This is a genomic window from Mycobacterium sp. 48b, from assembly GCF_048282725.1.
Taxonomy (GTDB): Bacteria; Actinomycetota; Actinomycetes; order Mycobacteriales; family Mycobacteriaceae; genus Mycobacterium.
In genome coordinates this window covers 4,128,954-4,182,519 of the sequence record NZ_JBLVUL010000001.1, presented here as the reverse complement: position 1 = coordinate 4,182,519, position 53,566 = coordinate 4,128,954, and the positions used below count along the sequence as shown (strand labels likewise).

Here is a 53,566-nt window from a genome sequence, read left to right as displayed (position 1 = left end):
CTCACGCGCCCAATTTTTGACATATACGTCAAAGTTCAAGTGGCGTTGAAGTTTTTGCCAGCGAACTCTGCATTTCCACCCGCCGCACGCGCAGAGCTGCGAGCATGGCGATAACGATTTGGCAACGGCAATTGCCGCGCCGACTCGTTTCGGTCCCAGAAGAAGGAGCGGCAGATGAGTTGGATGATGACCTCTGCGGCGCGGAGCGCGCTGACGAGAACAGCCGTGGCGGCAGGCGCCGGACTATGCGTGGTGGGCGCGGTCATCTCGACGCACCCGGCATCCGGCGTTTTCGCAGCACCCCGTGTTCCCGCGGCTCTCGACTCCCCCCTCAGCCCGGACGACCCGGCGTGCGCGACGGAGGGATGGAATCCGGCCTGCTTCGGCGGCATGTACGACCAGGTGCCAGATGACGGCATACCCGGCGACAATGCGGCGGAGGGCGGGATACCTGCTCCGGCAATGGTGCCGAATGTCGACGGGTCGATGAGCCCGCCCGGCATGCCTGGAGCCATCTAGCCCCAACACGTCCACTGCCACCGCCGACTGCGCTCAGCGTCGGACGGGCGGGGCCCTCCCCCGCGACATCGGGCTGCCGCACAATGAAAGTCCTTGCACCCCAAGGCCTTGTCGCCCCGGCGTGATCGCGACGCCGACAGCAAGGCTCACACTCTCGGATCTGCACGGCACGCGCCTGCAAAGCAGCGTAGGCTATGACCAAATTTGAGAAAGAGTCATAGCAGTGGCCACAGCGTTCACGCAGAACGAGAAACAACGAATCGGCGACGCCCTGCTCGACGCCGGTGAGCGCCGGTTCGTCGCGCAAGGTTTGAAGAAGACGTCGCTCGACGAACTCGTCGCGGCGGTGGGCATCGCCAAAGGCAGCTTCTATGCCTTCTTCGACTCGAAGGAGTCGCTGTACCTCGAGGTGATGCTGAAGCGAGCGCCGAGCGTGGCCGCCCGCGTCGCTGCCACGCTCGAGGCGCCGGTGAGCGAGGACGGACTCGTTGCGGTTCTGCGCGGCGTCACCGACGCCCTGACCGACGATCCGATGTACCGGAGGCTGATCACGCGTCCCGAAGAACTCGACGCCGTGACCCGCCGGCTCGGCAGTGCGCAGATCGACCGCGTCACACCGTATCTCGTGACACCACTGCTCGATTATCTGACAGCGGGCCAAGCCGAGGGCGCCCTCGTGGAGGACATCGAGCCGGCCGTACTGCTCCAGGTCATTCGCACCATCGGCCTGGTCGTCATGCACCGCGACCGCTTCGAGCCCGGCTACGACGCCGTACTCGACGCCACCATCCGCACACTGGCGAGAGGAATGCTTCGATGAGCCTCCTGGACAGGTATGCCCGCATGGCCGGGATGAGCGACGAGGCGTGGCGGCGCCATGCCAATCCGTGGAGCGTGTGGACCAGATTCGCGGCAATCCCACCGGCACTCCTGGCGATCTGGGGCCGCACGTGGATCGGCTGGTGGGCACTGGCCCCACTGGCGGTGGTCGCGCTGTGGCTGTGGTGGAATCCGCACACATTCGCGCCGATCGACACACCCACCGCCTGGTCGTCGAAGGGTATCTACGGCGAGCGCATCTGGATGCGTGACCGGAGCCGAGTTCCGCAGGGGTTCAAAGTCGTTCAGCGGATCTGGACGGTGAACGCGCTGGCAGGCTTTGCCATGCTCACATACGGGTTGGTGGCACTCCAGGCGTGGCCCACGGTATCGGGAGCAGCGCTGATCGTCCTCGGCCAGCTGTGGCGCATCGACCGGCTCGGCATCCTCTATGAGCAGTCATGACGCCCTGCCGCTGCCGGCGCGCGCACCTTTCGCGGATACGTCGGGCCGCGGGTAGCACAGGTACACGATAGTTCATTCTTTTATGAATACAGAAATAGATGTACTGTCAAACCCATGGAGACGCTCACGCAGGTCGCGGTATTGGCTCGGTTCGGCCAAGCCCTGTCGGATCAGACCCGGTCCACGATCCTGCTTGCCCTGAAAGACTCCCCCGCCTATCCGGCCGACCTGGCCGAAGCGGCCGGGGTATCCCGGCAGAGCATGTCCAATCACCTTGCCTGCCTTCGTGGTTGCGGTCTGGTGGTGGCGATCCCGGAGGGCCGCCGCACTCGCTACGAACTCGCCGATCCCAAGCTGGCCCATGCGTTGAACGATCTGTTGCATGTGGTGCTGGCTGCCGACGCGGACCACTGCCCGAACGCCGCGTCCGAGAGGTGTTGCTGATGGCGCCTGGCCTGCAGCGACCAGTGGACCGCCTGGACCCGGCGCGACGGGCACTGCTGCATCGGCGCATCCGATGGTTCGTCGCCGCGACCATCACCTACAACGTGGTCGAGGCGATCGTGGCCATCGGCGAAGGCGCCAGGGTGTCCTCGACCGCGCTGATCGGTTTCGGGCTCGATTCGGTGATCGAAGTGTCCTCAGCTGCCGCCGTGGCCTGGCAGTTCTCGGGCCCGGACCCGCAGGCCCGCGAAAAGACCGCGCTGCGGATCATCGCGGTGTCGTTCTTCGCACTGGCCGGCTACGTCACGGTCGAATCGATCCGTTCACTCACCGGAGCGGCCGAGGCCCGCCACTCGGCAATCGGCATCGCGCTGACGGCGGCCAGTCTCGTCGTCATGCCGGTGCTGTCCTGGGCTCAACGCCGCGCGGGCCGTGAGCTGGGCTCTCGCTCGGCGGTCGCCGACTCCAAGCAGACGCTGCTGTGTACCTACCTGTCTGCCGTGGTGCTCGCCGGCCTGATTCTCAACAGCCTGTTCGGATGGAGTTGGGCCGACCCGGTCGCCGCGCTCATCCTCGCCGGTGTCGCCGTGTACGAAGGGCGCGAAGCGTGGCGTGGCCAAACCTGCTGCAACACAGGCATTCCTGACACCGAGATGGAAGACGGCTGTGGCCCCGATTGCAGTCACTGACCAACCAGGGAGATGACGACCATGGCGCTGACCGCACTGATCCTCTATCTGATCTTCGCGGCGCTGGGGTTCGGCTGGCGCAGCTGGGTGCAATACCGACGAACCGGTTCGACCGGATTCCGTGGCATGAACGGACAGCCCGGCTCGCTCGAATGGCTGGCCGGCGCCGGGTTCATCGTGGCGATCATCGTGGGAGTGAGTGCTCCGGTCGCGCAACTCTTCGGGCTCCTCACCCCGATCCCCGTCCTGCAGACTCCGTGGATTCAGGCGTTCGGGACAGTGTTGGCCGTCGCCGGTATCGCCGCCACCGTCTACGCCCAACTGGATATGGGCGAGTCGTGGAGAATCGGTGTTGACCCCAGCGAGACAACGGCATTGGTGCGCAATGGCGTATTCGGAGCTGTGCGCAATCCGATCTTCACCGCCATGCTCGTGTTCGCCGCAGGCATTACCCTGATGACACCCAATCCGATCGCGTTGCTGGGCTTCATCGTGGTGTTGGCCACCATCGAACTGCAGGTCCGGATCGTCGAGGAGCCTTACCTTCTCCGCACCCACGGTCAGGCGTATCGCGACTACTGCGCCGGCGTCGGACGCTTCCTGCCCGGCATCGGACGCGGCGAGATCCGCCATCGCCGCCCTTCGGGCAGTCGGTGACACCCAGACGATCAGACCTCGACGGTGAAGCCGAGGTTGACATCGCAGGCGGCCCGGCCGCCGCGAACACCCCAGTTCTCCAGCGCGCTCTCACGCAACACGATCGTGATGTGGTCCGACGGAATACCCAGCGTCTCCAGCCGGGTGACGATCTCCCGGTACAGATTTCGCTTGGCCTGGATCGATCGGCCGGCAAAGCAGTCGATGGTCACGAGCGTGTACAGCTCAGGTTTCGCCAGCCCCGGCGAATACGAGAACCGGTGCGGTTCATGGGACATAAGGCGAACATGCTTGTCCCCGCGAGGTATCTGGAATGCGGCCACCAGCGCATCGTGCACCGCATCGATGATCGCGACCTCTTCCGATTCGGTGTGGCGGCACCTGACCTCGATGAGCGTGCTGGGCATCCAGGAATCGTCACACATCTGGAGTGCGACCGTCACGTCATTTTCGCCGGGTGGTCCCCAGCCCTGAATCATCAGGCTGGGGACCACATCCCGTTTCGTTATGCCTGCAACTGGCCCAGCGTGACGTCCACGGTGCGCGAATCTCCGGACGGGTCCTCATAGGTCAGCGTCACGGTGTCGCCAGGAGCCTTGGATCGCACCGCGGCGACCAGGGCATCGGGACCGTCGATCACCTGGCTGTCGAGTTTGGTGATCACCGCGCCCTCGGGCAGGCCGGCCGCTGCTGCGGGTCCCCCGTCGACCACACCGGCGACCGCGGCACCGCGGGTGTCTTTGCCGGAGAGCTGGACACCCAGGGAGGCATGCTGGACAGTTCCGGTCGAGACCAGTTCATCGGCAATACGTTTGGCCTGATCCACCGGGATGGCGAAGCCAAGACCGATCGAACCGGCCTGCCCGCCGCCCTGGGAACCTTGGCCGCCGCCCAACGATGCGATCGCCGAGTTCACCCCGATGAGGTCACCGTTCATGTCGACCAGGGCACCGCCGGAGTTGCCCGGATTGATCGCCGCATCGGTCTGAATGGCGCTCATCACCGACTGCTGGCCACTCTGCCCGTCACCGGTCGCCACCGGCCGATCCAGCGCGCTGATGATGCCGGTGGTCACCGTCCCCTGCAGGCCCAGAGGTGAGCCGACCGCAACCACGTTCTGCCCCACCTTGAGGTCCTTCGACGAACCGATCGAGATCGGGGTCAGCCCGGAGACGTTCTGCGCCTTGACCACCGCGATGTCATCGTCGGGGTCGGTGCCGACCACTGTGAACGGCACCGTCCGTCCGTCGGACATCGTCACCGTCGCCTGCATGGCACCACTGGTCCGGCCGGAACTGTTGGTCGAGGGCCCGTTCGGCGAATACTGGTCGTCGCCGGGGAACTGATCACCGGGAAACAGGCCGCGCGGGAAGCCGGGGAACTGACGGTCGGGTGACGCCTCGGCGGCCATCGGCCCCTGATCGCCGGCACCTCGGGCGGCCGAGGCCACGACATGGTTGTTGGTGAGGATCAGGCCGTCTTCGCTGAGGACGATGCCAGACCCTTCCTCACTGCCCTGGCCGGTGTCGATCTGCAACTTGACCACGCTGGGCAACACCTTGGCCGACACCTGCTCGACCGACCCGGCAGGCGCTGAACCCTTCGGTTGCACGGGAGCCGACCCTGCGGCCGGCGAAGGCTTGCCGACGCGGTCAACGGCCGGCGCCTGGGCGACGGGCGTGGCCGGTCCGCCGTGATCGACCACCGCCACCGCAGCGACGGCTCCGGTGGCCATGGCCACCGCGGCCGTGCCGGCGACCAGAACTCCGACGCGGGACTTCTTCTTGGGCTGTGAGGCTTCCGGCGCCGGCGGTGCGTCGACGAGGGGCGCATCGAACTTCTGGGTCATCTCGGGGTGCAGCCCATAATGCGGGTACGGCTGCTGATAGCCCTTCCGGCTCCATGGGCTCGGGTTCCGTTGATCCGCCGCCTGTTTCGATTCCCATTCGTGGTTGCCACTGTGCGATCGCATCCCCGACCACTGATTCATACCGTTTGCTTCTTCCCTTGCGACACCGACATATATGCGCCGTGCCGGCGCCTATATAGATGGTGCAGTCCGGTACTGAGGGTTTGCTGAGAGTGAGTTCAGCGCTGCCCAAGACTTTTTCGCCACGAGGCGGAAATGGTGCGGTATGCGTCACCCATGTGCGCGGTCCCACAACGCCGTGGCGACCGTGCTGAAAGTTCCACTGCGGCAGGAACGTCCCCCGTCAGAGGTACCCAGCCGGGAGAACCCGAGTCGGTCTGCCAGTCGAAGCGCCGCCAGGTTTGCCGACTGGGTGACGATCACGACCGGTTGGTCAGCGAGTTGGCCTGCCGCGCAGCGCAGTAACGCGCGAGACGCCTCGGTCGCATAACCCCTGCCGGTGATCGTCCATCCGTGCCGGATCAGTTTCGGTCCGAGTGCGCGGTCAGCCCAGCGGATTGAGCACCAAGGTGCACAGGCGCGGCAGGTTCCTCAGCGGGATCCAGACCATCACCTGGCGGCAGGTTCCCGTAGCCTGGCCGATCGGGCCGCCGCAGACCGGCCACGCTCCGAGGCCCTGAGTCTGCAACACGTTGCGCGCCACGCGGATCTGCTCCTCACGGCTCGCCGCGGCGGGCGATCCCATGCCGCCGTGGGAAGCCCACGTGGCGGGAGTGAACTGCAGCCCACCGTAGAAGCCATTGCCGGTGTCAGCCGACCAGTTTCCGCCCGACTCGCATTGCGCCATCGCGTCCCAGTTCGGTTCGGCACCGGCACTCGGAACGGTAAGGAGAGTCTGAGCCAGGGCGATCGCACCGACGAACCCGATCACGGTGACGACCTTGCGCACGCGCATGTCGATCCCTTCATTGGCAGCATGCACTGCCCGTGCACGCCGGTAATGGCGGGGCGAAAGGCCATTTGCAGCCCATCGTGATACGGAGTTTACCCATGGGGCGAAAGTAAAATACCCGGGCTAGAGAGTCTAATTATCTTCTTTGAGTTTATTTAATAGTTATGCGCTTCCTGAGGTCGGTGAGGAAGGTGTGACCATGCGGATGTGTCCCGTAAGCGCAGGTCAACACCACGATCAGTAGCAAAGGCCATCCGAGGGGCCCGCTGCCGCGATTAATAAAATCGAGCCACCACTGCTGTGACAATTGCAGTCTTGTGTGAATTCAGTTTCTAAAGCGATAGCAGTGAAAGAATTGAATTCTGTTGCCTGTGTGACTGCTGAGAAAGATGTGGTTCCTGTTACAGGTCGGTGTTCACAATATTGGCGGGGCGCAGCCGGGCGATGATCCCGTCGAGGTCGCGGATGAACATGTCGGGACGGAAGACATGCCCCCCGGGCACCTCATGCGCCTCAAACGGGATCCCGGCGCGACCGAGGAGGTCACGGAACTCACGCTGGCCGGCGAGCACCTGCGTCTCATTCACGCTGTCGAACCAGTTGAGCGGATCGGGGCTGGTGCCGGCGACCATGAAGATCCGCTTGTTGCGATAGCTCTCGATCCGTTCGACCGGGTTGTCCGCGCTTACCCTGGCCTGGTCCCAGAACGGGGCCCCATAGACCGTTCCGCCACCCAGGTCGAGAACCGCCGACGTGATGTTCGCCCAGTGCACCACGAGGCCGAAATCCCGCCGCAGACTCGCTGGACCGGAGTGGGCGCTGACCGACGCGAAGTGGCCGTAGTACTTCGCGGTGTACTTCAGCGCGCCGAATCCGCCCATCGAGAATCCGCCGACCGCGCGACCGTCGTACTCGGCATAGGTCCGGAAATTCGCCTCGATCCACGGCAGCAGCTGAGCGATGTGGAATGTCTCCCAGTTGCGCGGCCCGACGAATGAGGTGACCGGGTTGGAATACCAACCGGCGTGCCCGCCGTCGGGCATCACCACGATGATCGGCTTGCCTGCCGTCCAGTCGCGGATGCCCAGAAAGTCGAACTGACGGAAATCGTCGGCGCCCCCGTGGAACATGTAGAGCACGGGATAGGTGCGGCCACTGGTGTGGTAGTCGTCGGGCAGCAGAACGTTGACGCCAGGGTTCCAGCCGACGGCGGCGGTCTGAAAGCGGTAGTACCACAGACGGGGATCGTTCTCGTTGCGGTCGACGATCCGCAGTCCGAACCCGTCGCTGCGACCGCTGAAGATGACCAGCGCCTGACCCGGGTTGATGTGGCCCGGGTCGGAGATACCGTTGACTCCGGCGATCGGTGGATAGAACGAGGCGTCACCGTAGAAACGTGATGCCAACGCCGACAACGTATCCCCCGGAGCGACGGTGTATCTCTTGAGTTCGGGGACGAATAGCCGTTGCCCTGGACTGAGGGCGGCGCCCTCGGCGATTCCGTTCGCGGCGGCAATCAACCGGGACAGCTCGGCGTGCCCGTAGAAGCGCGAAGCGACGGCCGGCAACGTGTCGCCGGCCGCGACGGTGTATCGCGCGTAATCGGGAAAGACCAGTTTCTGTCCGACGTTGACGACGTCGGGATTTGGAATTGCGCTGGCCGCGGCGATCAGCCGATAGAGCTCCGCGTCCCCGTAGAACCGCAAGGCCAACGCTGAAAGCGTCTCCCCCGCCACGACTGTGTGAATTCTGACCATGGTCCCCTCCTTCAGTTGCACCAGCTCTGATCGACGACGAGTCCGGTTGCTCTGATCCCCTCCTCAAGTCTAGGCGTCCGGCGGCGTGAAACGGTTGACTTCTAAGGCATTACGGGTGTCTGACGCCCGCGCTCACGTACGCTCCCCCACGTGTACGTCGACGTGATGACCGTTCCGCAGCCGCTGGCAAAAATCGGTTTCCTTGCCGGCCGCATCCAGGCCGCCGGATTCTCCGGCCTACTACTCACCGAAACGGGCCGCACCGCATATCTCAACGCCGCGGTGGCATCTCAGTCGGCCCCGGGGCTGGAGCTGTCGACCGGTGTCGCCGTTGCCTTTCCGCGCAGCCCGTTCATCACGGCAGCGTCGGCCTGGGAACTGCAGGAAGCGACGGGCGGCAGGTTTCGGCTCGGCATCGGCACCCAGGTCCGCACGCATGTGGTCCGGCGCTACGGGATGCCCTTCGAGCATCCGGGGCCGCGCCTGCGCGACTACGTGCTGGCGGTGAAGGCATGCTTCGCCGCCTTCCGGACCGGCAAGCTCGATCACCACGGCGACTTCTACGATCTCGACTTCATCACTCCCCAGTGGAGCCCCGGGCCGATCGATGCACCCGATCCCAAGGTCGACGTCGCCGCCGTGAATCCGTGGATGCTGCGGATGGCCGGCGAAGTTGCAGACGGTGTCCACGTCCACCCGATCGGCGAGCCGGGTTACCTCGCCCGCCACGTCCTGCCCAACATCGCCGCGGGCGCGGCCGAGGCGGGCCGCTCCCCCGCCGACATCGCGAAGATCGTCCCGGTGATGACGATCGTCGGCGACAGCGATGAAGAACGCGCCAACGAGCGCGAGTTCGTCCGGGCCAGCATGAGCTTCTACGGCAGCACCCCAAACTATGCGTTCATCTGGGACGAGGCGGGATTCGACGGCACCACCGCACGCCTGCGGGAGAAACAGAAGGCCGGTGACGTCGCGGGCATGGCAGCGCAGATCACCGACGACCACATCGCCGCCTTCGCCACCGAATCGACCTGGGACGGGCTGGCAGACGCGCTGACCGCCAAATACGCCGGAATCGCCACCCGCATCGTGCTCTACAACGCGCTCGGCGGGCCCGAACGCCTCGAGCGGTACGGGGAGATCGCCAGGCGGTTGTCAGCGGCATGACGCGGGTCACCGCCTGATCTGTAGCATTCTGCTACTCTTGTTTCAGACTGCTACAACGGAGGCCCGCCATGACCGAAACCGCAGATCGGGTGACCCGGTTCGCCGCCGACCTCATCGACAGTGCGGCCGCGGAAGGCGCACGTCAGAGCCGGTCGGCCAAACAGCAGCTCGACCACTGGGCCCGCGTCGGCCGCGCCGTGTCGAGCCGGCACAGCGCCGCGCGCCGCAAGGTGGAGGCCGCCTTGGCAGGTGATATCCCGCTTCGGGAATTGACCGCCGAGGAAGGTGCGGTGTTCGACGCCGAGATTGCCGCCTCCATTGAAGAGAGCCTGGCGCGCGCCGACTACGGCAAGACGCTGGCCGCTCGTGGCATCACCACCGTCGCGCTCGACGAGAACGGCAACGTCGTGCAGTACCGACCGGACGGCAGCACCGCGGCGCTGGCACGCCCGCAGTGATCCCGACGTGCGCTGACGCGGACCGCACCGTCGCGCGGTGAAGCGTCTCGATCTCGTCGTCGGATGCAACGGCGCCGGAAAGTCCACTTTCATCGAACTCACCCTCTCTCCACTGCTTCCCGGCAGCGCCTTCGTCAACGCCGACGAAATCGCCAAGCGGCGCTGGCCGGAAGATCCGGCCCCACACTCCTACGAGGCCGCGCTGGTGGCCGCCGAAACCCGGGCCAAGCTCATCGAGCTCGGCGAATCCTTCATCGCGGAGACCGTTTTTTCCCACCCCTCCAAACTCGGACTCATCGACGACGCACAGGCTGCCGGCTACACGGTGATCCTGCACTGTGTCCTGATCCCCGAAGAACTGGCCGTGCTACGAGTACGCCACCGGGTGCAAGCCGGCGGTCACCAGGTTCCCGAGACGAAAATTCGTGAACGCTACCAACGACTTTGGGATCTTGTGGCGATCGCCGCGAGGCGGGTGGACTCGGCGACGTTCTACGACAACAGCACCATCAGGGGCCCGCGGATCGTCGCTCAGATCTCAGGCGGATTCACCATCGGATCGCCGTCGTGGCCGGAATGGACGCCGGCGGCACTGACTTCACGGTCGGCGGAAGGCAGCGATCACTGACCTGCGGTCAGTCCCCCTCGAGTCGGGACCGGACTTCCCGCATGCGGTCGGCCAGAGACTGCTCGTCGATGATGTTCCGGGCGACCAGCGAATGTGTCAGTGCGGCAAGCTGGTTCTCCGGGTACGGCAGCGTCACGTAGACCTCGTTGACCAGACGGTCCTCGTCGTTTCGCCGGGTGAGCAACGGCAGGGTCACTCCCTCGTCGTCGAGCGCGTCGCACATCCCGTCGAGACTCGACTTCCACGGCGGCACCAGGTTGGAGACGCCGTACTTCTGCGCCATCCGGGGCCAGACCTGCCCGCGCCCGACGAGCTCCTCCAGCGTCCGCACCCTGACCGTCGTCACGTCTTCTTCGTCCGTCATCGACTGCCCCTCAGTACCCTTCGGCCGGCCGGACCGCCGCGTGCACCGGTCGCTGCGCATTCGTCGTGACGCCGGGCTTCGGCAGGGCAACACCGATCATGCAATCGCGGGTGACGATCTCGGCGAGTTGCTCCTCGGTCCAGCCCTCGGTCCCGGCGGGCCGGACCGGCAGCACCAGGAAACGGCGTTTGGAATTGGAGTCCTCGATACGGATCTCGACGTCATCGGGCAGGAAAAGGCCGAATTCGCCGAGCACTTGACGCGGCCAGCGCACGATGCGACGCCGGTAGTTGGGCGTCCGGTACCACTCGGGCGAGTTGCCGAGAAGCGGCCGGGGATAACACGAGCACAAGGTGCAGACGATCACGTGGTGGAGAGTGGGCGTGTTCTCGAGCACCTCGAGCGCCGTGAAGTCGCTGGGTGTCCCGAAGCCGGTCGGGTGCAACCAATCGATTCCCACTTCTTTACTGGCCGCGATGGGATCCCGAAGCGCCAACTGCTTGAAATCCGGATCGACCCAGGCCTTTGCGACGAATCGCGAGCCCGGTGCCGGTCCGATCTGTTCGACGAATTCGGTGTAATGGCGATGGTCTTCGGCGGTGAACAGGCCTTTCTCAATGGCCAATTCGCGCAGCGCGATCTCCAGGACCTCGAAATCGGTCACTTCCTCGACCATCGGTGCCGCATGTCGCTCGGGTGCATCGTGATGCGTATGTGCGGCGTCGTCGTGCGTCATGTCGCATTCCTGTTCGTCCGTCGAATGAGCGGTCTAACCCAGCGGCTGCAACCACAGTTCGGAGATCTCGGCCTGGAGGGTGTCGCCTTCGGCACCCGCGTAGGGGTCCCACACGTCGGTCATGTTGAAGCGCACGATGTAGAACCATTGAGGCTTCTGCTCTTCGCGGTCGAATGCCTCGTCCTCGGGCACCAGGCTTTCGTAGGACACCTCGACGACCGTCGCGGGCTTGCCGCGCAGATACTCCTGGGTGCGGGTGTAGAAGATGGTCGGAAGATCCCGCACGCGCACCCGATCGCCGACGGCGAACCGCGGTTCGCCGGCCTGGCCGGCGAACCGCTGCGGATCGCCCTTGCCGAGCGCCTCGATGTGATGGCGGTTCCTGGAGACCGTCGTTGGATCACCGACGCTGCGTGGCGCTGCCGCCAGCGCGTCCGCGCCACCGTCGGCCACACGGGCGCGCACCTCGTCGACTCGCTCCAACAACTCGCGAAGCGTGATGTGGTCCTTCTCAACAAGGACCCGGGCGATCGCCCACACCCACCGGCCGTAATAGGGGAAGCCGTGGTACACCGTCCGCCCCACGTCGACGTTGCCCAGCCGCCGCCGTTCTTCGGACGTCCAAATGCCACGCCAGCCGAGAACCTCACACGTGACGAAGGTATTGAGCTCCCACGCCTCTTCTTCCTTTTCCTCGAAGATCGCCGGAGCGTCGGGATCGCCGCCGACGTCGTGCGGATTCTTCATGAACGCGGAGAACAGCGTGTGGTCTATCTGATCGGGATAGGGCCAGTCCTGGAGGTGATGCAGGGCTGGGCGCAACTGGCTGACAAAGTCACCCATGGAATTGTTGGCCATAATCCGTGTCCTCGACTGTGGATAAACGGTCTGCCTGCGGCGACGCTATCACGAGCAAACTTTGCCCGGCGGCTATCGATGAATCTCTGCGCCCGGTGGCACCTCGGATATTTGCATTTTCAGAATTCCCGCAGAATTCACCGGCCCCCGATGAGGGGCGGTGATCGCCCGGCTATCGGCGGTCCGCATCACACCCCGCTGTAGCGTGGCGGGACATGAACTCCTTTCGCGTGCCTTCCTCCGTTGCGCTCGTGGCCTGCGCCGCGTCGTTGACCATGGCGCTCGCCGCGTGCGGCTCCGACACGGAAACCTCCTCGGCCACGTCCTCACCGAGCACGCCGTCGGTCGCCGAGGCGCTCACGCCCTCGATCGCCGAGACCGCAACCGAGGCCAGCACGTGCCCGACCGCGGCGCCCCAGAACGCGGGTGCACCCGAATGGACGCTGTCCGGGGCGACCGGCAGCGTCGCGGTCACCGGCTCCACCGACACCGCGGCCCCCGCGGTCAAGGTCGACGGACCGTTCAGCGTGGCCCAGACCCAGGTGCACACCCTCAAGGCCGGCGACGGGCCTGTCGTCGCGCCGTCGGCGAATGTCACGGTCTGCTACATGGGCGTCAACGGGCGCGACGGATCGGTGTTCGACAGCAGCTACGAACGCGGCGAGCCGGTCGACTTCCCGCTCAACGGCGTCGTGCCGGGCTTCCAGAAGGCCATTTCCGGACAGAAGGTCGGGTCGACGGTGGCAGTGGCGATGACCTCTGCCGACGGCTACCCCCAGGGCCAGCCCGCTGCCGGCATCCAGCCGGGCGACTCGCTGGTCTTCGCGATCAAGATCCTCGACGCCCAGGGCTGAGTCCGACCGCCCGGCCCGGCCCGGCATCCGCTTGCAACAATGCTCACATGGTCGAGCGGAGCATCTGGATGCAAAAGGTCGCGGCCGATCCCGGGCATTCGAATTGGTACATCGAACGTTTTCGTGCCATGGCACGCGCCGGTGAGGACCTGGCCGGTGAAGCTCGTCTGATCGACGCCATGGCGTCGCGCAATGCGCGGATCCTGGATGCCGGTTGCGGTCCCGGCCGGGTGGGCGGATACCTGGCGGGGGCCGGACACCAGGTGGTCGGCGTCGACGTCGACCCGGCTCTGATCGAGGCAGCCAAAAAGGACCATCCCGGTCCGCGCTGGCTGGTCGGCGACCTTGCCGAACTCGACCTGCCGGCGCGGGGCATCGCCGACCCGTTCGACATCGTCGTGTCGGCAGGCAACGTGATGACGTTCCTCGCCCCGAGTACCCGGGTCCAGGTCCTGACCCGGCTGCGCGCCCACCTCGCCGCCGACGGTCGTGCGGTGATCGGATTCGGGGCCGGCCGCGAATACGAGTTCGGTCAATTCCTCGACGACGCCGCAACGGCCGGGTTCACCCCGGATCTGTTGCTGTCCACGTGGGATGTGCGCCCCTTCGCCGAAGACTCCGATTTCCTCGTCGCGATCCTGCGCCCCGTCTAGCCCGAGCCGTTCGGGCTGAAGTTGAAATTGGCGACGGCGGTGGACAATCCGGTGCCGATCGGTCCCGACGCGTCATAGAGGCTCGCGCTGCCCGTCGCCACACCGTCGGCGCTGGTATGGGTCACCGCCGCCATACCGATGTAGGGACCGACCGGAAGCCTGCTCAGGGCCAGGGTGTAGTCCGCGTTGATGAACGCCAGACCGGCCGAGCTGAAATTGGCCATCGAACTCGTGACGTCGACGGCCAGCGCCGCCCGTACGAACGGCGACAGTTCCTCGCCGGCAACAAGATCGCGCACCTCGCGCAACCATGCGTAGCGCGGACCGCTCTGCTGCCACGGAAAGCCCTTGCCAGCCCATTCCGGATCCGGCCCGTAGGCGCGGATGAACATGGGGACGGTGTCGTCGAAATCCGCGGGCTCCTCAGGTAGCGGCGGCAGGTCGATCGAGGTGCTCCAGAACTCGCCTTCGGGTTGGGTGCCCCGCCTCAGATACAGAGCCGAGGCGCGGGCCACCAACTCGCCGTCCTGGGTCATCACCGCATCGACCGCCTGCATCCGTGCGCCGGACCGGACCACCGAGGCGGAGACGCGCACCGGCGCGCTGGCGACCCGGCGCAGTATCTCCACGGTGAACCGCGCCGGTTGCAGGCCCTCGTCGGTGACGAGTTCTTCGACGGCGCGCGCCAGCAGGCCGCCGACCACCTGACCGCCCAGGGTGGGTCCCCAGCCTCCATGTGCGATCTCGTTCGGCACGAACCCGTCGTCACTGCTCACAAAGAACGGCGTCATCGCAGTGCGCTCCACAGGTACACCTCTCGTCCGGCACTTCAGGCAAGTACGGACTCTATTACAGAGTCGACTACAGTTGGTGCAACGATATCGATGGGCGCGCGGTCGGAACTCGAACACCGTGCCGACCACCCCGCTCGCGGCTATTGCCACGGATGCCGCATCGTTCTACTATCGCTTGTAGTAGTTCGATTGGGGGCCATGACGACACCGACAACCGTTAAGACACAACGCTTTCTGCGTCTGACAGCATGGACGTTCCTGGCCGGTTGGGGACTGCACGTGCTCGATCATCTGCTCCGGGGAATGTCGGCGTCACCGATGTTCGTCATGGCCGGCGGCATGATTCAGGGCGTGGTCGTCATCATCGCGATCACCATGGCCCTGCGCGGCCATCCCCGTGCACCCGACATCGCGATCTTCACCGGCCTCGGCAGTGCGGTGCTGTTCACGTACGCGCATCTGCTGCCCAGTTTGTGGCCGGATTTCCAGGACAGCTATCTGAGCGGACCCCGCATCAATGTCACCTGGTTCTCCTGGGTGACAGCGCTTTCCGAGATCGGTACCGGACTGTTGTTCGCCTATGCAGGCATGAGGGCGAGGCGGGTCGCGGCATAGGTGCGGCCCCCGGCGCGGATCATGCGGGTAACGTCGGCAGATGGGATTGGTGTACTCCAGCATCGTCGAGGCCCCGCAGGAAGAAGTCTTCGCCTGGCACAGCCGGCCGGGTGCGTTCGCCCGGTTGTCGCCACCGTGGCAGGCGATGCAGCTCAAATCCGAGGCCGCCTCGTTGCGCGACGGCCGCGCCGAACTCGCGCTGCCCGGCGGGCTGCGTTGGGTGGCTGAACACCAGGCCGACGCGTACGACCCACCACGACGCTTCGCCGACAGCATCGGCCATCACGGACTGGCCTCCCTGCCCGCGGCACTGGCGATGCGATGGAAGCACATTCACGAGTTCGAGGCCATCGACGCCACCCACACCCGGATGACCGACCGCGTCGAGACGCCGGTGCCCGGCCATTTCCTGCGCCCCATGTTCGCCTACCGGCATCGCCAGCTCGCCGACGACCTCGCGGCCCACCAGCGGGCCCGCGCGCACGGTCTGACGCCGCTGACGGTGGCGATCACCGGCGCGTCCGGACTGGTCGGGTCGGCGTTGACCGCGTTCCTGACCACCGGCGGCCACCGAGTCATCCGGCTGGTCCGGCACACGACAACCAAACCTGATGAACGGCAGTGGAACCCGGAAGATCCGCACCCGGAACTGCTCGCCGGGATCGACGCCGTCATCCACCTGGCCGGGGCATCGATCGCCGGGCGGTTCACCGACGGGCACCGCCGCGCGATTCGCGACAGCCGCATCGAGCCGACCCGCCGGCTCGCCGAACGGGTCGCCGACACCGAAGCCGGGCCGCAGGTCGTCGTCAGCGCGTCAGCGGTCGGCTTCTACGGGTACGACCGCGCCGACGAGGTTCTCACCGAGACCAGCGAACGTGGTGGCGGGTTTCTCGCCGATGTCGTGGCCGATTGGGAGGACGCGCTGGCCCCTGCTGAACGATCCGGGGCGCGTGTCGTGCGGATCCGCACCGGCATCGTGCAATCCCCGCGTGGCGGCACGCTACGACTGTTGCGTCCGCTCTTCGCTGCCGGACTGGGTGGGCGCATCGGCGAGGGACAGCAGTGGTTGCCCTGGATCGGTATCGACGACCTGGTCGACATCTATCACCGTGCGCTGTGGGACGGCCGACTGTCCGGCCCGGTCAACGCCGTGGCACCCGAGCCGGTACGCAACGCCGAATACACCGACGTGCTCGGCCACGTTCTGCACCGCCCGACGGTGCTGCCCGTACCGACCCTCGGGCCACGGTTACTGCTGGGTGACCAGGGTGCCCGCGAACTGGCCTGCGCCAGTCAGCGGGCGGTTCCTGCCGTCCTTGCCGCGGCCGATCACCATTTCCGCCATCCACACCTGGATCAGGCATTGGGCCACGTGTTGGGACGCCCGGTTACGGAGTAGGAGGCGCCGGCGGCGCAGCAGCTTGCCGCCCCGGGGAGTTGTACTCGTATCCGGGCGGCGGAGGGCCGTTGAGCGAGTAGTAACCGGGCGGCAATGCCGGGCCGGCCGGACCGCTACCGGGTGCCGGCGCCGTGACGGGTGTCTCCGAGCCGGGAGCGTTGATCGACACGTACCCGGGCGGCAGTGGAGGTGCCGGGCCGGCGCCGGGAGGCGGTGCAACGCCCTCGGGCGCTCCCCCGCCAGTCTGGAAACCGCCCGGGTCATGGGCCTGATGCCAGAGATCTCTGAGCGTGCCGACCGGGCCGCCGCCGTACTGGCCGGAGCCGTACACAGGGTTGGCGATCTCAGGTACCTGCGGTGGACCCACCGGTGCGGGCGGTGGTGGGGCAGCCAGCGCCGGATCCGCCGGTGCGGGCGCCGGGTCGGGCATGACGGGGTCTGCTGCCGCGTGACCGGCCGTGCCCAGCACGGCACCCACGACAGTCAGGCCTGCGATCGCGAGCTTCGCCCCTCTGGCGGGAGACGTGGCGCGGTGCGCTTCGGTCATCTATCCGGCGGTCCTCTCCTCGACGCCCGATCGAACTCCTGATCGGGAAACAGGGTGAACCGGGCGGTCCGTGCATCGTCGCACACCGTCCCGATCACGCGCTCGGTTAGAACGGCGCGAGCAGGAACTCGTCGACGAAACGGCTGAACGTGTCGTCCACATAGGCGGGGTCATGGGCGGTGAAGAACTCGATGATCAAGCCCTGGAATGCCGCGAGCGCGATCCGTGAGCGCGTCTCGGCGACATGGTCGGACATCCCGAGTGCTGTCAATCGGGCCTTCGAGTTGCGGGTGAGCAGTGACAACGTGTCCCAGGTGTACTCGCGGTACGGACTGTCGCAGCTGCAGGCGGCCCCGAACACCTGCAGGACCACGCGCAGGCTTTCGCTGCGCTCACCGCGGGTGCAGGCATGCCAATCGTCGAAACACCACTGTCGGTGTGCAGCCAAAGACACCGGCAACTCCACATCGTCGGTCTCCGGAATCGCCTGGCGTTGTTGCCGGTTGAGGACCTCGAGCATCAGCTGATCTTTGGTGCCGAAGTAGTAGACCAACATCCGGGCGCTGGTTCCCAGTTCGGTGGCCAAGGTGCGCAGCGAGGTGTCGACCACACCCGCGCGGGCGAAGACCGACGCCGCGCCCGCCAGCAGCCGGTCACGCTTCACCTGGTCGATCTCGCGGGGCACGCTTGACTGTAACAAGTGCTTCATATATTCGTTGGTGGTTGCGCCCGAACGAGCTTCGTTCACAGCCAGGGGTGGGCTGATGCGCACGGGAGGGGGCCTGCACCGTGACTGCGCCGAACCACGTCCGGGCAGTTTCGACGAACGCGGTGGTGATCGCCTGGCTGGCGGCCGTGGCGTTGCTGATCGCCCACCAACTCCTGGAACCGTTCACCGCAGCCTCACACATGGGGCTGTTCACCAACGGCGGTGACCTCGACATCTATCGCCACGGCGGCCGACAACTGCTCGACGGTCAGCCGCTCTACGCCACAGAACTGCCCGGCGGCGGTTGGTTCACATACCCGCCGTTCGCGGCCGCCACCTTCATCCCGTTGTCCATGATGAGTTTTGGTGCAGCCCAGGTGATCTGGATGGGCGTATCTTTCTTGGCGCTGGCCCTCACGGTCTTCAGATGCGCCACGGTCCTGGGCTACCGGGCGGATCACCGGCTCTGGCTGCTCACCGTCGCGCTCAGTCTCGTCGCCGTCGACATCGAAGCGGTGCGGGGGACGCTCTGGCAGGGCCAGGTCAATCTCGTCCTGATGGCGTTGATCGTCTGCGACCTCACCCGTCCTCCGTCCGCCCGGCTGCGCGGATGGTCGGTCGGCGTCGCAGCCGGGATCAAACTGACGGCCGTCGTGTTCGTGCCCTACCTGTTGCTCACCCGACAGTGGCGCGCGGGCCTCACCGCACTGGGTACGGCACTGGCCACGGTCGCGACCACCTGGTGTGTCCTGCCGTCCGATTCCACGGCCTACTGGCTGCACGCGGTGTTCCAGACCGATCGCATCGGCCCGCTGACCCATCCCGGGAACTTCTCGATCGGCGGAATCCTGGCCACCCTGGCCGCGCCCGCACCGATGTCGACGCTGTGGTGGGTTCTGGCCGTCGGTGTGGCAGCCGTGCTGGGTTTCGTTGCGGCACAACGGGCGCAGCGGGCTGGGTACTCGCTGCTGGCGATCACGATCATCGGATTGCTGTCGTGCACGGTGCCGCCGCTCGCCTGGGGCCACCACTGGGTGTGGACCGTGCCGCTGCTGGCCGTCCTGGTCGACCGGGCCGTGCGGTCCACCGGCCGGGCCCGCGGCGCCTGGGCAGTCGGCGCGCTCGCTGTCTACCTGGCGGTGTTCATGTGGTTCGCGGCGTGGCTCTACCGGACCTCACATCAGCTCAGCACTCGGTACACCAGCTATGTCGAGGCGCTCGACGCCGCCATCGCGACGATGACCCGGCAGGACAAGCTGCTGGTGGTCGCCACCAACCCGGCGCTGTTCGCCACGACCGCGCTGCTGACGCTGGTACTCGTGCACCGTGGGCCGAACGTGGCCCGGTCGCCCGGCGAGCTAGGCGATCCCGATCTGTCTCGCGTGGCAGGCTGAATCCGTGGGTCACGTACTGATCGTCGGATCGGGGTTCGCCGGATTGTGGGCAGCACTCGGCGCCGCCAGACGCGTCGACGAACTCGGACCGGCGGCTGACGGCGTGAAGATCACGGTGGTCAGTGAGCGTCCCTTTCACGACATCCGCGTGCGCAATTACGAAACCGATCTGTCCGACTGCCGGATCCCCTTGGACAAACTGCTGAATCCGGTCGGTGTCGACCACGTTGTTGGCGAGGTCACCGCGATCGACGTGGAGTCCCGCACTGTCACGGCGCATCAGGATGGCCGACCACTCGGAATCGGCTATGACCGACTGGTCCTCGCTGCGGGAAGCCGGGTCGCACGACCGGATGTCCCCGGGTTGGCCGAATTCGGTTTCGACGTCGACACCTTCGAGGGCGCCAGACGCCTCGCCGGCCACCTCGATACGTTGGCCGCCGATCCCGGGATATCGGGCGCAGGCACCGTCGTCGTGATCGGCGCGGGACTCACCGGTATCGAGACCGCGTGCGAATTGCCCGCACGGCTCGCCGCGATCTTCGATGACAGCATCGCACCGAAGGTGGTGCTCGTCGACCACAATCCCCGGGTCGGCTCGGATATGGGCGAATCGGCACGGCCGGTGATCGAAACCGCGTTGTCAGACAACGGAGTTCAGGTCATGACCGGCGTCGGCGTGACCTCCGTCGACATCGGTGCCGTGACGTTGTCATCCGGCGAGACGCTGCCGACGGCCACCGTGGTGTGGTGCGCGGGAATGCGGGCCAACCCACTGACGGCACAACTGCCGGTGACACCGGACCGGTTCGGCCGGCTGCCGGTCGACGACTACCTCCGCGTCGAAGGTGTGCCCGCCGTGTTCGCGGCAGGCGATGTGGCCGCCGCGCGGGTCGACGACGCGCACCTGTCGGTGATGTCGTGTCAGCACGGCAGGCCGATGGGCCGCTACGCCGGGTACAACGTGATCGGCGACCTCCTCGGCCGGCCCATGCGGGCGCTGCGAATCCCCTGGTATGTCACTGTTCTCGACCTCGGCCCGGCCGGCGCGGTCTACACCGAGGGCTGGGATCGCGACGTCGTGGCGACGGGCGCAGTGGCCAAGGCGACCAAGAAGACCATCAACACCGAACGGATCTACCCTCCGCTGACCGGCGATCGGCAGGCACTGCTCGCAGCTGCCGCACCCGACCTTCAGCCCAGGCCGGCCCGCGGCGCGGGCGGGTAGATCCTGGGACGAAAACTGTTGCCGTCCTTGTCGTCCAGCGATACGTGGCAGTGGTGCATGTAGCGGGTCCCGGTGGCGGCCTCAGTTCACAGCGAGAACTGCACGACCGCGTTGTTGCCACCGCGGCAGGTCACCCAGTCACCCTCCCGAACGCACGCCATGACGTAGGTCTGATGTGTCACCGGGCTGAAGACGTTGATCTGCACCGAATCTCCCGGGACGGCGAAGTACTCCTGGCGGACGTTCTGGGCGAACGGACACGAGGTGCTCTGGCTGGCCCAGATGCCGCCGCTACACTCCTTCATCTCCTCGCCCACCGGCCCGCCGCCCTGGGTGGTGAGCTCGTCGAGCTTGGCCAGCGTCTCGGGCCCCGCGACACCGTTGACGAACAGCCCGGCCCGCTTCTGGAATTCGCGGATGACCGCTTCGGTCTGTGCGCCGAACTCACCGTCGACCTGCAGGTGTGAATAGGCCGGGTAGTCCAGGTTCAGCAGCGCCTGCAGTGTCGCAACCTGCTGGCCCTGACTGCCGTTCTTCAGGGTGACTGTCGGATATGGAGGCATGGCAGCGCTCCTCTCATCTCGGCGGCATGAAGCCGACTTCGGATGATCAGAACGTAACCGCGCCCGGCAGCTGCGGGCACGAGTAGCCGACTACTCGAAACAGATTGCGGCACCGCCGTCCAGGCCGGTGCTAGCGGTCGTTTCCGTCCTTCGGCGCCTCGGGCGGCGGCGGTGTGAGCGCATCCCACGTGGTCCACGTGTAGCGCTGTTCGGGAAGGCCGGTCGCGCCGAGCATGAAGGCCCGGTGGGCGCGGCGGGCCCGGGCGATGGTGCCCAGCCAGGTGGCCACGGTGCTGATGCGGTTGCGGATTCCGGTCAGGAAAGCGATGTGAAGGAAACCCCATGCCAGCCAGCCGAAAACGCCGGCCACCTTGACCGGGCCGATTTGCAGAAGTGCCTGTCCCCGAGAGATGTACGCCGCCGAACCGAGGTCGTGGTAGCGGAACTGCCGCCGAGGCTTCCCGGCCAGTTCCCGACGGATACACGAAGCGACATGGAGCCCGCCCTGCATGGCGTTCTCGGCCACTCCGGGCAGGTTCTCGCGACCGGCAAGATCGCCGATCACGAAGACCTCGGGATACCCGGCGACCGAAAGATCGGGCCCCACAGCGATTCTCCCGCTTCGATCCGACTCGGCACCCAGGACCTTCGCGATGTGCCGGGCGAACGGCACGGCCTCGACGCCGGCCGTCCACAGCACCGTGCGCGCCACGTACTGCTCGTCGGGGCCGCCGGCCTTCGGACTGACGGTCACCCCGTCCCGGTTGACGTCGGTGACGTGGACACCCATGTGCAGTTCGACGCCCAGCCGCTGCAGTGACCGCGTCGCCTTCTCCCCCAGCTCGGGACAGAAGGCCTTCAACACCCGCTCCCCACCGTCGAACAGCAGCACCCGGGCTTCCTCGGGCTCGATGCTGTGGAACTCGTGGGCCAGGGTGCGGGTTGCCATCTCGCGGATCTGGCCGGCCAGCTCCACCCCGGTGGGACCACCACCGGTGACGGCGAAGGTGAGCCAACCGTCCCGCTCGGGTCCCGGCGGCAACGTCTCGGCGATCTCGAAAGCGGTGAACACTCGTTGGCGGATGTTGGCCGCATCGTCGAGCGTCTTCATCCCCGGGGCCCACTGGGCGAAGTGCTCCTTGCCGAAATAGGACTGCTGCATCCCGGCTGCCACGACGAGTACGTCGTAGTCGAGCGTGAACGTCGACTCATCCGGCCGGCGTGCGGTGACCTGGCGCAACTGCGGGTCGATGTCGATCGCTTCGCCCAGAAGGGTCGTGACGTTGCGATGCCGCTCGAACTCCTCGCGCAGCGGGCGGCTGATCTGTCCGAAGCTCAGGGTCCCGGTGGCGCACTGGTAGAGCAGCGGTTGGAACAGGTGTCCCGCCGCGCGGTCCAGCAGCGTCACGTCGACGTCGGTTCCGCCCAGCCGGCGCGCACAGAACAGACCGCCGAATCCCCCACCGATGATCAACACCCTCATCCGACTGTTGCCCACAATTAGGAGGTTAACCGTCCTCCCTGGAAATGCGACCGTGTAAAGCGGACGCCCGCAGGGTGAGATGGTTGCGCTCGGCCAGCGATTGCGCCTCGGCCGCCGCCTGCACGTACAGCCGTGCGGCCGTCGTGACGTCGCCTGCCCGTTCGTGCAGATATGCGGCAGCGGCAGTGTGACGCGGCAGCGCCGGGTCGAGTTCGGCCAGCGCGGCCAATCCCGCCCGCGGCCCATCGGCCTCACCTACGGCAACGGCACGGTTGAGGCGCACCACCGGGCTTTGGGTGAGCGCGACCAGTTCGTCGTACCACTCGACGATCTGCACCCAGTCGGTCTCCTCGGCGGACCGGGCGTCGGCGTGCAGGGCCGCCACCGCGGCCTGCGCCTGATACTCCCCGAGCCGGTCACGAGCCAGTGCGGCCTGCAGTACGTACACACCCTCGGCGATGAGATCGCGCCGCCACAGCGAGCGGTCCTGTTCCGCCAGGGGAACCAGACTCCCGTCGGCACGGGTCCGGGCCGGACGCCGGGCATGGTGCAGCAGGAACAGCGCGAGCAGGCCGCCGACTTCCGGATCGTCGGTGCTCCTGGCCAATTGGCGGGCCAGCCTGATCGCTTCGGCTGCCAGGTCGACGTCGCCGCTGTAACCCTCGTTGAACACCAGGTAGAGCACGCGCAGCACCGTGCCCAGGTCGCCGGGGCGGTCCAGTCGCACCTCGGCCACCGTGCGTTTGGCGCGGCTGATCCGTTGCGCCATCGTCGATTCCGGCACGAGATAGGCCTGGGCGATCTGGCGCGTGGTCAGGCCGCCGACCGCGCGCAGGGTCAGGGCGACGGCCGACGACGCGCTCAGGCTGGGGTGTGCACACAGGAAGTAGAGCTGCAGCGTGTCGTCGGTCGCCGGGGCAGGTCCGGCGACCGGCTCGGCCGACACCCGCGACTCGCGGTTGCGCCGCGCCACATCAGAGCGGGTGAGGTCGAGGAAGCGCCGCCACGCCGCGGTGATCAGCCAGGCCTGCGGATCGTCGGGGTGCCGGCGTGGCCAGGTCTCCCAGGCCCGGACCAAGGCCTCCTGCACGGCGTCCTCGGCCGTCGCGAAGTCGGCCCCACGGTGGACGAGGGCGGCCAGGACACCGGGAATCAGATCCCGGAGTCGGGCCTCGTCCACCGCACCGGGGGCCATCTACTCGGTGACTGTCGGCGGGGCCGTCAGGAACGGGCGCACCTCGAGCCACTCGTGGATCGGCTTGCCGCCCGCGCCGGGCGCCGCCGACAGCTCACCGGCCAGCGCGACAGCGCGTTCGTAGGAGTCGACGTCGACGATCATCCAGCCGGCGATCAGATCCTTGGTCTCGGCGAACGGTCCGTCGGTCACGGGCGGCCTGCCCTCGCCGTCGGAACGGACCCAGGCGCCCTCCGGGGCGAGGGCCTGACTGCTGACGTACTCACCACTGTCCTTGAGCCGGTCGGCGAAATCGTTCATGTACTGGATGTGGGCCTCGATCTCGTCCGGCGTCCACTGGTCCATCGGGATGTCGTTGACGGACGCGGGCGCGCCTCGGTAGTGCTTGAGAAACAGGTACTTGGCCATGCGATTCTCCCTTCGGATTCGCGACCCCGGTTGGTCGCTCACATATGGGACGGAGCCGTCACGGCATTCTCGACATCGAGGACGGAAATATTTCTGATCTCGATGTCAGGCATGTCGCACGGGTTCAGGATGACGTATGAGCCCGTCGCCGACCTCAAGTGCAGACTCGATCACTTTGTTTGGCTAAGCTTCGGGTATCCAAGTTCAGAGTCAAGCACCGAGGTGGACATTCATGTTCGGAAGCAAGGCAACCCTGGCGACCATCGCCGCCACCGGCCTGATCGGGGCCGCCCTCGGCCTGGGCACCGCCATCGCGGGCGCGGAGCCCGACCCGAGCCTCCCGCCGCCGCCGAACGCGCCGAAGAAGCCGGCCGAGACGTGGCAGGGCCACCCGATGGTCTGGTGGAACCTGCCTGCCGGCGGCCACTGGGGCGTCTGGGTCAACGGCGACTTCCTCCCGTTCACCTGATCGAGCACCGGACCTGAAGGCCCGATGACCTCTGTCGAGGCCATCGCCGCGGTCCCATTCGTCGACGGGATCGTCTACGGCGAGGGGCCACGTTGGCACGGCGATCGCCTGTGGTTCACCGACGGCCTGGCCGGCCGGGTGTACTCGGCCGGCGCAGCCGGTGACCTCGTAGTCGAGGTCGAACTCGCGCGCGCGTCCGGGCTCGGGTGGCTGCCCGACGGGACGCTGGTGGTGTCGACGCTGTTCTCGGCCGAGCTGCACCACGCCGACGCCCGCGGACACGTGACGGCCAGCTTCGACGTCAGCGACATCGCGTGGTCCACCAACGATCTGCTGGTCGCCGCGGACGGTCGGACGTACGTCGACCTCTATATCGCCGACGGCCGCGGCCTGACCGGCGGGATCGGGCTGCTTGCCCCCGACGGCACCATGCGGGTCGTCGCCACCGGACTGTCGATGCCCAACGGCCTCGCACTGCTGCCCGATGGGTCGACCCTGGTGGTCAGCGAGACCCACGGCTCGCGGCTGCTGGCGTTCACTGCCCGCCCGGACGGCAGCCTCGGCGCGCCCAGCGTGTTCGCAGACCTCGGCCCGGACCGGCATCCCGACGGGTTGTGCGTCGATGCCGCGGGCGGGGTGTGGGTCGGCTCGTATGACACCGGGGAGTTCCTGCGGGTCGTCGCCGGCGGTGAAATCACCCACCGCATCGGGATCGACCGCGGATGGGCGGTGGCGCCGGCACTGGGCGGCGCCGACGGGCGAACGCTGTACCTCGTGGTCGACGACACGAGCCACGAAGATCTGTTGGCGGGCAACTCGACGGGGTGGATCCTGCAGGCGCGAGTCGACGTGCCCGGCGTCGGGTCACCCTGACGTCTGGTCTCGGCGCCCCGGCTCCTCGTTGTCGTCGGCGTCCGGCTCGTCGGCCGGCGGCGGCTCCAGCGGCACGCTTTCCGCCCGTGGCGGGCTGACCGCAGAGGTGGTGTCGGCCGGTTGCAACTGGACCACCTGACCCACAGCCCGGCGCAGCCCCGGCGGTCCCTCTTTACGGAAGAACTCACCGATGCGTCCGGCGCGGAACCGAAGGGGTGAGCCGAGCAGCTCACCCATCACCACGCCGCTGCCGAGCGCCAACGCCGTCGCTGCCGCGGTCAGCAGGTGTGCGAGTCCCTCACCGAAGTTCTCGTCCACGGCGAAGGCGAACACCGCCCAGAACACCGCGAGCCCGGGCAGCATCGGCATGATGCCGGCGGTCGCCGTCACCAGTGCGGGAGCCTGCCTGCGAATGGAGATCAACGTAGCCAGAAAACCGACACCGACCGCCGCGATCCCGGTGGCCGCCCACTGACCGAACCCGGCCGTCCCCAGTCCGATCAACGTCAGCTCCGCCAGTCCGGCCGCCAGCCCGGCTGTGGGCAGTGAGCGCAGTGGTGCGTAGCTGGCCATGGTCAGGCAGATCCCGGCCAGCGCGGCACCCAGAACCGCCAGGAAGATCGGCAGCGGCCCTCGGGGGGTGATGAACGTGCCTGCCGTGTTCACGTGCAATTCGATCTGGATGCCGAGCAGGGTGGCGGCCTGCAGAGCGCCGGTGATGCCCACGACGATCCCCGCGGTGAGAAACACCGCGTCGCCGAGCCGCGCGACCGCGGTCACCATGTAGCCGGTCAGCGCGTCCTGGACCGCACCGACCAGGGTCATGCCGGACAACAACAACACGATCCCGGTGGCGACCAGCGCACTGAGACCCTGACCGGTGTAGCGATACGCGCCAAGCGCGATCAACGTCGCGATCGCCGCCCCGACCGCATGCTGAAAGAAGAACGGGGTGCCGATCCGGTTCAGCAGACGGCCGACCCGGTCGATCAACGCTGCGGTCAGGCTGGCCAGCAGACAGGTCAACCAATTGCCGCCCAGCAGCATCGCGATACCGAGCGCGAAACCCGCCCACCCGGCGGTCGCGAGCCACCGGGGAAATGGATGTGGGCTCTCGGTCAGCTCATCCATCGCCTCGTGTGCCTCGTCGACGGTGATACCGCCGGAGGTGATGCGCCGCACCAATCGATCGAGCTGGGCGAGCCGGGTGTAATCGGTCGATCTGGTCCGCACTGCCCGCATGATCGTGACCGGCGGGCTGTCCACGGTGGGCAGTGCCGACACGATGATCGTCGCCACGGTGATGTCCACGACGCAGTCGGTGAGCCGGTACGCCTGTGCGACGTCCTGGGTGGTGGCCACGACATCGGCAGTACCCGAGCCCGACGACAGCATGACCTCCGCAAGCCGGATGGTCAGGTCGAGGACCTTGCGGGTGTGCACGTCACCCATCCCTGCCGACGCGCGACTGCGCCGGCCGGCCACCGGTGCCGGGTCGCGCCGCCCGCGCAGGGCCATGCGCAGCCCTCCGCGCAACCGATCCCTGCCGTTCAGACCTTCCTCAGCCATCGTTGAAAAGCGTACTGATGAACGCTCGGGTGCTGGTGGAACCGGGGCCCTCCGGGAAGTGTCGTCAGCGGGCGCGGTCGGCGGCCCGGATCACGTCCGAGCCGACGAAGGTGAAGATCTGCGCGTCCGGTACGAACGGCTCAGGGGTCCCGGTGAAGCGATGAGCTCCGACGCCGTAGCTCACATCGGGTGGCGACACCCAGACCAGGTCGAAACCGCGTTCGTCAAACCAGTTGAGGATCAAGGGAACCCGGTCCGGGACGGTGCGCCCGCGGGTCCACAGCACCGTGCCGCCGGTTTTGGTCAGCTGTGGGAAGAACCCGATGGCCCGTTCGATGTCCTCGTCGGTGATGTTGCCGAAGATTCCGCAGGCCACCACGATGTCGGCGGGCACCAGGTCCTCGTAGTGATCGGTGAGCGCGGCGTCACCGGTCACCACCTCCACCCCGGCCAGCCGATGTCTTTTCACCGTCGCGGTGGCGACCGCGGCGTTGCGGGGATCCAACTCGACCAGGCGCGCCCGGACGTCGTCGCGCCGCGGATGCTCGGCCAGTACCTCGAGCAGGTCCCGACCTTGGCCCGCGCACAGGCTGACGACGCGAAGCGGACCGGCCGGAGCCTCATCCAGCGCCTGCTTGATCAACGCCTGTACTGCTCGAAGCCGGTGCGCCAGGGACGAATCGGGTCGGTCATAGTCTTCATGCCAGCTGTGCCAGTCCACCACGGGAGAAACCCTATGGCCGGAACACGCCTGGCCGCGCCCGCGCGGGCCGACTTGAAGGCTGCGGCACTTGACCGGCCACAGTGTTAGCAGTGACGTCAATTCGATTGGTACGCAGCGTTGTTCGGTCATGGAGAGCTCGCCGCCCGGCGCTCAGAGCGGATTAATCGCGGCGTGATGAATATTGGTGTCTACCGCTGGAAACGCACATAGCGGTCCACCACGCCGGCGTCGCTCTGGGAATAGGTGACGCTGTCGACCTGGGTGCCGCGATCGTCGACCAGCAGCAGGTTTCCGCCCGAATTGCCGAGCTGGGCACCGGATCCGTCGAGCACGATCACCGCGGACGCACCACCGGCCAGGTCGGCGTCGAGCTTGCTCTCCCGGCCGTTGCGGTCGACCAGGCGCCAGCCGTGCAACGACACCGCCGTGGTCGCGTAGTTGCCGATCACCACGGCTTCGTGTCCGGGATCGGGGCCGGTCGGGTTGATCAGCGCCCGCTCCAGATACGCCAGTCCCGGAGTCAGCTGCTCGACCGGTCCGGGCCCGATCAACCGGGACAGCGGTTGCGCACCGGGAGCCGCGTTTCCCTGCGCGTCGGTCGGCACCCGCTGCGTCTGGAAGGCCAGCAGAATGCCGACGACCCGGTCGGGGAACGCCAGCAGGAGTCCGCCGTCGTGGAAGGCTCCGTTGTCGTCGCTGTGAGCGCCGACGTTGCCCTGGTTCATGTGGATGTCGTGGACGCCGTGCAGGCCGTCGGTGTTGCCGAACTCGGTGTCGATCGGCTTGTGCAGGTTGCGGTCGAACTTGGCGCCGAACGCGTAGAGCTCACCGCCTGCGGCCTGGCACTGGGTCAGATACAAGCTCAAGAGATCCTGCAGGTCATCGGCATTCGCGTTACCGCTGGGCGGAAGAGCCCGGCCGAGCGTGAAGTCGAACATCGGTGCCTTGACGTAGTCCAGCGACGCCGCCGAGGTGGCCTGGGTGAACGAAAAGCCCGACGCGACGGCTCCCAGTCCGTTGACGATGGGGTGCCCCACCAGCGGGTCCACCACCCAGAAGACCACATCGCTGCCGTCGTTGGACTCGACGTTGACCGCGACCCGCCACGGTTGGCCGGAGTCGTCGACCGCCCGGATCTGCAGGTGCGGACTGGATTGACCGTCCTCCCGCACGAACCGGTCCGGTCGTGCGCGCAGGACGCCGTAACTGATCGCCATGATCGACTCCTGTCGTTTCGATGTGGACACAAGAACTTTCACGTGCCGCACTCGCAGAACGTATCGGCCCGACGCGACCCGAACACGCGTAGCCGACTACGCGAATCAGAAACGGGACTAGCGACCGTGAGAGGCGAAGAACTGCCCGGAGGCATCCGAGGCGTCGAAGGCCCGGCTGGCCGCGCCGACGGACTGCACGGGGAGGATCTCGGGTACACCCGGCCAGGTGTGCCCGCCCCCGTCGACCCGCATGAACACCACCGAGGTCCCGCCGGCACAGCCGTCGGAGGCGATGCGGTGGGTCTCGGTGCCGTCGCCGGTGCTGGGCAGTGCCTCGTCGGACGGAGCCGGGCAGCCGTTGATCTGGCGCCATCGGTCCACCATCGCCGGCCCCGACACCACGGTGCTGCCTCCACCACGCCCCGTCATCGGTCCGCCGTTGAACGGCACAACGGGGTCCGCCGTCCCGTAGGTGGCGAGCACCGAGACAGGCCGGGAAGGACTGCAGCCGACATTCGTCCCGAGCGTGCCTGCCACCGGGGCGATCGCGGCGAACAGGTCGGCGCGATCACACGCCAGGCGGTTCGCCATGAATCCACCCGCCGACAGGCCGGTGGCGTACACCCGGCCGCGCGGGATGCCGTTCTCGGCCACCAGACGATCAACGAGGGTCGAGATGAACCCCACATCGTCGACCCCTTGCCGGTCCGGCACCGAGGCGCCGCGGCCGTCGGCCCAGCTGTAGTCGATGCCGTCGGGGTAGACCACCGCGAACCCGTACGCGTCGGCCACCGCGTCGTAATGGGTGAGCGCCGCCTGATCGGCTCCGGTCGCACCGGCGGCGTGCAGATTGACCACCAGCCCTGAAGGCGGTCCCCCGGCCGGCAGGTGGAGCCGATACGTGCGCATCGTGCCGCCGAAGTCGATCTGCGCCGATGGTAGGGGTGCTGCCCCCGCGGGCGTCGCGCCTGCCGCGCACCATGACAGCGCGACGAGCGCGGCGGTCACCACTGTTCTGAGCCGTCCCGGCGTGAAAACCACCGGGGCAGAGTAGATATCGCGAGCGAACTTTCGGGCAACGTCACGTGACCTACCGGCGAAAACCCGCCCGGCGACCGTCGTCAACCGCTTCCACGCCATCCCCGGCCCCCACCGATTCGTCGTCCAGCAAACGAAGCCCCGAGGCTACCCGCTCGCTGTGAGGAACGGGGCGAGATGTCCCGATTCAGCGGCGGGCGATCAGACCGTCAGGACCATGCGGTAGCGCGCCTGCCCCTGTTCCATCGCGGCGTAGGCGCCGGCTGCCTCGTCGAGCGGGCGCTCCTCGATCAGCGCCCGCACCCCCGACAGCACCGCGAAATGCATCGTCTCCTCGACGTCACGGGCGGTCCCCGACGGATGCCCGGAGATGCTCAGCGCAGGCTGGATCAGTTGCACCGGGCTGATCGGCAACGGGTCCGCCGACACGCCGATGGCGACCAGTTCGCCACGCGGCGCGAGCCCGCCCACCGTGTCGGCCATCGCCTTCGAATTGCCCACGGTGGCCAGGACCACCGCCGCGCCACCCAGATCCTGCAGCGCGGCGCTGACATCCACGGCGGTCGAGTCGATGTAGTGCCTGGCGCCCAGCGATCGGGCATCTGCCTCCTTGCCGGGGCCACGGGCGATCGCGACCGTCTCGAAGCCCATGGCGTGGGCGAACTGCAGACCGAGGTGGCCCAGGCCGCCGACGCCCAGCACCGCTACCAGGTCACCAGGAAGGGCGCGGGTGTGGCGGAGCGCGTTGTAGGTGGTCACCCCCGCACACCCCATCGGGGCGGCCTCGGCGAAGGAGAGCTCGTCGGGGATCCGGGCGAGAGCGTTGGCGGGCACCGTCACCGATTCTGCGTAGCCGCCCGGGTAGTGCAGGCTCGGAATCTGCCCCTTCACACAGTGGATGAACAGGCCCTTGCGGCACTGGATGCAGACCCCACAGTGACCGCCGAACCAGCCGATCGCGACGCGGTCGCCCACCGCGAAATCGGTGACACCCGCGCCGACTTCGGCGATGGTGCCCGCGATCTCGTGGCCCGGGGTCACCGGCCACGTCATACCCGGAAAGCCGCCGTTGACGATGGCCTGATCGGTGCCGCAGACCCCGCACGCCGCCACGGCCACGCGGACCTGTCCCCGATCAGGTGAGAGCGTCTGGGCGTCAACGAGTTCCAGGGCACCGCCTGAAGACCGGACGTGAACAGCTCGATGAGTAGACATGGAGATCCTTACCGTCGCCGTCGGTGTACCAGGCCATCATCGACTGTCGCCGCCCGGTTGGCCAGGGTCGGATCAACCGAGGACGAACGGCAGCAGCACGGTCGTCGCGCCCAGATGGACCTTCTCGGAATCGGTCGGCGCCCGCCGACCCGTGCCCACCAGCAGAACGTCGGTGTCGGAGAGTCCCGCCGGGAAATCGACGTCAGCGATGTCGCCGAGCATGACGCGTGACCGGGCCAGCCCGGCGGCGGGCGGTCCGGTCGCCGCCGGGAGATGTGCGACCAGGTCGAGGTGATGCAATGTCCATTCGAGAACGTAGGCGTCGAGGTAGTCGCGGACGGTGAGCACCTGCCCCTTCGTCCCCACCCACAGGTCCGGGTCGGCGAGCTCGGCGGCCCGTCCCGCAGCCGAACCCACGTCGTCCAGATGGAACTTGAGCAGGTCCGGATCCTGATACGCGGCGGCCAGCCGCACGGTCAGCGCGTCCAGGGGATCCTCACCGGTCGGAGGCGTTCCCGCCACCTCCCAGTAGGTCAGCGCATTGCGGGTCGGTTCGGTATCGGCCGGGGTGGCCAGCGTGATCAACACATCCTGGGCATCAATGACGAGGTGGCACACCAGGTCTCGAACCAACCAGCCGGCACAACCGGAGCGCTGCTCGAAGTCCTCCGGTCTCAGCGCGGCCACCGCGGCACGCAGTGCCGTCCACGAATCCGAAAACCGGCCCACCACTGCAAACTAGCAGCGCACGACTCTCTCGGCCGCCGTCCAGTCGTAGGGCAGGAACTTGCCGTCGAAGGTCACCACCACCCGGTCACCGGCCGGGTGCGATTTGCGCTGCACGTCGACACTGAAGTTGATGGCGCTCATGATGCCGTCACCGAACTGCTCGTGGATGATTTCCTTGAGCGCGCCGCCGTAGACCTGCAACGCCTCATAGAAGCGGTAGATGGTGGGATCGGTGGGCACCGCCGTCGGCAGCCCACCGCGCATCGGCACCGCGGCCAGCACCGGAATCACCGACTCGTCCAATCCGAGCAGGTCCACGATGATCCTGCCGGATTCGGCCGGAACCGGATGCTGTCCGAGCAACGCAGAGACCGTCCACACCACGGGTTTGTCGATGGCATCGGCCAACTGCTGCCACGTCAGACCCTTGGTCAGGCGGGCTTCCACGATCGCGGCGGTGATCTCGTCTCTGCTCATACCTGCAGCATGCCCGCGGTGAGCAGTCACCGCACGCCCAACGTGCCCTCCAGGTACTCACCGCGACAGGCCACCCGGGCCAGCTTGCCGCTGGTGGTCCGCGGGATCGCCCCTGCCGGAAGGAATCGCAGATCCGCCACGGCCAGTCCATGACGGTCTGCCACCGCGGCGCGGATGGCCTCAGCCGCCTCCTGCGGGTCGGCCCGGCTGGTGCCTGCCGCGCGTTCGGCGATCACCACCAGCCGGGCGCTGTCACCGTCGGCGGGGGCATCCGGGGCCACGGTGAAGGCCGTGACATAGCCGCGCCGGACCAGCGGCGAGGCGTCCGCGACGGTGGCCTCTATGTCCTGCGGGTAGTGGCTGCGACCGTCGATACGCACCATGTCGGCCATCCGCCCGGTCACATAGAACTGCCCGTCGACGTAGACGCCGAGATCGCCGGTGCGCAGCCAGGTGGCGTGCCGAGGTAGCCCCTCGGCGTGACTGCCCGAGGCCAGGCGCGAGTGCAGCGGCACCCCGAACGTCCTGTGCGTCTCCTCCGGGCGGCCCCAGTAGCCCCGGCCGATGTTGTTGCCGTGCAACCAGATTTCCCCGACCTCGCCGTCGGAGACTTCCTCGGCGAGCCCGTCTGCGGTCGCCGGGTCGACGATCACCGCCCACAGGCTGCGGGCCGGGTGGCCGCACGACACATGCGCGATGGCACCCTCGGCGTGCGCGTTGACGCGGACCGCTCGCCCGACCGCGAGTTGCTCGCGGTCGAAGTAGACCACCGACGCCTGCTCGGCCGGCGCGATCGTCGAGATCAGCAGCGTCGCCTCGGCGATGCCGTAGGACGGCTTGAACGCGGTCGGCGGCAGGCCGTACGGCGCGAACACCTCGTTGAATGCCGTGATCACCTCGGGGATCACCGGCTCGGAACCGATGATGAGCACCACATTGCTCAGATCGATGTCCTCCCCCGCCGCGGGTACGCCCCGCTGGGCGGTCCATTCGTAGGCGAAATTCGGTGCGGCCGTGATGACCCGGCCGTGCTTCGACGCCTCCGACATCGCCCGGATCCAGCGCTGGGGCCGGCGGATGAACGCGGTGGGTGACATCAGTGTCGAGTGCCCGCCGTATACCGCGGGAAACCCGATCATGGACAGGCCCATGTCGTGATAGAGCGGTAACCAGCTGAGGCCGTGGGTGTTTCGGTTCAGCAGGTCGATCGACAGGATCATCTGCAGCAGGTTGGTTCCGACCGCACGATGGGTGATCTCCACGCCGACCGGCGGACGCGTCGACCCCGAGGTGTACTGCAGGTGGGAGATGTCGTCGGCATCGACCGGGATCGGGGTGAACCCGTCGCCTTCCGAATCGGGAATCTCGTCGATCAGCTCGACCCGGGGCCACAGCGTGTCCGGCATCGTCGTGAGGAACTCCCGGACCGCGGCATCACCCGCGGCGGTGGTGAGCACCGTGGTCGGCCGGGAATCGAGCAGCGCGGTCTCGAGACGTTCGGCGTGGCCCTGCAGTTCCGGCGCGAACAACGGCACCGCGATGTTGCCGGCCTTGATCGCCGCGAAGAAGCCGACGACATAGTCGAGACCTTGGGGCGCGAGGATGGCGACGCGGTCTCCGCGGGCGGCCACCTGTTGCAGCCGCGCCGCGACGGCCCGCAGCCGCACGCCCAGCTGCGTCCATGTCAGCTCGATGACCTCTTCCTCGGCGTGGCTGTGATCGAGATAGCGGTAGGCGACGAGGTCGGGAACGTGGGCGATGTTGCGGTCGATCAGCGATATCAGGGTGGTGCCCGGGGGCAGCACGATGCCGCCGTTCTCGTCCAGGCAGTCCTCGATGCGGAGCAGGCCTGCCGGGGCCTCGTACTGAACCTCAGTGCCGCTGTCCATGACCGCAGTCTAGGTCGAGGCGCTTGGGAGGTGGGCCGCCAGTTGCTCGACCGTGAGGGTCCACCCGTTGTGGAAGTTGTCGAATTCCTCTGGCGGCAAAAGGGAATGCTCGATCGACATCATCGTCTGCCCGTCACCGGCCGGCTCGAATTCGACGTTGACGATGCTGACCACGGTCGGGTCCGCCCAGTCCGAGTTGCTCCAGGTGAACCGCAGCACCCTGGGCCGGTCGATCGTCAGGAACTGTCCGGTGATCAACACGCTCGAACCGGAATCGTCGATGTCGAACCGAACGAGCCCGCCCACCCGGGGGTCGACCGCCACCTCGACGCAGTACACGGGCCTCGGGCACATCCACTCCCGCAGCGACTCGGGGTCGAGCCATTCGTCGAACACCACATCGGGGGCCGCGGGCATCAGTCGTCGCACGCGGACCGTCGGCGCGTCGGTCATCGGGACTCGGCCTTCCGCCGCAACCGTTCGGCCAGCGCATCCGCGCGGCTCGACCAGAAGTCCGTCTGTTCGGTCATCCATTGCTGGGCCATGGTCAACCCGTCCTGCTTGAGGGAGACCCAATGCTCTCGACCGCGGACCTCACGCTGCACCAGACCGGCGGCCTCCAACACCCCGATATGGCGCGAGACACCGGCGAAGGTCATCGGCAGCGGGGCTGCGAGGTCGCTGATGCGGGTCTCGCCCTCGCGCAGGGCCTCCAGCAGCCGGCGCCGGGTCGAATCCGCCAGGGCCGAATAGGCGCGGTCCAGAACTTGATCTTCAACCACCTTGTTGACTATAGCCGCCAACCGTGGTTACCTCGAGGAAGTTATTCAACTGATTTGTTGAACGATTGACAATCGTTGCACAGGACGACGGGAGCAATCATGAAGACCCCAGCAATTGTGCCTGCACCGGAATGGCAGGCCGCGCTCGACGAAATGCTGGTCAAGGAAAAGGAATTCACCCGGGCACGGGACCGGCTGGCGGCACTGCGCCGGCGTATGCCGTGGACGCCGGTGGACAAGGACTACGCGTTCGAAGGCCCCGACGGCAGTGCCACCCTGCTCGACCTGTTCGCCGGGCGACGCCAGCTGATCGTGTACCGGGCATTCCTCGATCCGGGGGTGGACGACTGGCCGGAACACGGGTGCGTCGGCTGCTCGTTGATGGCCGACCACATCGGCAACCTGGCCCATCTCAACGCCCGCGACACCACTCTGGTCTACGCCTCGCGCGGGTCCCAGGCCGACATCGCCCGGATCAAGACACGCATGGGGTGGAGTCATCCCTGGTACACCATGGTCCCCGGGCCCGGCGCGGAGTTCGACGTGGACTTCGGCGTCGACCAGTGGCACGGCACCAACGCGTTCATTCGCGACGGTGACCGGATATTCCGCACCTACTTCATCGACGACCGGGGCGACGAGGCCTTCGTAAACACCTGGAACTTCCTGGACATGACCGCGCTCGGCCGGCAGGAGACCTGGGAGGATTCTCCGCCGGGATACCCGCAGACCAAGCCCTATGAGTGGTGGTCCTGGCACGACACCTATGTCGAGCACGAGCCGTCGCGGTGGTTCGGCGACCCGGACCCCGAGGACCCCCACGATCCGCGCCCGCCACGTGACGGCTGCAACTGCGGCGGTAACTGACCCACCCCGGGCCGACCCGCCGCGGTCATTGGAGAAGATGGGCCGGTGACGCAATCCCCACTGACCGTCCCCGCCCTGCTGCGGCACGGTGTCGCCGAGTTCGGTGAGTCCGCCTACCTGGTCACCCCCACCGAACGGCTCACCTACGTCGAGGCCGACCAGCGCTCGGCACGGCTGGCGCGGTGGCTGCTGTACCAAGGGGTCGGCAAGGGCAGCCGCGTCGGCCTGTTCTTCCCCAACGGCGCCGAGTGGGTGACGTGGTGGCTCGCGGTGTCGCGAATCGGTGCGGTGGCGGTGCCGCTGAGCACCCTGTACACCCCCGCCGAGATCGCAAAAGTGTTGCGGCTGGCCGACATCGGGCTACTCATCGCCCCCGCAACGGTGCTCACCATCGATGTCGCCGAACGGCTGGAGGCCGCCCTGCCCGAACTCGCGGGCCACTCCACGAGCCGGCTGGCCCTGCGCGCCGCCCCCTATCTGCGCCGCATCACGCTGATCGGCGCCGCCGACCGGCCGTGGGTCTCAGCCGGGTGCGATGGAACCGCCGACGTGGTGCCCGCCGAGGTGCTGGCCGCCGCCGAAGCCGAGGTCTCCCCCGCCGACCTCGCCATCATGGTGCACACGTCCGGATCCACCGCCGATCCCAAAGGTGTCCTGCACACCCATGGCACGCTGGTGCGTCAGACCTCGACCTGGCCCGCCGCCATCCGCGCGATCACGGGGTCGCAGAACCAGTCCCGGATTCTGTGCGCCATGCCGTTCTTCTGGATCGGCGGACTGCTCGCGGTGACCGGTGCCCTGCACGAGCCGGTCACCCTGGTGGTCATGCCGAAACTGGATCCGGACACCGCGCTGGATCTGGCCGAGCGGGAACGGATCACCGGGATCGTGGGTTGGCCCGCGTTCACCCAGAAGTTGCGTGAGCACCCGTCGTTCGCCGACCGTGACCTGAGCAGTGCACCGATGCTGCGCGACGGCCCGCTGGACATCGCCATGACCGATGTACCCGACGGATTCCCGGTGCACCGCACCATGTCCGAGACAGCCGGTGGCTTCGTCTTCACCGACATGGCCATCGTCGACGAGCACGGTGCCCCGGTCGCATCCGGGGACACCGGCGAACTCCTGGTCCGCGGTATCGGGGTCATGGCCGGTTACAACAAGCGCGAACGGTCGGACACCTTCGATGCCGACGGCTGGTACCACACCGGCGACAAGGTGTACCGCCGCGACGGCGATCCCCGCCTGTTCTACGTCGGGCGCACCACCGATCTGATCAAGGCCGCCGGGGCCAACGTCTCCCCGTTGGAGGTCGAGGCCATCATCGCCGAGTCTGCCGACGTGGCGCAATGTGTGGTCGTCGGCATCGACGACCCGCAGCGCGGCGAGGAGGTCTGTGCGGTCGTGGTACCCACCGCGGATCTCGACCTGACCGCACTGGCCGCCCGCTCTCGGGAACAGTTGTCGGCCTACAAGGTGCCGACCCGGTGGGCAGTGACCACCAGCGAACGGATACCGACCCTGCCCAGCGGAAAGTTCGACCGGAAAACCCTGCGCCAGTTGATCATCGACGAAGAGATCGAGACGGTACGCGTGCGGCAGGCACCCCCGCCCGCGAACTGATCACGCGGCGCTGAACCGCACCGGCATCGAGTGGATGCCGTTCATCAGATTCGACCGCACCCGCTCCACCGGCCCGATGACCTCGAGATCCTTCATCCGTTTCAGGATTTCGGGGAAGATCGCCGTCGCCTCCACCCGGGCCAGGTTCGCTCCGAGACAGAAATGCGTCCCGCCGCCACCGAAAGCCAAGTGTGGATTCGGGTTTCGGCTGATATCGAACCGGTCGGGATCGGAAAAGTGCGCCTCGTCGCGATTGGCCGACGGGAAGAACATGGCCACTCTTTCACCTCCTGCGATGCGCACACCGTGCAACTGGGTGTCTTTCGTCGCGGTGCGGGCGAATACGTTCACCGGGCTGACATAGCGCAGCATCTCTTCGACAGCGGTCGGGAGAAGTTCGGGATCGGCCGTGAGCCGGGCTTGTTCATCGGGATGCTCGAGCAGGGCAAGTGTCCCCGCCGCGACCAGGTTGAAGTGGTCCCCGAAAGTTGGACACTGACGTTTGGAGCTTAAGCGGCAAGGGCCTGGGCTCGGTATTGGACCGGGCTCAGGCCCTTGAGCTTTGTCGAGATTCGTTCGGTGTTGTACCAGTGGATGTAGGTGTCAAGGGCGGCAGTGAAGTCCTCGACAGTGTCGAACCGGTTGTGATGGAACATTTCTGACTTCAGGTGACCGAAAAAGTTCTCCATGACCGCGTTGTCATAGCAGTTGGCTTTACGCGACATCGACTGCACCGCCTCAGCGTCGCCGAGCAACTTGCGCCAGGACCAATGCCGGTACTGGAAGCCCTGATCGGAGTGCACCAGCGGACATTCACCCGGTTCCAAGGTGGCGATCGCCGCGGTCAGTGAGGTGTTGGTCAACTCCACATTCGGGCTCATCGACCACGCGTAAGCCACCACCGACCGGTCGAACAAATCGAGCACCGGGGACAAGTAGACCTTGCGATCGGTGATGCGGAACTCGGTCACGTCGGTGACCCACTTCTGATTCGGCGCGCTCGCGCTGAACTCGCGGTTGAGAAGATTTTCGGCGACCTGACCGGGCCCGCCGGTGTAGGAGTTGTAGCGCCTGCGGCGCCGCACCCGGCAGATCAGCGCCAGCTCGCGCATCAACGCCAGCACGGTCTTTTTGGCCACCACAAAACCTCGTCGGATCAACACCGTGTGGATGCGGCGGTGCCCGTAGCGGCCGCGGGCAGCCTCGAACACCTCGGTGATCGCGGTTTTGAGGTCGGCGCGCGGGTCGAGCGCCTCGGGTTTGCCCTGGTGATAGAAGAACGTCGACCGCGCCAACTGCGCGACTTCCAGCAGCACCGGCAACCGATGATCAGCCTTGAGAGCGGCGACAGCGGCGGCTTTCACCGCCGTTCGTGCGCCATCAAGGCCCGCAATTTTTTTAGGTAGGCGTTCTCGGCTCGCAGCCGCTCATTCTCCTGCTCCAGCCGCTCCAGCTCCGTCAACTCCTGTGACGAGGAATCAGCGTCTTTGGGTTGGCGCCCTTTGGGTTTGGGTTTCAACCCGTCCTCACCGAGCCGGCGGTAGGTCCGCACCCAGGTCTGCACCAGCGTGGCTGAGGACAGCCGGTACTGCTGAGCTACTTGCTGGGCGGCCGCACCCTCGTCGACCACCTTGCGCACCACTTCGAGCTTGAACTCGAACGAGTACTGCGTTTTGGTCGGTTTTGCCACCAGCGCCTTCCTGCCATGCAGGACCCAACGGCGATGTATCTCGCGAACCGGCCCCCGGCTCACTCCCAGATACCTCGCGGTGGCGCTATAGCCCCGCCCCTGCTCGAACAACGCTACCGCCGCACCGCGCTGGGCCTCAGTCAACGAACTAGAAGGATGCAAAAAAGTACTCCCCAGAAGAAGAAACTGAATTTCTCAGTCCAACTTCCGGGGAGCACTTCAGGTTGCGGGTGGTGTCACCACCGGCGTTGATCAGCAAGAGGAAGAACAAGTTGAACTCCAGGTCGGTGAGGCGTTGACCATCCACTTCGGCCTGCAGCAGCGCACTCGCGATGTCGTCGGCCGGGTCGGCACGCTTGCGTTCGGCAAGTGCCGACGCGTATTCGAACATTTCGCCCAACGCCTGCATCGCCGACTCCGTGGGAGTGCCGACGCGCTCCGTATTCATGATTTCGGTCAGCTCATAAAGCCGGCGACCGTCCTCATGCGGGATCCCGAGCAGTTCGGCGATCACATACGACGGCAATGCACCCGCGACGTCGGACACGAGATCACATTCGCCGCGGTCCAACACACCGTCGACGATCTCGGCCGCCAGGTCTGCCACCCGAGAATTCAGTCGCGCCACATGGCGCGGGGTGAACCCCTTGCTCACCAGCTTCCGCAAGGCGGTGTGTCGCGGCGGGTCCATCGTCAGCATCATCAGGGTGAGCTGGTAGGCCTCCTCCGACCGAGGAACGTCGAGCATGACCCCGGTCTGCTGTGAGGACCACGTTGCACTGTCCCGCGACACGGCGAGAATCTCGTCATAGCCAGTGAGCGCCCAGAAACCCGTGTCACCGTACGGGTGCCACGCGACGGGGGCCCGCCGCCGAAGCTCACGGAACGCCTCGACCGGGATACCGGCCTGGTAGACAGCAGGATCCGTCAGGTCAACACCGCTGATGCCGACCGCATCGTCGCCCATGCCGGTGACGGTAATGCAGCAGGGCGCTCGGGTATTCAGAACGAGGCGATCTGGTCCCGGAAACCGGCGGCCGGTTGCACGAGCGCGCCCGCGGCGCGGACCCTCGCGGCCAGCCCGCCGTCCGATGTCACGACGCTGATCTCGCCGGGTCGCGAATCCGCCTGAACCAACCGCACGATCTCGTCGTCGGCCGAGTTCGCGTGCGCCCGTGGAGCGTGCCCCACCTCGACGACCGCAGACTCGATCGGCGGCGTCGTCGGTCCTTCGAACACCACCGTGACCCGGTGTCCCCCGGCCACGGCCCAGCGCTCGAGCACCTCGACCAGACCGGCCATCGCGCCGTGCCGATCCTTCCACCAACCGTCGGGCCGAGTCCCGATGACGTTCATGCCGTCCACGATCCAGCGCACCCGACCGACGGTACGGGCACTCTGCATGCAGAACCGGCCGAATCGGGGTTGACTGGACTGTCTCGACCGGGTGCGTGCGCGGAGGAAGGAGCACCAACATGGTGGCCGAATCAGGTGGTGCGCCCGCGGAGCCGGCGAAAGCCCGGCACATCCGGTTGACCTCCCACAGCGCCGCGGCGGGGACCCCGACGATCCAGTGGGCCGCACCGAATGCTGCCGCGCGGGGTCCGGTGATCGGCACCACCACCACCCGCGCGCACCGCAATGTCATCGGCACCCACAGTGGCTCCTACAGCGTGTACCGGGCATTGGCCGTCGCCGCGGGCGCGCTCTCGCCCGAGCACAGGGCGGATCTGACCGACACCGCCCCCACTGATGTGATCGGGCCGTATCCGCAGTGGAGCCAACCGGGTGCGATCGTCAGCCTCGATCCTTGGGGCGCAATGGTCTCCGACGAGTTCGCCGCCGAATTGGCCGCCGGCTACGACATCCGGCCGACCATCGCGGTGACCAAGGCCCATGTGATCGTGCCCGAGATCGCCGCGGCAATCTCTGCCGGCCGGCTGCGCCCGGATGGCCACGTGCTGCTGGAAAGCGGTGCCGCACTGGTGACGAAGGCGGCCATCGAGCCGGTGTGGTTCCTTCCCGGGGTGGCCGCCCGGTTCGGCTGCACCGAGACCGCGCTGCGCCGGGTGTTGTTCGAGGAGACCGGCGGGATGTACCCGGAGTTGGTCACCCGTGGTGATCTGGAGGTGTTCCTGCCCCCGATCGGCGGGCAGACCGTCTACATCTTCGGTGCACCAGGGGATCTGGCCGATCCGAGTGTGGAACTGACCGCTCGGGTGCATGACGAGTGCAACGGTTCGGATGTGTTCGGCTCCGACATCTGTACCTGCAGGCCCTATCTCACGCACGCGATCGAGGAGTGTATCGCCGGCGCCCAGCGTGGTGGGGTCGGCCTGGTCGCCTATTCCCGCAAGGAGGGCCGCGCACTCGGCGAGGTGACGAAATTCCTGGTCTACAACGCCCGCAAGCGCCAGCACGGCGGCGACACCGCCGACCAGTACTTCGCCCGCACCGAATGCGTGGCGGGCGTGCAGGACATGCGGTTCCAGGAGCTCATGCCCGATGTCCTGCACTGGCTGGGAGTCCGCAAGATCCACCGCCTGGTCTCGATGAGCAACATGAAATACGACGCGATCACGGGTTCGGGGATCGAGGTGGGCGAGCGGGTCAACATTCCCGACGAGCTGATCCCTGCCGACGCCCGGGTCGAGATCGACGCGAAGATGGCCGCCGGTTATTTCACCCCCGGCCCGGTACCTGGTATCGACGAACTCAAGATCGCCAAGGGCCGCGGGCTCACGCCATGACCACAACCCTGGATGGCTCGGCGGCTGTCGCGGCCCTGCGCACCACCTCCGCGATCCGCGAACGGGCCCGGCACCTTCTGCGGCGCGCACGGGACGGCGACTCGCCCTGGTTCCTGGTCGACGATGACGCCCTGGCCCGTGCGGCCGCCGCCGTCGCCGAGGTCACCCGTACCCGCTACCCCACCCTTGCCGTCCCCTACCACAGCCGGTGGCGCCATTTCGAGGCCGGTGGCGTGAACCGTCAGGCGGAGTTGCTCACGCGCACAACCCATGTGGATTCCGCGGCCACGGCCCGCTCGATGATCGACCTGGCCGTGGTGAGCGTCTTGCTGGACGCCGGCGCCGGATCCGGCTGGCGCTACACGGAGTCCGATACCGGCCTTGAGCTGACCCGCTCGGAGGGGCTGGGAGTGGCCAGTTGGCACGCGTTCTGCGGCGGACTGTTCTCCAGCGACGCAGGAGATCCGCTGCGGGTCGATGCCGCTGCGCTGCGCGCCATCGACGAGGCGGACCTGGCTGCCGCCTTCCAGGTGGGGGCCGGGAATCGGCTGCTCGGCCTCACCGGCCGGGTTCAACTGCTGCGTCGTCTGGGCACCCAATTGTCCGCTCACCCGGGAACATTCGGCCCCGACGGCCGCCCCGGCGGATTATTCGACACGGTGACCGGCCCGACCGTCGCGGCCCACGACCTGCTCGCGACGGTGTTGGACACGCTCTCGGGAGTGTGGCTCACCGGGAATGCCATCGCTGGTCAACCGCTCGGTGACTGCTGGAGGCATCGGGCGGTTCCCGGGCCTGGCCTGTCGCGCGGATGGATGCCGTTCCACAAGCTGTCCCAGTGGCTGACCTACTCACTTCTGGAGCCCTTCGAGTGGGCGGGCGTCACAGTCACCGACGTCGACGCCCTGACCGGGTTGCCCGAGTACCGCAACGGCGGACTGCTGCTCGATACCGGCGTCCTGCGGTTACGTGATCCCGCACTCGCGCAGTCGGACTGGGCGGTGGACGACGAGATCGTGGTCGAATGGCGGGCGCTGACGGTCGCGCTGCTCGATGAACTGGCACCGCTGGTCCGCAGTGATCTGGCCGCCCCGCAGCTGCCGCTGGCCTGCGTACTGGAGGGAGGAACCTGGGCGACCGGGCGGGCATTGGCGGCACGCCTGCGCGACGGCCGCCCTCCGTTGTCCATCATCAGCGACGGCACGGTCTTCTAGGAGGACACCATGGGCAACCTGCACGTCATCGACCATCCACTGGTCCAGCACAAGTTGACGCTGATGCGGCAGAAGGACGTGTCCACCAAGGGATTCCGTCAGCTGCTCAACGAGATCTCGATGCTGATGAGCTACGAGGTCCTGCGCGACGTCCCGGTACACGACATCGACATCGAGACACCGCTGGAATCCACGACGGGCGCCGTGATCGACGGCAAGAAACTGGTGTTCGTGTCCATTCTGCGGGCCGGCAGCGGCATCCTTGACGGCATGCTCAGCGTGATGCCGAACGCCCGGGTCGGCCACATCGGCCTCTACCGGGATCCGAAGACCCGGGTGGCCGTGGAGTATTACTTCAAACTTCCGGGCGACCTGCACGAACGGGACGTGGTGGTGGTCGATCCGATGCTGGCCACCGGCAATTCGGCTGTCGCGGCCATCGACCGCATCAAGGAATACGAGCCCCGCTCGATCAAGTTCGTGTGTCTGCTGACGTGTCCGGAAGGCGTCGAGGCGATGCACCGGGCGCATCCTGAGGTGCCCATCTACGCCGCGGCGCTGGACCGGGAACTCGACGAGCAGGGCTACATCGTTCCCGGCGTGGGCGATGCGGGTGACCGCATCTTCGGAACCAAGTGACCACTCACCGCTGGGGCCTGGGCGCGTTCGTCGTCGTCGAGGCCGTCTATCTGCTCGCCTCGGCAGCCTTCGGAGTGTTCGCACCGCCGGGCCCACCGCCGGCCTGGTTGATCACCCTGGCGATCGGAGTGCCGACACTGGCCGCCGCGGCGGTGGCCATCGCGATCGCGACGTGGCGGGGCAACGGTCCCCGCATCGATTTCCGGTGGCAATGGTCTTGGCGCGCACTGGGTCTCGGTTTGGCGTTCGGCATCGGGGGACTCTTCGTCACCCTGCCTGCGGCATTGCTCTACCAGTCGATCGTCGGCCCGGACGCGACCTCGGCGGTGGGCGGTGTCTACGAGGGCGTGCGCACCGGCTGGCCCCTGGCGGTGACCGTCCTGCTCCTGGTGTCGGTCATCGCCCCCATCTGTGAAGAGGTGGTGTTCCGCGGGCTGCTGTGGGGGGCGCTCGAACAACGGTGGGGACGCATCACCGCGGTGATCGTGTCCACGCTCGTGTTTGCCCTCGCCCACCTCGAACCGCAGCGAGCCCCGCTGCTCCTGGTGGTGGCGATCCCAATTGCGTTGGCCCGGCTGTATTCCGGGAGTTTGTGGGGCGGCATCATCGCCCACCAGGTGACGAACCTGCTTCCGGGCATGATCATGATGTTCGGCTTGCTGGGGATGGTGCCGGCCCGCTGAGTCGCTACCGCCTGCGGTCGCGCACCTTGTACGTCGAGGGCCACGACATGCGGGATTCATCGCCCACCAACGGAGTTGCCGATCCGCCGACCCGAACGTCGTACGCCTCCTGGCCCGCACCGACCTCGCGGTTGGCGTGCTCCTGGGCCAGGTAGTAGAGCTGGTCGATCTCGGCTTCGGAGAACGCCACGAACGTGGTCTTGCGCACGATGTCGTTCATGCCGGCCGTCATCCGGTCCGGCAGGACACGTGAGGCCAGCGCGGCCAGGCCCAGCAGGACGAACGGGATGACCCAGTAGCAGATGAAGGACAGCGGGGTCTTGGTGTCCAGAATCGTGGCGTCGCCCTGCACGATCGGCGGGATTGCCGAGGAGATCGTCATCCCGGCGAAGGCCCCGACCCAGATCCAGGTCAGGATCTTGACAATCCGCTGGAACAGGTCGCTTTCGACGACGCCGGGTGGCTGGCCCGCCGCGGCGAACTCCATCACGAACGGCTTACCGATCAGCAGTCCCACCAGGGCGACCAGGAAGATCCCCGCGGTGCTCAGCGGCTGTATCCAGCGCTCCATGACGTCCTGGCTCAGCACCAGGGTGAGGATCGTGAGCACGATGAAGGTCGCGAGTGCACCGACCTCGAGGGTGCGCCCCGGCGCCCCCGAGATCCGGCTGATGGTGAACGTTGCGATGGCCGTCGCCAGCGCCACCAACACGGCGACCAGGAACGGCACGTTGCCGACGAGAACCCAATAGATGATCCACGGCGCGAAGCCAAACAGGATGCCCACGAGCGCCTAGTCTAGGGGCTTACCGTTGATCCGACGGCAACTACCCGCCGTCGCCGCTATTCCTCGCCCGTCCTGTTGTTGCGGCGCCACTCGGAGATCTTGCGGCCCATCGTGTCGGCCGCACTCGTCGCGGCCTGCCCTACCCCGTCGACGACGCCGCCCAGACCATCCCGGAGGCCCCGGATCAGCGGGTCGTCGGACTGGTCGAAGCCGTCCTTGTAGTGGCGGGCCGCCGCGCTCACGTCGTCGGTCCAGCTCGCCGTGGCATCGTCGGACCGCAGCGGATAGTTGCCTGCCATGATCGCGCCGTAGCCGCCGGTGTCGACCCATTTGGTCAGCGCCGCCGCGCGCAGCACCGAGAAGGGATGGGTGCGCAGCTCCAGGTTGAGCAGTTTGAGCACCCCATCGCGCATGTCTCCGGTCGCGTCGTAGTCACGCGCCTGGGCGAGGAAGGCCTGCGAGTCGAGCTTGTCGAGGTGACGACCCGCGGCCAACTTCAGCTCGACCCGGATCGCCATGTCGAAGTCCTGCCCGCACAGCAGACCTGCGCGGTCACCCGAAAGTTCGGATTTGCGTTGCCATTCCTGCAGCGCGGCGACGATCGCTCGCAGTGCCCAGCCGCCGAGCGGGATGAAACCGAACGACGAGGCCAGCCGCAACAGGTGATGGAGCATCGTGCGGTAGACGGCATGCCCGCTGAGCGCATGGCCGAGCTCGTGGCCGATGACGAAGCGCATCTCGTCATGCGTCATCAGTTCGTACATGCCCGATGTGATGACGATGAACGGGTCTTCCATGCCGATGCAGTACGCATTGGCTTCCGGCGACTGGATGATGAACATCTCCGGCCGCACCGGAGCGTCGAGAACCTGTACGCAATCGTCGAGCAGCGCATCGAGGTCGGCGAACTGCCGCGGACCGACCCGCGCCGAACTGGCCAGGTACAGCAGCCTGTGCTTGCGTTCACGCAGCATCCCGGACAGCACCTTGAGGATCTGATCGAACCCCTTGAGCCGGCGCAACGCCGTCAGAGCGGTCCGGTCCGCCGGATGCTCCCACGCCCGGGAACTGATGCCGGGAAACACGGTCCGCGTGGTCGCAGGTGTCTGGTCCATCTGTACTGGGCGCCCTTCGTCGTCGACAGCTCAGAGCCTACGGACTCTCGAACCACCTCGGACGCACGAATATCCGGTCTCAGGCGATGATGCGAACCAGGTAGGGCGTCATGCCCTCGCCGCGCACCGGAGTGACCGCGACAGCCGGCTCGGTGCCCTGGATCATCTGGTTGTTGCCGAGGTAGAGCGCCACGCTCTGGGTGCCCTCGGGCCCGTAGAAGATCAGGTCACCGGGCAGCGCCTGGGACGGCAGCACCTTCTGCCCCACCTTGTACTGCTCGCCCGAGGATCGCGGCATCTTGACCCCCGCTCCGGCGAAGGCGTAGACGATCAGCCCGGAGGCATCGAACCCGACCACATTCGCCGCCGGATCGGGCACCGCCGCAACGCCCGGGGTGGTCAGCACGGGTGCCTGCACCGCCGGGGTGGACAGCCCCGGGATCAAGCCGCCGCCTGCCAGCGGAGGGGTCACCGGCGTCGCGCCGGGAGCGGGCAGGGTGCGGGCGACGCCGCGGGTCGGCCCGTTGACGTCGCCGCCTCCGTAGCTGAACGGCACGCCGCGCTGCGACAGCGCGCGGGCGACCACGAGATCGACAAAGCGCTGGTTGCCGGTCGGGCGTTCGATCGGTGCGGCGCCGGCCAGTCCGGGAGCCGCGACCAGGAATGCCAGACCGAACAGAAGGGCAAAGGTACGTCTCATCGAACATCAACTCTCTCGACCACCAAAGGACGACATCGACTGCCGGTCGTCATCAGTCGAGTCAACCATTTGTACCGCTCGCCGGGTTGTTTCCCCAATTTGTATGGGGCGCAAGCTCAATGAGATGCAATACCGTGACCGAACGGTGACCGGGAGAACTGTGCGCGGCGGGCGTGCCGGCGGCTGGCCGGTTTCGGAGCGTGTCGCCACACAGATCGGTGCCAACCTCTCCGGCAAACTCTGTGCGGGGAGTCAGGTTTGACCCCGACAGCCGCGAGAATCATTGCGGTACAGGCTGCGCCAAGGGAGCGCACAGCGTTTGCGGGGTACCTGACACCATGGTGGTATGCACCCCGATGCGAATACGCAATCCTGGTCGGCGCGGTTGTGGGATCCGATCGAGCCGACGTTCACCGCGATCCTCGCTCACCCGTTCCTGACCGGGCTCACCGACGGCAGCCTGGACGACGGGGCATTCGCCCACTACGTGGCGCAGGACGTGCACTACCTGCGCGACTACGCCCGGGCACTGGCCGTCGTCGGTGCCAAGGCGCCCACGCTCGCCGACACCGCGATGTTCTCCCGGCACGCCGCCGAGGTATTCGACGTCGAATTGAGCCTGCACGGCGAGCTGCTCCCCGAACTGGGGCTGGATGTCGAGGCGTTGAACGCGACGCCGATCGCCCCGACCACACGCGCATACACGAGCTATCTGCTGGCCGCCGCCTACGGCGGCACCTTCGCCGAGGGCCTGGCGGCAGTCCTGCCCTGCTACTGGATCTACGCCCGGGTCGGAGCGGCGTTGTCGGAGCGCGGTTCGCCCGATCGGCGCTATCAGCGCTGGATCGACAGCTACGGCGGTGAGGAGTTCGCCGCGACCGTGGCCGAGGTGCTCGACCTGACGGATCGGGTCGGACCGGCTTTGGGCGGGGCGGACGAAGCCGCCGCTCGAGCCCATTTCGTGGTCACGGCGAAATACGAGTGGATGTTTTTCGATGCGGCGTATCGCCGCGAGCAGTGGCCGATCTGACCACCGGCCCGTTCCTCGCCGGCACAGGCGCCGGCGAGGAACGGTGACGACTACTGGAGGGCGGCCAGCGCGGCGTCGTAGTTCGGCTCCTGGACGATCTCGGGAACCAGTTCGGTGTAGGCCACCTTGCCGTCGGCGCCGATGACGACGACGGCGCGGCCCAACAGACCGGCCATCGGACCGTCGGTCATGGTGATTCCGTAGTCCTCGCCGAAGCTGTCGCGGAACGCCGACGCGGTGACGACGTTCTCGATCCCCTCGGCTCCGCAGAAACGGCTCAGCGCGAACGGCAGGTCCTTCGAGACGCACAGCACGGTCGCGCCGGCGGCAGCGGCCCGTTCGTTGAAGGTGCGCACGCTGGCGGCGCAAATCCCGGTGTCGACCGACGGGAAGATGTTCAGCAGCACCGACTTGCCCTGGAACTGGTCGTTGGTGACGGCGCCGAGATCGGTGCCGGTGACCGAGAAGCTGGGGGCCGGGCTACCGACTCCCGGCAGGTCGCCGACCGTGTTGATGGGGTTTCCCTTGAAGGTTATCTGTGCCATGGGGCACAGTCTGTCAAAACCGGATGCCCTGCGGGCCGCCCGGGGTGCGACGATGGATCGCGATGATCGATCTGCCCGAGTCCGTGCGCGCGATGGGCACGCGGGGACCGCAGTGGCAATCGTGGGTCGACGGCCTGCCACGCCTGATCAGGGACCAGTTCGACGAATGGGATCTGCACGCCGACGGGGCTTCCCTTCACGGCTATTGCTCGATCGTGCTGCCGGTGCGTACCGGCGAGGGCGTGCCCGCAGTCCTCAAGGCTGCCTTCCCCGACGACGAGTCCGAACACGAACACCTCGCGCTGCGCCGGTGGGCGGGCGGGGGTGCGGTCAGGTTGCTGCGCGCCGACCCGCACCGCCGGATGATGTTGCTGGAACGGCTGCAGCAGCGAAACCTCAACGAGCTCTGGGACATCCAGGCGTGTGAGATCGTCGCCGAGCTGTACGGCCGAATTCATGTGCCGGCACTCCCGCAGCTGCGGTCGCTTGCCGAATGCACCGAGCGGTGGACCGCCGACCTGACCCGACTCCCCCGCAACGCCCCGGTTCCGCGCCGGCTGGTGGAGCAGGCGATCACCCTCGGCAGGGATCTGACCACCGATCCGGCCGTCAGCGGCACGCTGATCCACGGCGACCTGCATTACGAGAATGTCCTCGCCGCCGACCGCGAGCCGTGGCTGGTGATCGATCCCAAACCGATGAACGGCGACCCGCACTACGAGGTCGCACCGATGCTGTGGAACCGATGGGATGAGCTGTCCGGATATGTCCGTGACGGGGTCCGGCAGCGGTTGGCGGCCGTGGTCGACGCTGCCGGCCTGGATGCCGACCGGACCAGGGCCTGGGTGATCGTCCGGATGCTGCACAACGCGATGTGGGAGCTGACCGGGACGCCCGAACCCGACGCGGACTGGCTGACCACCTGCGTGGCGATCGCCAAGGCTGTGCAGGACTGAGGTCTCAGATGACTTTGTAGGTGAGGTCGTACAGCGCGCGCCTGCCGCTGAACTGCCGGGTGAGCTCTCCCTGCCCCAACTCGTCCGACCGGATGAAGATCGAGCCCACATCCTGCATCTCGTCGGTATGCACGTCCACCTCCCTCAACACGATCTCCAGCTGGCCGTCGAACGGCAACAGCCGGTCCAGATCCACCACATCCCCCTGGCACATCGACACAGCCTTGAACTGGAATCCATCAGCTCTGCTGATACTGAGCTCGTCGGTCCCACCGGAGTCCTGGGTCCTCACGGCCCGCAGTTCCGACAGCTTGGCGAACAACGACATGGCATCCTCCGTTGGATCTTCCGGCCAGCGGTAGCTGGCCCAGTCGATTCTCGAGGTGCCGGCCCGTCGCACACATGCGTAGTGCGCTACTTGAATCTGATCGGCGGAGGCTTTCTGAGGACGGGCCCCTGCGGGCCGCCCGAAATCACATCAGGGCAGTTCAAGACGCAGATAATGCGCTCTGGAGGCGCTCACGCCACCAGGTCAGTCGCCCCGGGTCGGTGACCGCATACCGCTCGAGTCGGTCGCGCTGGGGGGCCGGGGGCATCGGTGCCACGGGAAGGTAGCCATCGACCGGGACCAGCGAACGCGAATCCGCGACCAGGTCACCGGCGAGGAATCCCCTGGTTCCCAGCTCACACGCGAACTCCAACCGGGGTAGCGCCCCGGCCAGCGCGAGTCCGGCCGCCAGACCGATCGTCGTCTCCATGGTCGAGCCGACCACACAGGGCAATCCGCACGACTCGGCCACCCGCAACGCACGCCGGGCACCACCCAGCGGCCCGCTGGCCAGCACAGCGATGTCAGCCGCCTCTCCGAGCCGCAGGCTCATCGGATCGGCGGCGTCGCGGATCGATTCGCCGGCCGCGATGGGAACCTCGACCCGACGTCTGACCTGGGCCAGCTCATGGAGCGTCCGGCACGGTTGCGCGACGAACTCCAGGCCGCCGGCCGCGCGGTCGAGGGTGGTGATCGCGGTGACCGCGGCGTCGGGGTCCCACCGTCCTTTCGCGTCGCACCTGATGAGGCCGTCCGCGCCGAGCGCGTCGCGCACTGCCTGCACCCGCTCGACGTCCTGCGCCAGTCCCCCGGCACCGACCTCGACCGCCGCAGTCCGGCAGCCCGACTCCGCGGCGATCCGGTGCGCGCGGGAAGCGTCGACGGTGGGAACGCTGACCGCGATGGGCACGCGCCCGCGAACCGGATCGGGCCAGCCGACGGTTCCCGGCTCGGTCGCCGCGGTGAGCCAGCGGACCAGCGCGCGGTCGTCCGGCAGCGGGCTGAACTCGCCCCACCCCTGCGGCCCCTCGAGGAGCATCCCCTCGCGAACGGTGAGCCCACCGACCGGCTCGATGGTCGGAATGGCGAAGACGGGCGCACGCTCGAAGTCGATCAGGGTCTGCACAACCACGTGACGCTAGCTGACCGACCCGGCCACGGGCCGACAACGGGCAACTGCCGGTGCGTCCCCGGTGCGCGGCCTAGACTGCGCCCAAAGGTCGGGTGCCGCTCATGAGGAGACAGCCAATGACGAGCGCAATGTGGCGCGGAGTGTTCACCGTGATGTCGGCCGCGGTGCTGTCGGCCGGGTCGATGGCCGTGGCCACGATCATGACGCCGGCTCCGAGTTCTGCGTGCCCGCCCGGAGAAACGGGCGTCACCAACGGATGCTCACCGTTCTGTGTGCCGGGCAGGCAGCTCGATACCGCAACCGGGTTGTGCTTGCCGGCTCCGCCGCCTCCGGCCGCGCCGAATGGCGTTGCGACACCGCTTTTCTAAGCCATTACGCTGGGCGTCATGGCGCAGGTACTGACGGTCAACGTCGCCCATCCACGACCCAACACCGCCGAGGGACGTGCCGTCACCGGCATCGACAAGCGCCCGGTCGACGGTGCGGTCGCGGTGCGTGCTCCGGGGCCGATGCACGGTGGGCTCGGTAGCGGACTCATCGGCGACACGATCGGCGACCAACAGTTCCACGGCGGAGACGACCAGGCGGTGTATGCCTACGCGCGTGAGGACCTCGACGGCTGGCAGACCGAACTGGACCGGGAGATCGCCAATGGTGTGTTCGGCGAGAACCTCACCACCGCGGGTGTCGACGTCACCAACGCCGTCATCGGTGAGCGGTGGCGGGTCGGGTCCGACGGACTCGAGCTCGAGGTGTCCCGACCACGGATCCCCTGCCGGACATTCGCAAACTGGCTGGAGATCAACGGATGGGTCAAAACCTTTACCAGAGCGGCGGTTCCGGGCGCCTATCTGCGGCTGGTGACACCCGGGTCGGTGTCTGCCGGCGATGAGATCGTGGTGACCGATCGACCCGACCACGACGTCACTGTCGGATTCGTGTTCCGTGCCCTGACCCTCGAGCCGCAGCATCTGCCCGCGATCCTGCGGGCGGCTGCCCTCCCCGAACCTCTGCGGGAGCTCGCCGAACGCCGCACCGGAGCGAGCTGACCCGAGGAATTCCCCTGCCGGGCAGGCTATTCCGACCAGTTGTTGTTCCGGATCACCTCGACGAAGTCATCCCGCACGAACGAGTCGTCGAAGTGTGCGAGCACATCGGCGTTGACGGTGCCGAAAGTCGACCCGGGCCGCTGCCGCACGCCGTCGGTGAACGCCCGCAGGATCCGGTTCTTGAAGTCCGGCCGCGGATGCGCCGTGGTGACGGCGGTCAGATCCTGCGGCGTCAGGTTGTCGCGGCCGATTCCGAGCACATCGGTTTCGACGCCGGCGGTCACCAGCGCGATCTCGGGATCGAGGAACTCGGGGATACCCGGAGTGGTGTGCAGCGCGATTCCCAGCCAGACCTTGCGCGCGGCGGCCTCGTCGACCCCGCGCTGCAACAGAAAGTCCCGCGCGGCGTCGGCACCGTCGACCTCGAAACGCAACTGTGAGGTGGTGCGATACCGCTCGGTCAGCCCGACGTCGTGGAACATCGCACCCACGTACAGCAATTCCAGATCGGGCTTCAGCCCCCGACGCAAGCCCTGCAGCGCACCGAAGTAAAACACCCGGCGGGAGTGGTGAAACAGCAGGTCATCCTCGACGTCGCGGATGTACTCGGTGGTCTCCCGCACCAGCGCGGTGTCGGGCAGCGCGATCCCGGCGATGTCGTCGGTCAGTGAGGTCGTCATGATGTGTCTCCTTCGAACTCGGCTCAATGGGTGGGTGGGTTCAGGTGATAGCGGGCAACAATGTCGTCGAACCACTCCGGCACCCCGTAGGTCAGGCCGTACTTGTCGGAGAGCTCGATGAATTCGGCGGTGGTGTGCAGGGGCGGACTGTCTGGCCCGGGTTCACCGGCGGAGGCCAACAGCTCCCCGAGTTCGCGGAAGTAATTCTCGAAACCGTTGCCCGGCGTGATCACTTCGACGATGCGGCCCGGTGTCGTGCCCGCGTTCCACATGGCATGCATCTGCCCGCGCGGCTTCGTGATGTAACCGCCCGGCCCCAGAACGACCTCACTGTCGTCGGAGCGGAACCCGATCTCACCGGACAACACGATCGAGTGCTCATCCTCGTTGGTGTGCCGGTGGGCGGCGGTGATCATGCCCACCGCGAAGGGATGTTCGACAATCGACACCAAACCGCCGGTGGTGCGGCCGGTCAATTTGAAAACCGCACCGAAGCCGGGGATTTCGGCGGTATCGCCTGCCCCGGGCTGGACCACTGTGAGGGTTGCACCTGTGGTGGATGACATGT

General features: G+C 67.0%; 64 protein-coding genes and 2 pseudogenes. 27 read left to right on the top strand and 39 right to left on the bottom strand.

What is annotated here, in order from left to right:
* Positions 1 to 174 precede the first annotated feature (174 nt).
* The 6 genes from ACNQR1_RS20665 (at position 175) to ACNQR1_RS20640 (ending at position 3,593) form a co-directional block, all read left to right on the top strand.
* Entirely contained in the window at positions 175 to 519 is a 345-nt protein-coding gene (locus ACNQR1_RS20665; RefSeq protein ID WP_418047696.1) for a hypothetical protein, read from the top strand.
* Between the two features lie 223 nt (positions 520 to 742).
* On the top strand, positions 743 to 1,339 hold the full coding sequence (locus ACNQR1_RS20660) for a TetR/AcrR family transcriptional regulator (protein ID WP_418047695.1): 597 nt from the start codon (positions 743 to 745) through the stop codon (positions 1,337 to 1,339).
* Entirely contained in the window at positions 1,336 to 1,803 is a 468-nt protein-coding gene (locus ACNQR1_RS20655) for a DUF6653 family protein (protein ID WP_418047694.1), read from the top strand. The genes ACNQR1_RS20660 and ACNQR1_RS20655 overlap by 4 nt, the downstream gene beginning before the upstream one ends.
* 114 nt (positions 1,804 to 1,917) lie before the next feature.
* Positions 1,918 to 2,247, top strand: coding sequence for an ArsR/SmtB family transcription factor (locus ACNQR1_RS20650; protein ID WP_418047693.1), 330 nt, complete (start codon positions 1,918 to 1,920; stop codon positions 2,245 to 2,247).
* Positions 2,247 to 2,936: a cation diffusion facilitator family transporter gene (locus tag ACNQR1_RS20645; protein WP_418047692.1), complete on the top strand. Its 690-nt coding sequence runs from the start codon at positions 2,247 to 2,249 to the stop codon at positions 2,934 to 2,936. Before ACNQR1_RS20650 ends, ACNQR1_RS20645 begins: the two co-directional genes overlap by 1 nt.
* Positions 2,937 to 2,957: 21 nt before the next feature.
* Complete coding sequence (locus ACNQR1_RS20640; protein ID WP_418047691.1) at positions 2,958 to 3,593, top strand: methyltransferase family protein; 636 nt, start codon at positions 2,958 to 2,960, stop codon at positions 3,591 to 3,593.
* An 11-nt stretch (positions 3,594 to 3,604) separates the two neighbouring features.
* On the opposite strand, the gene ACNQR1_RS20635 is transcribed toward ACNQR1_RS20640, so the two are convergent.
* The 5 genes from ACNQR1_RS20635 to ACNQR1_RS20615 form a co-directional block, all read right to left on the bottom strand.
* Positions 3,605 to 4,000 (bottom strand): tautomerase family protein, encoded by a 396-nt coding sequence (locus ACNQR1_RS20635; RefSeq protein ID WP_418047690.1) that lies wholly within the window; start codon positions 3,998 to 4,000, stop codon positions 3,605 to 3,607.
* A gap of 98 nt (positions 4,001 to 4,098) precedes the next feature.
* On the bottom strand, positions 4,099 to 5,442 hold the full coding sequence (locus ACNQR1_RS20630) for a S1C family serine protease (RefSeq protein WP_418047689.1): 1,344 nt from the start codon (positions 5,440 to 5,442) through the stop codon (positions 4,099 to 4,101).
* Between the two features lie 291 nt (positions 5,443 to 5,733).
* Complete coding sequence (locus tag ACNQR1_RS20625; protein WP_418050436.1) at positions 5,734 to 5,967, bottom strand: GNAT family N-acetyltransferase; 234 nt, start codon at positions 5,965 to 5,967, stop codon at positions 5,734 to 5,736.
* 40 nt (positions 5,968 to 6,007) lie between these two features.
* The gene (locus ACNQR1_RS20620; RefSeq protein WP_418047688.1) at positions 6,008 to 6,418 is read right to left on the bottom strand and encodes a transglycosylase family protein; all 411 of its coding nucleotides are present in this window, start codon (positions 6,416 to 6,418) and stop codon (positions 6,008 to 6,010) included.
* 398 nt (positions 6,419 to 6,816) lie between these two features.
* On the bottom strand, positions 6,817 to 8,172 hold the full coding sequence (locus ACNQR1_RS20615; protein ID WP_418047687.1) for an alpha/beta hydrolase-fold protein: 1,356 nt from the start codon (positions 8,170 to 8,172) through the stop codon (positions 6,817 to 6,819).
* Positions 8,173 to 8,322: 150 nt separating this feature from the next.
* On the opposite strand from ACNQR1_RS20615, the gene ACNQR1_RS20610 reads away from it, so the two are divergent.
* The 3 genes from ACNQR1_RS20610 to ACNQR1_RS20600 all read left to right on the top strand — a co-directional run bounded on the left by ACNQR1_RS20610 (position 8,323) and on the right by ACNQR1_RS20600 (position 10,425).
* Positions 8,323 to 9,339 (top strand): TIGR03617 family F420-dependent LLM class oxidoreductase, encoded by a 1,017-nt coding sequence (locus tag ACNQR1_RS20610; RefSeq protein WP_418047686.1) that lies wholly within the window; start codon positions 8,323 to 8,325, stop codon positions 9,337 to 9,339.
* Positions 9,340 to 9,407: 68 nt separating this feature from the next.
* On the top strand, positions 9,408 to 9,797 hold the full coding sequence (locus ACNQR1_RS20605) for a TA system antitoxin ParD family protein (RefSeq protein ID WP_418047685.1): 390 nt from the start codon (positions 9,408 to 9,410) through the stop codon (positions 9,795 to 9,797).
* Positions 9,798 to 9,834: 37 nt separating this feature from the next.
* Positions 9,835 to 10,425, top strand: a complete 591-nt coding sequence (locus ACNQR1_RS20600) for a zeta toxin family protein (protein ID WP_418047684.1) — start codon at positions 9,835 to 9,837, stop codon at positions 10,423 to 10,425.
* A gap of 7 nt (positions 10,426 to 10,432) precedes the next feature.
* Here the strand turns inward: ACNQR1_RS20600 and ACNQR1_RS20595 are convergent, their stop codons facing one another.
* The 3 genes from ACNQR1_RS20595 to ACNQR1_RS20585 are packed head-to-tail and all read right to left on the bottom strand — an operon-like array spanning position 10,433 to position 12,383.
* Positions 10,433 to 10,789: a thiocyanate hydrolase gene (locus tag ACNQR1_RS20595; protein WP_418047683.1), complete on the bottom strand. Its 357-nt coding sequence runs from the start codon at positions 10,787 to 10,789 to the stop codon at positions 10,433 to 10,435.
* Between the two features lie 10 nt (positions 10,790 to 10,799).
* Complete coding sequence (gene scnC / locus ACNQR1_RS20590) at positions 10,800 to 11,525, bottom strand: thiocyanate hydrolase subunit gamma (protein WP_418047682.1); 726 nt, start codon at positions 11,523 to 11,525, stop codon at positions 10,800 to 10,802.
* Between the two features lie 33 nt (positions 11,526 to 11,558).
* The gene (locus tag ACNQR1_RS20585) at positions 11,559 to 12,383 is read right to left on the bottom strand and encodes an SH3-like domain-containing protein (RefSeq protein WP_418047681.1); all 825 of its coding nucleotides are present in this window, start codon (positions 12,381 to 12,383) and stop codon (positions 11,559 to 11,561) included.
* Between the two features lie 215 nt (positions 12,384 to 12,598).
* On the opposite strand from ACNQR1_RS20585, the gene ACNQR1_RS20580 reads away from it, so the two are divergent.
* The gene (locus ACNQR1_RS20580) at positions 12,599 to 13,237 is read left to right on the top strand and encodes an FKBP-type peptidyl-prolyl cis-trans isomerase (protein ID WP_418047680.1); all 639 of its coding nucleotides are present in this window, start codon (positions 12,599 to 12,601) and stop codon (positions 13,235 to 13,237) included.
* Positions 13,238 to 13,284: 47 nt separating this feature from the next.
* The gene (locus ACNQR1_RS20575) at positions 13,285 to 13,890 is read left to right on the top strand and encodes a class I SAM-dependent methyltransferase (RefSeq protein ID WP_418047679.1); all 606 of its coding nucleotides are present in this window, start codon (positions 13,285 to 13,287) and stop codon (positions 13,888 to 13,890) included.
* Here ACNQR1_RS20575 and ACNQR1_RS20570 read toward each other — a convergent pair.
* On the bottom strand, positions 13,887 to 14,681 hold the full coding sequence (locus tag ACNQR1_RS20570) for a thioesterase family protein (protein WP_418050435.1): 795 nt from the start codon (positions 14,679 to 14,681) through the stop codon (positions 13,887 to 13,889). The genes ACNQR1_RS20575 and ACNQR1_RS20570 overlap by 4 nt on opposite strands.
* 201 nt (positions 14,682 to 14,882) lie before the next feature.
* Here ACNQR1_RS20570 and ACNQR1_RS20565 point away from each other — a divergent pair, with 201 nt between their 5' ends.
* Together ACNQR1_RS20565 and ACNQR1_RS20560 are read left to right on the top strand one after the other, a co-directional pair.
* The gene (locus ACNQR1_RS20565; RefSeq protein WP_418047678.1) at positions 14,883 to 15,299 is read left to right on the top strand and encodes a hypothetical protein; all 417 of its coding nucleotides are present in this window, start codon (positions 14,883 to 14,885) and stop codon (positions 15,297 to 15,299) included.
* 40 nt (positions 15,300 to 15,339) lie between these two features.
* Complete coding sequence (locus tag ACNQR1_RS20560) at positions 15,340 to 16,701, top strand: TIGR01777 family oxidoreductase (protein ID WP_418047677.1); 1,362 nt, start codon at positions 15,340 to 15,342, stop codon at positions 16,699 to 16,701.
* On the opposite strand, the gene ACNQR1_RS20555 is transcribed toward ACNQR1_RS20560, so the two are convergent.
* Together ACNQR1_RS20555 and ACNQR1_RS20550 are read right to left on the bottom strand one after the other, a co-directional pair.
* Entirely contained in the window at positions 16,691 to 17,248 is a 558-nt protein-coding gene (locus ACNQR1_RS20555; RefSeq protein WP_418047676.1) for a hypothetical protein, read from the bottom strand. The genes ACNQR1_RS20560 and ACNQR1_RS20555 overlap by 11 nt on opposite strands.
* Positions 17,249 to 17,354: 106 nt before the next feature.
* Positions 17,355 to 17,933, bottom strand: coding sequence for a TetR/AcrR family transcriptional regulator (locus tag ACNQR1_RS20550; protein WP_418047675.1), 579 nt, complete (start codon positions 17,931 to 17,933; stop codon positions 17,355 to 17,357).
* A 104-nt stretch (positions 17,934 to 18,037) separates the two neighbouring features.
* Here ACNQR1_RS20550 and ACNQR1_RS20545 point away from each other — a divergent pair, with 104 nt between their 5' ends.
* A complete protein-coding gene (locus ACNQR1_RS20545) occupies positions 18,038 to 19,351 on the top strand; it encodes a glycosyltransferase 87 family protein (protein WP_418047674.1) in 1,314 nt (437 codons plus the stop codon).
* Between the two features lie 4 nt (positions 19,352 to 19,355).
* On the top strand, positions 19,356 to 20,579 hold the full coding sequence (locus ACNQR1_RS20540; protein WP_418047673.1) for an NAD(P)/FAD-dependent oxidoreductase: 1,224 nt from the start codon (positions 19,356 to 19,358) through the stop codon (positions 20,577 to 20,579).
* A gap of 86 nt (positions 20,580 to 20,665) precedes the next feature.
* Here ACNQR1_RS20540 and ACNQR1_RS20535 read toward each other — a convergent pair whose 3' ends face one another.
* From ACNQR1_RS20535 to ACNQR1_RS20520, 4 genes are all read right to left on the bottom strand, one after another.
* On the bottom strand, positions 20,666 to 21,142 hold the full coding sequence (locus ACNQR1_RS20535) for a peptidoglycan-binding domain-containing protein (RefSeq protein WP_418047672.1): 477 nt from the start codon (positions 21,140 to 21,142) through the stop codon (positions 20,666 to 20,668).
* Between the two features lie 130 nt (positions 21,143 to 21,272).
* Positions 21,273 to 22,625 carry an NAD(P)/FAD-dependent oxidoreductase gene (locus ACNQR1_RS20530; protein WP_418050434.1) on the bottom strand — a complete coding sequence of 451 codons (1,353 nt, stop codon included), beginning with the start codon at positions 22,623 to 22,625 and terminating at the stop codon, positions 21,273 to 21,275.
* A gap of 25 nt (positions 22,626 to 22,650) precedes the next feature.
* A complete protein-coding gene (locus tag ACNQR1_RS20525) occupies positions 22,651 to 23,820 on the bottom strand; it encodes an RNA polymerase sigma factor (protein WP_418047671.1) in 1,170 nt (389 codons plus the stop codon).
* The gene (locus ACNQR1_RS20520) at positions 23,821 to 24,228 is read right to left on the bottom strand and encodes a YciI family protein (RefSeq protein ID WP_418047670.1); all 408 of its coding nucleotides are present in this window, start codon (positions 24,226 to 24,228) and stop codon (positions 23,821 to 23,823) included.
* A gap of 232 nt (positions 24,229 to 24,460) precedes the next feature.
* Here ACNQR1_RS20520 and ACNQR1_RS20515 point away from each other — a divergent pair, with 232 nt between their 5' ends.
* Together ACNQR1_RS20515 and ACNQR1_RS20510 are read left to right on the top strand one after the other, a co-directional pair.
* Positions 24,461 to 24,697 carry a hypothetical protein gene (locus ACNQR1_RS20515; protein ID WP_418047669.1) on the top strand — a complete coding sequence of 79 codons (237 nt, stop codon included), beginning with the start codon at positions 24,461 to 24,463 and terminating at the stop codon, positions 24,695 to 24,697.
* A gap of 24 nt (positions 24,698 to 24,721) precedes the next feature.
* On the top strand, positions 24,722 to 25,570 hold the full coding sequence (locus tag ACNQR1_RS20510) for an SMP-30/gluconolactonase/LRE family protein (protein ID WP_418047668.1): 849 nt from the start codon (positions 24,722 to 24,724) through the stop codon (positions 25,568 to 25,570).
* On the opposite strand, the gene ACNQR1_RS20505 is transcribed toward ACNQR1_RS20510, so the two are convergent.
* The 10 genes from ACNQR1_RS20505 to ACNQR1_RS20460 form a co-directional block, all read right to left on the bottom strand.
* Positions 25,562 to 27,139, bottom strand: coding sequence for a threonine/serine ThrE exporter family protein (locus ACNQR1_RS20505; protein WP_418047667.1), 1,578 nt, complete (start codon positions 27,137 to 27,139; stop codon positions 25,562 to 25,564). The two genes, ACNQR1_RS20510 and ACNQR1_RS20505, sit on opposite strands and share 9 nt — an antisense overlap.
* Before the next feature lie 64 nt (positions 27,140 to 27,203).
* Positions 27,204 to 27,863: a class I SAM-dependent methyltransferase gene (locus tag ACNQR1_RS20500; RefSeq protein ID WP_418047666.1), complete on the bottom strand. Its 660-nt coding sequence runs from the start codon at positions 27,861 to 27,863 to the stop codon at positions 27,204 to 27,206.
* Positions 27,864 to 28,051: 188 nt separating this feature from the next.
* Positions 28,052 to 29,080, bottom strand: coding sequence for a DUF2278 family protein (locus ACNQR1_RS20495; protein WP_418047665.1), 1,029 nt, complete (start codon positions 29,078 to 29,080; stop codon positions 28,052 to 28,054).
* Between the two features lie 117 nt (positions 29,081 to 29,197).
* Positions 29,198 to 30,091 (bottom strand): alpha/beta hydrolase family esterase, encoded by an 894-nt coding sequence (locus ACNQR1_RS20490; protein ID WP_418050433.1) that lies wholly within the window; start codon positions 30,089 to 30,091, stop codon positions 29,198 to 29,200.
* 228 nt (positions 30,092 to 30,319) lie between these two features.
* On the bottom strand, positions 30,320 to 31,333 hold the full coding sequence (locus ACNQR1_RS20485; RefSeq protein ID WP_418047664.1) for an alcohol dehydrogenase catalytic domain-containing protein: 1,014 nt from the start codon (positions 31,331 to 31,333) through the stop codon (positions 30,320 to 30,322).
* A 72-nt stretch (positions 31,334 to 31,405) separates the two neighbouring features.
* Positions 31,406 to 32,062: a maleylpyruvate isomerase N-terminal domain-containing protein gene (locus ACNQR1_RS20480; protein ID WP_418047663.1), complete on the bottom strand. Its 657-nt coding sequence runs from the start codon at positions 32,060 to 32,062 to the stop codon at positions 31,406 to 31,408.
* A gap of 9 nt (positions 32,063 to 32,071) precedes the next feature.
* Complete coding sequence (gene cynS / locus ACNQR1_RS20475) at positions 32,072 to 32,539, bottom strand: cyanase (RefSeq protein WP_418047662.1); 468 nt, start codon at positions 32,537 to 32,539, stop codon at positions 32,072 to 32,074.
* 26 nt (positions 32,540 to 32,565) lie between these two features.
* Entirely contained in the window at positions 32,566 to 34,428 is a 1,863-nt protein-coding gene (locus ACNQR1_RS20470; protein ID WP_418047661.1) for a fatty acyl-AMP ligase, read from the bottom strand.
* Positions 34,429 to 34,437: 9 nt separating this feature from the next.
* Positions 34,438 to 34,881: an SRPBCC family protein gene (locus ACNQR1_RS20465; RefSeq protein WP_418047660.1), complete on the bottom strand. Its 444-nt coding sequence runs from the start codon at positions 34,879 to 34,881 to the stop codon at positions 34,438 to 34,440.
* Positions 34,878 to 35,210 (bottom strand): ArsR/SmtB family transcription factor, encoded by a 333-nt coding sequence (locus tag ACNQR1_RS20460; protein WP_418047659.1) that lies wholly within the window; start codon positions 35,208 to 35,210, stop codon positions 34,878 to 34,880. Before ACNQR1_RS20460 ends, ACNQR1_RS20465 begins: the two co-directional genes overlap by 4 nt.
* A 99-nt stretch (positions 35,211 to 35,309) precedes the next feature.
* On the opposite strand from ACNQR1_RS20460, the gene ACNQR1_RS20455 reads away from it, so the two are divergent.
* Together ACNQR1_RS20455 and ACNQR1_RS20450 are read left to right on the top strand one after the other, a co-directional pair.
* Positions 35,310 to 36,077 carry a DUF899 domain-containing protein gene (locus ACNQR1_RS20455; RefSeq protein WP_418047658.1) on the top strand — a complete coding sequence of 256 codons (768 nt, stop codon included), beginning with the start codon at positions 35,310 to 35,312 and terminating at the stop codon, positions 36,075 to 36,077.
* A gap of 45 nt (positions 36,078 to 36,122) precedes the next feature.
* The gene (locus ACNQR1_RS20450; protein WP_418047657.1) at positions 36,123 to 37,700 is read left to right on the top strand and encodes a class I adenylate-forming enzyme family protein; all 1,578 of its coding nucleotides are present in this window, start codon (positions 36,123 to 36,125) and stop codon (positions 37,698 to 37,700) included.
* On the opposite strand, the pseudogene ACNQR1_RS20445 reads toward ACNQR1_RS20450, so the two are convergent.
* The 6 genes and pseudogenes from ACNQR1_RS20445 to ACNQR1_RS20420 all read right to left on the bottom strand — a co-directional run.
* A pseudogene (locus ACNQR1_RS20445) lies at positions 37,701 to 38,171 on the bottom strand (cytochrome P450); the annotation flags it as partial.
* A gap of 38 nt (positions 38,172 to 38,209) precedes the next feature.
* Complete coding sequence (locus ACNQR1_RS20440; RefSeq protein WP_418047656.1) at positions 38,210 to 39,064, bottom strand: IS3 family transposase; 855 nt, start codon at positions 39,062 to 39,064, stop codon at positions 38,210 to 38,212.
* Positions 39,061 to 39,390, bottom strand: coding sequence for a helix-turn-helix domain-containing protein (locus ACNQR1_RS20435; RefSeq protein ID WP_418050432.1), 330 nt, complete (start codon positions 39,388 to 39,390; stop codon positions 39,061 to 39,063). The genes ACNQR1_RS20440 and ACNQR1_RS20435 overlap by 4 nt, the downstream gene beginning before the upstream one ends.
* 63 nt (positions 39,391 to 39,453) lie before the next feature.
* A pseudogene (locus ACNQR1_RS20430) lies at positions 39,454 to 39,501 on the bottom strand (hypothetical protein); the annotation flags it as partial.
* Between the two features lie 37 nt (positions 39,502 to 39,538).
* Positions 39,539 to 40,357: a hypothetical protein gene (locus tag ACNQR1_RS20425; protein ID WP_418047655.1), complete on the bottom strand. Its 819-nt coding sequence runs from the start codon at positions 40,355 to 40,357 to the stop codon at positions 39,539 to 39,541.
* A 35-nt stretch (positions 40,358 to 40,392) separates the two neighbouring features.
* Positions 40,393 to 40,767 (bottom strand): NYN domain-containing protein, encoded by a 375-nt coding sequence (locus ACNQR1_RS20420; protein WP_418047654.1) that lies wholly within the window; start codon positions 40,765 to 40,767, stop codon positions 40,393 to 40,395.
* 98 nt (positions 40,768 to 40,865) lie between these two features.
* Here ACNQR1_RS20420 and ACNQR1_RS20415 point away from each other — a divergent pair, with 98 nt between their 5' ends.
* Genes ACNQR1_RS20415 through ACNQR1_RS20400 form a run of 4 tightly spaced genes read left to right on the top strand, consistent with a single transcriptional unit; the run spans position 40,866 to position 44,676 of the window.
* The gene (locus ACNQR1_RS20415) at positions 40,866 to 42,140 is read left to right on the top strand and encodes a GTP cyclohydrolase II (protein ID WP_418047653.1); all 1,275 of its coding nucleotides are present in this window, start codon (positions 40,866 to 40,868) and stop codon (positions 42,138 to 42,140) included.
* Complete coding sequence (locus ACNQR1_RS20410; RefSeq protein ID WP_418047652.1) at positions 42,137 to 43,354, top strand: DUF1688 family protein; 1,218 nt, start codon at positions 42,137 to 42,139, stop codon at positions 43,352 to 43,354. Before ACNQR1_RS20415 ends, ACNQR1_RS20410 begins: the two co-directional genes overlap by 4 nt.
* Before the next feature lie 9 nt (positions 43,355 to 43,363).
* Positions 43,364 to 43,993, top strand: coding sequence for a uracil phosphoribosyltransferase (gene upp, locus ACNQR1_RS20405; protein ID WP_418047651.1), 630 nt, complete (start codon positions 43,364 to 43,366; stop codon positions 43,991 to 43,993).
* The gene (locus ACNQR1_RS20400) at positions 43,990 to 44,676 is read left to right on the top strand and encodes a type II CAAX prenyl endopeptidase Rce1 family protein (RefSeq protein ID WP_418047650.1); all 687 of its coding nucleotides are present in this window, start codon (positions 43,990 to 43,992) and stop codon (positions 44,674 to 44,676) included. The genes upp and ACNQR1_RS20400 overlap by 4 nt, the downstream gene beginning before the upstream one ends.
* A gap of 4 nt (positions 44,677 to 44,680) precedes the next feature.
* Here ACNQR1_RS20400 and ACNQR1_RS20395 read toward each other — a convergent pair whose 3' ends face one another.
* From ACNQR1_RS20395 to ripD, 3 genes are all read right to left on the bottom strand, one after another.
* A complete protein-coding gene (locus tag ACNQR1_RS20395) occupies positions 44,681 to 45,463 on the bottom strand; it encodes a hypothetical protein (RefSeq protein WP_418047649.1) in 783 nt (260 codons plus the stop codon).
* Between the two features lie 56 nt (positions 45,464 to 45,519).
* Positions 45,520 to 46,578: a M48 family metallopeptidase gene (locus tag ACNQR1_RS20390; RefSeq protein ID WP_418047648.1), complete on the bottom strand. Its 1,059-nt coding sequence runs from the start codon at positions 46,576 to 46,578 to the stop codon at positions 45,520 to 45,522.
* 79 nt (positions 46,579 to 46,657) lie between these two features.
* Positions 46,658 to 47,278, bottom strand: coding sequence for an NlpC/P60 family peptidoglycan-binding protein RipD (gene ripD / locus ACNQR1_RS20385; RefSeq protein WP_418047647.1), 621 nt, complete (start codon positions 47,276 to 47,278; stop codon positions 46,658 to 46,660).
* Positions 47,279 to 47,624: 346 nt separating this feature from the next.
* On the opposite strand from ripD, the gene tenA reads away from it, so the two are divergent.
* The gene (tenA, locus tag ACNQR1_RS20380; RefSeq protein WP_418047646.1) at positions 47,625 to 48,308 is read left to right on the top strand and encodes a thiaminase II; all 684 of its coding nucleotides are present in this window, start codon (positions 47,625 to 47,627) and stop codon (positions 48,306 to 48,308) included.
* Between the two features lie 50 nt (positions 48,309 to 48,358).
* Here the strand turns inward: tenA and tpx are convergent, their stop codons facing one another.
* Positions 48,359 to 48,853, bottom strand: a complete 495-nt coding sequence (gene tpx, locus ACNQR1_RS20375) for a thiol peroxidase (RefSeq protein ID WP_418047645.1) — start codon at positions 48,851 to 48,853, stop codon at positions 48,359 to 48,361.
* Positions 48,854 to 48,915: 62 nt separating this feature from the next.
* Here tpx and ACNQR1_RS20370 point away from each other — a divergent pair, with 62 nt between their 5' ends.
* Complete coding sequence (locus tag ACNQR1_RS20370) at positions 48,916 to 49,809, top strand: aminoglycoside phosphotransferase family protein (protein ID WP_418047644.1); 894 nt, start codon at positions 48,916 to 48,918, stop codon at positions 49,807 to 49,809.
* A gap of 4 nt (positions 49,810 to 49,813) precedes the next feature.
* Here ACNQR1_RS20370 and ACNQR1_RS20365 read toward each other — a convergent pair whose 3' ends face one another.
* Both ACNQR1_RS20365 and ACNQR1_RS20360 read right to left on the bottom strand, forming a co-directional pair.
* Complete coding sequence (locus ACNQR1_RS20365) at positions 49,814 to 50,137, bottom strand: hypothetical protein (RefSeq protein WP_418047643.1); 324 nt, start codon at positions 50,135 to 50,137, stop codon at positions 49,814 to 49,816.
* A 160-nt stretch (positions 50,138 to 50,297) separates the two neighbouring features.
* Positions 50,298 to 51,263, bottom strand: a complete 966-nt coding sequence (locus ACNQR1_RS20360; protein ID WP_418050431.1) for an o-succinylbenzoate synthase — start codon at positions 51,261 to 51,263, stop codon at positions 50,298 to 50,300.
* 122 nt (positions 51,264 to 51,385) lie between these two features.
* Here ACNQR1_RS20360 and ACNQR1_RS20355 point away from each other — a divergent pair, with 122 nt between their 5' ends.
* Positions 51,386 to 51,637 (top strand): hypothetical protein, encoded by a 252-nt coding sequence (locus tag ACNQR1_RS20355; protein WP_418047642.1) that lies wholly within the window; start codon positions 51,386 to 51,388, stop codon positions 51,635 to 51,637.
* Positions 51,638 to 51,655: 18 nt separating this feature from the next.
* Complete coding sequence (locus tag ACNQR1_RS20350) at positions 51,656 to 52,318, top strand: MOSC domain-containing protein (RefSeq protein WP_418047641.1); 663 nt, start codon at positions 51,656 to 51,658, stop codon at positions 52,316 to 52,318.
* Positions 52,319 to 52,344: 26 nt separating this feature from the next.
* Here the strand turns inward: ACNQR1_RS20350 and ACNQR1_RS20345 are convergent, their stop codons facing one another.
* Positions 52,345 to 52,998, bottom strand: coding sequence for an HD domain-containing protein (locus tag ACNQR1_RS20345; protein ID WP_418047640.1), 654 nt, complete (start codon positions 52,996 to 52,998; stop codon positions 52,345 to 52,347).
* 23 nt (positions 52,999 to 53,021) lie between these two features.
* Entirely contained in the window at positions 53,022 to 53,564 is a 543-nt protein-coding gene (locus tag ACNQR1_RS20340) for a cupin domain-containing protein (RefSeq protein WP_418047639.1), read from the bottom strand.
* Between the last annotated feature and the right edge of the window lie 2 nt (positions 53,565 to 53,566).

Excerpts from the sequence above, each read along its gene's own strand:
- ACNQR1_RS20585 (WP_418047681.1), bottom strand. The coding sequence starts at position 12,383 with ATGGCCAACAATTCCATGGGTGACTTTGTCAGCCAGTTGCGCCCAGCC.
- ACNQR1_RS20410 (WP_418047652.1), top strand. The coding sequence starts at position 42,137 with ATGACCACAACCCTGGATGGCTCGGCGGCTGTCGCGGCCCTGCGCACC.
- ACNQR1_RS20425 (WP_418047655.1), bottom strand. The coding sequence starts at position 40,357 with ATGGGCGACGATGCGGTCGGCATCAGCGGTGTTGACCTGACGGATCCT.
- ACNQR1_RS20345 (WP_418047640.1), bottom strand. The coding sequence starts at position 52,998 with ATGACGACCTCACTGACCGACGACATCGCCGGGATCGCGCTGCCCGAC.
- ACNQR1_RS20640 (WP_418047691.1), top strand. The coding sequence starts at position 2,958 with ATGGCGCTGACCGCACTGATCCTCTATCTGATCTTCGCGGCGCTGGGG.
- ACNQR1_RS20340 (WP_418047639.1), bottom strand. The coding sequence starts at position 53,564 with ATGTCATCCACCACAGGTGCAACCCTCACAGTGGTCCAGCCCGGGGCA.
- ACNQR1_RS20415 (WP_418047653.1), top strand. The coding sequence starts at position 40,866 with ATGGTGGCCGAATCAGGTGGTGCGCCCGCGGAGCCGGCGAAAGCCCGG.
- ACNQR1_RS20560 (WP_418047677.1), top strand. The coding sequence starts at position 15,340 with ATGGGATTGGTGTACTCCAGCATCGTCGAGGCCCCGCAGGAAGAAGTC.
- ACNQR1_RS20575 (WP_418047679.1), top strand. The coding sequence starts at position 13,285 with ATGGTCGAGCGGAGCATCTGGATGCAAAAGGTCGCGGCCGATCCCGGG.
- ACNQR1_RS20615 (WP_418047687.1), bottom strand. The coding sequence starts at position 8,172 with ATGGTCAGAATTCACACAGTCGTGGCGGGGGAGACGCTTTCAGCGTTG.
- ACNQR1_RS20665 (WP_418047696.1), top strand. The coding sequence starts at position 175 with ATGAGTTGGATGATGACCTCTGCGGCGCGGAGCGCGCTGACGAGAACA.
- ACNQR1_RS20580 (WP_418047680.1), top strand. The coding sequence starts at position 12,599 with ATGAACTCCTTTCGCGTGCCTTCCTCCGTTGCGCTCGTGGCCTGCGCC.
- ACNQR1_RS20650 (WP_418047693.1), top strand. The coding sequence starts at position 1,918 with ATGGAGACGCTCACGCAGGTCGCGGTATTGGCTCGGTTCGGCCAAGCC.
- tenA (WP_418047646.1), top strand. The coding sequence starts at position 47,625 with ATGCACCCCGATGCGAATACGCAATCCTGGTCGGCGCGGTTGTGGGAT.
- tpx (WP_418047645.1), bottom strand. The coding sequence starts at position 48,853 with ATGGCACAGATAACCTTCAAGGGAAACCCCATCAACACGGTCGGCGAC.
- ACNQR1_RS20645 (WP_418047692.1), top strand. The coding sequence starts at position 2,247 with ATGGCGCCTGGCCTGCAGCGACCAGTGGACCGCCTGGACCCGGCGCGA.
- ACNQR1_RS20485 (WP_418047664.1), bottom strand. The coding sequence starts at position 31,333 with ATGTCTACTCATCGAGCTGTTCACGTCCGGTCTTCAGGCGGTGCCCTG.
- ACNQR1_RS20565 (WP_418047678.1), top strand. The coding sequence starts at position 14,883 with ATGACGACACCGACAACCGTTAAGACACAACGCTTTCTGCGTCTGACA.
- ACNQR1_RS20570 (WP_418050435.1), bottom strand. The coding sequence starts at position 14,681 with ATGACGCCGTTCTTTGTGAGCAGTGACGACGGGTTCGTGCCGAACGAG.
- ACNQR1_RS20630 (WP_418047689.1), bottom strand. The coding sequence starts at position 5,442 with ATGACCCAGAAGTTCGATGCGCCCCTCGTCGACGCACCGCCGGCGCCG.
- ACNQR1_RS20465 (WP_418047660.1), bottom strand. The coding sequence starts at position 34,881 with ATGACCGACGCGCCGACGGTCCGCGTGCGACGACTGATGCCCGCGGCC.
- ACNQR1_RS20520 (WP_418047670.1), bottom strand. The coding sequence starts at position 24,228 with ATGGCCAAGTACCTGTTTCTCAAGCACTACCGAGGCGCGCCCGCGTCC.
- ACNQR1_RS20495 (WP_418047665.1), bottom strand. The coding sequence starts at position 29,080 with ATGGCGATCAGTTACGGCGTCCTGCGCGCACGACCGGACCGGTTCGTG.
- ACNQR1_RS20365 (WP_418047643.1), bottom strand. The coding sequence starts at position 50,137 with ATGTCGTTGTTCGCCAAGCTGTCGGAACTGCGGGCCGTGAGGACCCAG.
- ripD (WP_418047647.1), bottom strand. The coding sequence starts at position 47,278 with ATGAGACGTACCTTTGCCCTTCTGTTCGGTCTGGCATTCCTGGTCGCG.
- ACNQR1_RS20510 (WP_418047668.1), top strand. The coding sequence starts at position 24,722 with ATGACCTCTGTCGAGGCCATCGCCGCGGTCCCATTCGTCGACGGGATC.
- ACNQR1_RS20370 (WP_418047644.1), top strand. The coding sequence starts at position 48,916 with ATGATCGATCTGCCCGAGTCCGTGCGCGCGATGGGCACGCGGGGACCG.
- ACNQR1_RS20355 (WP_418047642.1), top strand. The coding sequence starts at position 51,386 with ATGACGAGCGCAATGTGGCGCGGAGTGTTCACCGTGATGTCGGCCGCG.
- ACNQR1_RS20635 (WP_418047690.1), bottom strand. The coding sequence starts at position 4,000 with ATGCCCAGCACGCTCATCGAGGTCAGGTGCCGCCACACCGAATCGGAA.
- ACNQR1_RS20655 (WP_418047694.1), top strand. The coding sequence starts at position 1,336 with ATGAGCCTCCTGGACAGGTATGCCCGCATGGCCGGGATGAGCGACGAG.
- scnC (WP_418047682.1), bottom strand. The coding sequence starts at position 11,525 with ATGACGCACGACGACGCCGCACATACGCATCACGATGCACCCGAGCGA.
- ACNQR1_RS20530 (WP_418050434.1), bottom strand. The coding sequence starts at position 22,625 with ATGAGGGTGTTGATCATCGGTGGGGGATTCGGCGGTCTGTTCTGTGCG.
- ACNQR1_RS20515 (WP_418047669.1), top strand. The coding sequence starts at position 24,461 with ATGTTCGGAAGCAAGGCAACCCTGGCGACCATCGCCGCCACCGGCCTG.
- ACNQR1_RS20605 (WP_418047685.1), top strand. The coding sequence starts at position 9,408 with ATGACCGAAACCGCAGATCGGGTGACCCGGTTCGCCGCCGACCTCATC.
- ACNQR1_RS20350 (WP_418047641.1), top strand. The coding sequence starts at position 51,656 with ATGGCGCAGGTACTGACGGTCAACGTCGCCCATCCACGACCCAACACC.
- ACNQR1_RS20620 (WP_418047688.1), bottom strand. The coding sequence starts at position 6,418 with ATGCGCGTGCGCAAGGTCGTCACCGTGATCGGGTTCGTCGGTGCGATC.
- ACNQR1_RS20535 (WP_418047672.1), bottom strand. The coding sequence starts at position 21,142 with ATGCCTCCATATCCGACAGTCACCCTGAAGAACGGCAGTCAGGGCCAG.
- ACNQR1_RS20555 (WP_418047676.1), bottom strand. The coding sequence starts at position 17,248 with ATGACCGAAGCGCACCGCGCCACGTCTCCCGCCAGAGGGGCGAAGCTC.
- cynS (WP_418047662.1), bottom strand. The coding sequence starts at position 32,539 with ATGAGCAGAGACGAGATCACCGCCGCGATCGTGGAAGCCCGCCTGACC.
- ACNQR1_RS20505 (WP_418047667.1), bottom strand. The coding sequence starts at position 27,139 with ATGGCTGAGGAAGGTCTGAACGGCAGGGATCGGTTGCGCGGAGGGCTG.
- upp (WP_418047651.1), top strand. The coding sequence starts at position 43,364 with ATGGGCAACCTGCACGTCATCGACCATCCACTGGTCCAGCACAAGTTG.
- ACNQR1_RS20470 (WP_418047661.1), bottom strand. The coding sequence starts at position 34,428 with ATGGACAGCGGCACTGAGGTTCAGTACGAGGCCCCGGCAGGCCTGCTC.
- ACNQR1_RS20455 (WP_418047658.1), top strand. The coding sequence starts at position 35,310 with ATGAAGACCCCAGCAATTGTGCCTGCACCGGAATGGCAGGCCGCGCTC.
- ACNQR1_RS20595 (WP_418047683.1), bottom strand. The coding sequence starts at position 10,789 with ATGACGGACGAAGAAGACGTGACGACGGTCAGGGTGCGGACGCTGGAG.
- ACNQR1_RS20525 (WP_418047671.1), bottom strand. The coding sequence starts at position 23,820 with ATGGCCCCCGGTGCGGTGGACGAGGCCCGACTCCGGGATCTGATTCCC.
- ACNQR1_RS20390 (WP_418047648.1), bottom strand. The coding sequence starts at position 46,578 with ATGGACCAGACACCTGCGACCACGCGGACCGTGTTTCCCGGCATCAGT.